General features: G+C 46.7%; 59 protein-coding genes (2 of these 59 cut by a window edge). 18 read left to right on the forward strand and 41 right to left on the reverse strand.

Translation table 11 applies throughout. The annotated features are described in order from the left end of the window. A protein-coding gene (gene ggt / locus CP943_RS19835) for a gamma-glutamyltransferase (protein ID WP_105981264.1) crosses the window boundary here: on the reverse strand, positions 1-452 show its start. Its footprint begins 1126 nt before the window's first position; 452 of the gene's 1578 nt are visible here — the first part of the coding sequence; the start codon lies at positions 450-452; the stop codon falls past the left edge of the window. Positions 453-706: 254 nt separating this feature from the next. Between ggt and CP943_RS19840 the strand changes: the two genes are divergently transcribed. Genes CP943_RS19840 through CP943_RS19850 form a run of 3 tightly spaced genes read left to right on the forward strand, consistent with a single transcriptional unit; the run spans position 707 to position 2304 of the window. Continuing rightward, entirely contained in the window at positions 707-1165 is a 459-nt protein-coding gene (locus tag CP943_RS19840; protein WP_206761243.1) for a chromate efflux transcriptional regulator ChrS, read from the forward strand. A gap of 21 nt (positions 1166-1186) precedes the next feature. Then, entirely contained in the window at positions 1187-1771 is a 585-nt protein-coding gene (locus CP943_RS19845; RefSeq protein ID WP_023857146.1) for a chromate efflux transporter ChrB, read from the forward strand. After that, the gene (locus CP943_RS19850) at positions 1768-2304 is read left to right on the forward strand and encodes a chromate efflux transporter ChrA (protein ID WP_025810673.1); all 537 of its coding nucleotides are present in this window, start codon (positions 1768-1770) and stop codon (positions 2302-2304) included. Before CP943_RS19845 ends, CP943_RS19850 begins: the two co-directional genes overlap by 4 nt. A 97-nt stretch (positions 2305-2401) precedes the next feature. Here CP943_RS19850 and CP943_RS19855 read toward each other — a convergent pair whose 3' ends face one another. The 3 genes from CP943_RS19855 to CP943_RS19865 form a co-directional block, all read right to left on the reverse strand. Next, positions 2402-3154 (reverse strand): tyrosine-protein phosphatase, encoded by a 753-nt coding sequence (locus CP943_RS19855; protein ID WP_020453186.1) that lies wholly within the window; start codon positions 3152-3154, stop codon positions 2402-2404. Positions 3155-3180: 26 nt separating this feature from the next. Next, a complete protein-coding gene (locus tag CP943_RS19860) occupies positions 3181-3903 on the reverse strand; it encodes a YveK family protein (protein WP_020453187.1) in 723 nt (240 codons plus the stop codon). Positions 3904-4128: 225 nt separating this feature from the next. Continuing rightward, positions 4129-4272 (reverse strand): YwzD family small protein, encoded by a 144-nt coding sequence (locus CP943_RS19865; RefSeq protein WP_020453188.1) that lies wholly within the window; start codon positions 4270-4272, stop codon positions 4129-4131. Positions 4273-4487: 215 nt separating this feature from the next. On the opposite strand from CP943_RS19865, the gene CP943_RS19870 reads away from it, so the two are divergent. Continuing rightward, the gene (locus tag CP943_RS19870) at positions 4488-6086 is read left to right on the forward strand and encodes an SWIM zinc finger family protein (RefSeq protein ID WP_023857144.1); all 1599 of its coding nucleotides are present in this window, start codon (positions 4488-4490) and stop codon (positions 6084-6086) included. After that, complete coding sequence (locus tag CP943_RS19875) at positions 6073-8838, forward strand: DEAD/DEAH box helicase (protein ID WP_023857143.1); 2766 nt, start codon at positions 6073-6075, stop codon at positions 8836-8838. Before CP943_RS19870 ends, CP943_RS19875 begins: the two co-directional genes overlap by 14 nt. Positions 8839-8876: 38 nt before the next feature. Here CP943_RS19875 and CP943_RS19880 read toward each other — a convergent pair whose 3' ends face one another. The 15 genes from CP943_RS19880 to CP943_RS19950 form a co-directional block, all read right to left on the reverse strand. Further along, a complete protein-coding gene (locus tag CP943_RS19880; RefSeq protein ID WP_023857142.1) occupies positions 8877-9680 on the reverse strand; it encodes a YwqG family protein in 804 nt (267 codons plus the stop codon). Positions 9681-9728: 48 nt separating this feature from the next. After that, the gene (locus tag CP943_RS19885) at positions 9729-10676 is read right to left on the reverse strand and encodes an ATP-binding protein (RefSeq protein WP_025810669.1); all 948 of its coding nucleotides are present in this window, start codon (positions 10674-10676) and stop codon (positions 9729-9731) included. An 11-nt stretch (positions 10677-10687) separates the two neighbouring features. Next, positions 10688-11353 (reverse strand): hypothetical protein, encoded by a 666-nt coding sequence (locus CP943_RS19890; RefSeq protein ID WP_026580209.1) that lies wholly within the window; start codon positions 11351-11353, stop codon positions 10688-10690. Between the two features lie 21 nt (positions 11354-11374). Next, entirely contained in the window at positions 11375-12364 is a 990-nt protein-coding gene (locus tag CP943_RS19895) for a tetratricopeptide repeat protein (RefSeq protein WP_131824705.1), read from the reverse strand. 320 nt (positions 12365-12684) lie between these two features. Beyond that, positions 12685-13563 carry a Cof-type HAD-IIB family hydrolase gene (locus CP943_RS19900; protein ID WP_026580210.1) on the reverse strand — a complete coding sequence of 293 codons (879 nt, stop codon included), beginning with the start codon at positions 13561-13563 and terminating at the stop codon, positions 12685-12687. A 15-nt stretch (positions 13564-13578) separates the two neighbouring features. Beyond that, complete coding sequence (locus CP943_RS19905) at positions 13579-14349, reverse strand: transcriptional regulator GlcR (RefSeq protein WP_026580211.1); 771 nt, start codon at positions 14347-14349, stop codon at positions 13579-13581. 142 nt (positions 14350-14491) lie between these two features. After that, the gene (locus CP943_RS19910; RefSeq protein WP_023857136.1) at positions 14492-15157 is read right to left on the reverse strand and encodes a transaldolase family protein; all 666 of its coding nucleotides are present in this window, start codon (positions 15155-15157) and stop codon (positions 14492-14494) included. 19 nt (positions 15158-15176) lie between these two features. Further along, positions 15177-15962, reverse strand: coding sequence for a sorbitol-6-phosphate dehydrogenase (gene srlD, locus CP943_RS19915; protein WP_020453198.1), 786 nt, complete (start codon positions 15960-15962; stop codon positions 15177-15179). Positions 15963-15976: 14 nt separating this feature from the next. Next, positions 15977-16348, reverse strand: coding sequence for a PTS glucitol/sorbitol transporter subunit IIA (locus tag CP943_RS19920; RefSeq protein ID WP_105981265.1), 372 nt, complete (start codon positions 16346-16348; stop codon positions 15977-15979). Positions 16349-16371: 23 nt separating this feature from the next. Beyond that, the gene (gene srlE / locus CP943_RS19925) at positions 16372-17379 is read right to left on the reverse strand and encodes a PTS glucitol/sorbitol transporter subunit IIB (protein ID WP_020453200.1); all 1008 of its coding nucleotides are present in this window, start codon (positions 17377-17379) and stop codon (positions 16372-16374) included. A gap of 16 nt (positions 17380-17395) precedes the next feature. Further along, complete coding sequence (gene srlA, locus CP943_RS19930) at positions 17396-17944, reverse strand: PTS glucitol/sorbitol transporter subunit IIC (protein WP_020453201.1); 549 nt, start codon at positions 17942-17944, stop codon at positions 17396-17398. Next, complete coding sequence (locus tag CP943_RS19935; protein WP_023857134.1) at positions 17941-18384, reverse strand: transcriptional regulator GutM; 444 nt, start codon at positions 18382-18384, stop codon at positions 17941-17943. The genes srlA and CP943_RS19935 overlap by 4 nt, the downstream gene beginning before the upstream one ends. Further along, on the reverse strand, positions 18381-19343 hold the full coding sequence (locus CP943_RS19940; protein ID WP_026580214.1) for a sugar-binding transcriptional regulator: 963 nt from the start codon (positions 19341-19343) through the stop codon (positions 18381-18383). Before CP943_RS19940 ends, CP943_RS19935 begins: the two co-directional genes overlap by 4 nt. A gap of 220 nt (positions 19344-19563) precedes the next feature. Next, a complete protein-coding gene (gene ssb / locus CP943_RS19945; RefSeq protein WP_025810666.1) occupies positions 19564-19911 on the reverse strand; it encodes a single-stranded DNA-binding protein in 348 nt (115 codons plus the stop codon). A 104-nt stretch (positions 19912-20015) separates the two neighbouring features. After that, a complete protein-coding gene (locus CP943_RS19950; RefSeq protein ID WP_023857133.1) occupies positions 20016-20387 on the reverse strand; it encodes a hypothetical protein in 372 nt (123 codons plus the stop codon). A 181-nt stretch (positions 20388-20568) separates the two neighbouring features. On the opposite strand from CP943_RS19950, the gene CP943_RS19955 reads away from it, so the two are divergent. Beyond that, complete coding sequence (locus tag CP943_RS19955; RefSeq protein ID WP_020453206.1) at positions 20569-20982, forward strand: YwpF-like family protein; 414 nt, start codon at positions 20569-20571, stop codon at positions 20980-20982. A gap of 39 nt (positions 20983-21021) precedes the next feature. Here the strand turns inward: CP943_RS19955 and mscL are convergent, their stop codons facing one another. From mscL to spoIIID, 6 genes are all read right to left on the reverse strand, one after another. After that, positions 21022-21402: a large conductance mechanosensitive channel protein MscL gene (mscL, locus tag CP943_RS19960; RefSeq protein ID WP_023857132.1), complete on the reverse strand. Its 381-nt coding sequence runs from the start codon at positions 21400-21402 to the stop codon at positions 21022-21024. A 70-nt stretch (positions 21403-21472) separates the two neighbouring features. After that, on the reverse strand, positions 21473-21907 hold the full coding sequence (fabZ, locus tag CP943_RS19965; RefSeq protein ID WP_003185902.1) for a 3-hydroxyacyl-ACP dehydratase FabZ: 435 nt from the start codon (positions 21905-21907) through the stop codon (positions 21473-21475). 181 nt (positions 21908-22088) lie between these two features. Continuing rightward, complete coding sequence (locus tag CP943_RS19970) at positions 22089-22916, reverse strand: flagellar hook-basal body protein (RefSeq protein ID WP_023857130.1); 828 nt, start codon at positions 22914-22916, stop codon at positions 22089-22091. Between the two features lie 43 nt (positions 22917-22959). Next, positions 22960-23799, reverse strand: coding sequence for a flagellar hook-basal body protein (locus CP943_RS19975; protein WP_095291470.1), 840 nt, complete (start codon positions 23797-23799; stop codon positions 22960-22962). Positions 23800-24005: 206 nt separating this feature from the next. Continuing rightward, a complete protein-coding gene (mbl, locus tag CP943_RS19980) occupies positions 24006-25007 on the reverse strand; it encodes a cell shape-determining protein Mbl (RefSeq protein ID WP_003185909.1) in 1002 nt (333 codons plus the stop codon). 185 nt (positions 25008-25192) lie between these two features. Continuing rightward, complete coding sequence (spoIIID, locus tag CP943_RS19985; protein WP_003185911.1) at positions 25193-25468, reverse strand: sporulation transcriptional regulator SpoIIID; 276 nt, start codon at positions 25466-25468, stop codon at positions 25193-25195. 336 nt (positions 25469-25804) lie between these two features. On the opposite strand from spoIIID, the gene CP943_RS19995 reads away from it, so the two are divergent. The 3 genes from CP943_RS19995 to CP943_RS20005 all read left to right on the forward strand — a co-directional run bounded on the left by CP943_RS19995 (position 25805) and on the right by CP943_RS20005 (position 28158). After that, positions 25805-26233 carry a MarR family winged helix-turn-helix transcriptional regulator gene (locus CP943_RS19995; RefSeq protein WP_023857128.1) on the forward strand — a complete coding sequence of 143 codons (429 nt, stop codon included), beginning with the start codon at positions 25805-25807 and terminating at the stop codon, positions 26231-26233. A gap of 3 nt (positions 26234-26236) precedes the next feature. Beyond that, the gene (locus CP943_RS20000; RefSeq protein WP_035337863.1) at positions 26237-27430 is read left to right on the forward strand and encodes an MFS transporter; all 1194 of its coding nucleotides are present in this window, start codon (positions 26237-26239) and stop codon (positions 27428-27430) included. Positions 27431-27579: 149 nt separating this feature from the next. After that, positions 27580-28158, forward strand: coding sequence for an undecaprenyl-diphosphatase (locus CP943_RS20005; RefSeq protein ID WP_023857126.1), 579 nt, complete (start codon positions 27580-27582; stop codon positions 28156-28158). A gap of 46 nt (positions 28159-28204) precedes the next feature. On the opposite strand, the gene CP943_RS20010 is transcribed toward CP943_RS20005, so the two are convergent. Together CP943_RS20010 and CP943_RS20015 are read right to left on the reverse strand one after the other, a co-directional pair. Beyond that, positions 28205-29134 (reverse strand): manganese-dependent inorganic pyrophosphatase, encoded by a 930-nt coding sequence (locus CP943_RS20010; RefSeq protein ID WP_025810664.1) that lies wholly within the window; start codon positions 29132-29134, stop codon positions 28205-28207. Positions 29135-29264: 130 nt separating this feature from the next. After that, on the reverse strand, positions 29265-30086 hold the full coding sequence (locus CP943_RS20015; protein ID WP_079289447.1) for a manganese catalase: 822 nt from the start codon (positions 30084-30086) through the stop codon (positions 29265-29267). A gap of 129 nt (positions 30087-30215) precedes the next feature. Here CP943_RS20015 and CP943_RS20020 point away from each other — a divergent pair, with 129 nt between their 5' ends. The 3 genes from CP943_RS20020 (at position 30216) to CP943_RS20030 (ending at position 32604) form a co-directional block, all read left to right on the forward strand. Continuing rightward, positions 30216-30944: a YqjF family protein gene (locus CP943_RS20020; protein ID WP_079289446.1), complete on the forward strand. Its 729-nt coding sequence runs from the start codon at positions 30216-30218 to the stop codon at positions 30942-30944. Between the two features lie 118 nt (positions 30945-31062). After that, positions 31063-31578, forward strand: a complete 516-nt coding sequence (locus tag CP943_RS20025) for a TetR/AcrR family transcriptional regulator (protein ID WP_035400336.1) — start codon at positions 31063-31065, stop codon at positions 31576-31578. A 78-nt stretch (positions 31579-31656) separates the two neighbouring features. Next, entirely contained in the window at positions 31657-32604 is a 948-nt protein-coding gene (locus CP943_RS20030) for an NAD(P)H-binding protein (RefSeq protein WP_075212906.1), read from the forward strand. A gap of 81 nt (positions 32605-32685) precedes the next feature. On the opposite strand, the gene CP943_RS20035 is transcribed toward CP943_RS20030, so the two are convergent. Together CP943_RS20035 and CP943_RS20040 are read right to left on the reverse strand one after the other, a co-directional pair. Beyond that, a complete protein-coding gene (locus CP943_RS20035; protein ID WP_023857120.1) occupies positions 32686-33093 on the reverse strand; it encodes a CBS domain-containing protein in 408 nt (135 codons plus the stop codon). 62 nt (positions 33094-33155) lie between these two features. Next, a complete protein-coding gene (locus tag CP943_RS20040) occupies positions 33156-34112 on the reverse strand; it encodes a magnesium transporter CorA family protein (RefSeq protein ID WP_075212905.1) in 957 nt (318 codons plus the stop codon). Positions 34113-34272: 160 nt separating this feature from the next. Between CP943_RS20040 and CP943_RS20045 the strand changes: the two genes are divergently transcribed. From CP943_RS20045 to CP943_RS20060, 4 genes are all read left to right on the forward strand, one after another. Next, complete coding sequence (locus tag CP943_RS20045; RefSeq protein WP_023857118.1) at positions 34273-35571, forward strand: hemolysin family protein; 1299 nt, start codon at positions 34273-34275, stop codon at positions 35569-35571. A gap of 148 nt (positions 35572-35719) precedes the next feature. Then, the gene (locus CP943_RS20050; RefSeq protein ID WP_023857117.1) at positions 35720-36931 is read left to right on the forward strand and encodes an ammonium transporter; all 1212 of its coding nucleotides are present in this window, start codon (positions 35720-35722) and stop codon (positions 36929-36931) included. A 19-nt stretch (positions 36932-36950) separates the two neighbouring features. Beyond that, a complete protein-coding gene (locus CP943_RS20055) occupies positions 36951-37301 on the forward strand; it encodes a P-II family nitrogen regulator (RefSeq protein ID WP_003185936.1) in 351 nt (116 codons plus the stop codon). A gap of 222 nt (positions 37302-37523) precedes the next feature. Further along, entirely contained in the window at positions 37524-37907 is a 384-nt protein-coding gene (locus tag CP943_RS20060; RefSeq protein WP_103749405.1) for a hypothetical protein, read from the forward strand. 478 nt (positions 37908-38385) lie between these two features. On the opposite strand, the gene CP943_RS20065 is transcribed toward CP943_RS20060, so the two are convergent. The 3 genes from CP943_RS20065 to CP943_RS20075 all read right to left on the reverse strand — a co-directional run bounded on the left by CP943_RS20065 (position 38386) and on the right by CP943_RS20075 (position 40588). After that, a complete protein-coding gene (locus CP943_RS20065) occupies positions 38386-38958 on the reverse strand; it encodes an ATP-dependent Clp protease proteolytic subunit (protein ID WP_105981266.1) in 573 nt (190 codons plus the stop codon). A 13-nt stretch (positions 38959-38971) separates the two neighbouring features. Then, the gene (locus CP943_RS20070) at positions 38972-39577 is read right to left on the reverse strand and encodes an RNA polymerase sigma factor (RefSeq protein ID WP_020453224.1); all 606 of its coding nucleotides are present in this window, start codon (positions 39575-39577) and stop codon (positions 38972-38974) included. Between the two features lie 135 nt (positions 39578-39712). Next, positions 39713-40588, reverse strand: coding sequence for a stage II sporulation protein SpoIIQ (locus tag CP943_RS20075; protein ID WP_023857113.1), 876 nt, complete (start codon positions 40586-40588; stop codon positions 39713-39715). A 193-nt stretch (positions 40589-40781) separates the two neighbouring features. Between CP943_RS20075 and CP943_RS20080 the strand changes: the two genes are divergently transcribed. Then, positions 40782-41279, forward strand: coding sequence for a GNAT family N-acetyltransferase (locus CP943_RS20080; RefSeq protein WP_020453226.1), 498 nt, complete (start codon positions 40782-40784; stop codon positions 41277-41279). Between the two features lie 50 nt (positions 41280-41329). On the opposite strand, the gene CP943_RS20085 is transcribed toward CP943_RS20080, so the two are convergent. Beyond that, a complete protein-coding gene (locus CP943_RS20085) occupies positions 41330-41773 on the reverse strand; it encodes a YwnF family protein (protein ID WP_025810657.1) in 444 nt (147 codons plus the stop codon). 247 nt (positions 41774-42020) lie between these two features. On the opposite strand from CP943_RS20085, the gene cls reads away from it, so the two are divergent. After that, positions 42021-43469 (forward strand): cardiolipin synthase, encoded by a 1449-nt coding sequence (gene cls, locus CP943_RS20090; RefSeq protein ID WP_025810656.1) that lies wholly within the window; start codon positions 42021-42023, stop codon positions 43467-43469. Between the two features lie 52 nt (positions 43470-43521). Here cls and CP943_RS20095 read toward each other — a convergent pair whose 3' ends face one another. The 8 genes from CP943_RS20095 to CP943_RS20130 all read right to left on the reverse strand — a co-directional run. Next, entirely contained in the window at positions 43522-44955 is a 1434-nt protein-coding gene (locus tag CP943_RS20095) for an MDR family MFS transporter (RefSeq protein ID WP_105981267.1), read from the reverse strand. Beyond that, positions 44952-45176, reverse strand: a complete 225-nt coding sequence (locus CP943_RS20100) for an MbtH family protein (protein WP_095323618.1) — start codon at positions 45174-45176, stop codon at positions 44952-44954. The genes CP943_RS20095 and CP943_RS20100 overlap by 4 nt, the downstream gene beginning before the upstream one ends. A 2-nt stretch (positions 45177-45178) precedes the next feature. Further along, positions 45179-52345, reverse strand: a complete 7167-nt coding sequence (locus CP943_RS20105) for an amino acid adenylation domain-containing protein (protein WP_105981268.1) — start codon at positions 52343-52345, stop codon at positions 45179-45181. Between the two features lie 14 nt (positions 52346-52359). After that, positions 52360-53286 (reverse strand): isochorismatase family protein, encoded by a 927-nt coding sequence (locus CP943_RS20110; RefSeq protein WP_023857106.1) that lies wholly within the window; start codon positions 53284-53286, stop codon positions 52360-52362. Between the two features lie 25 nt (positions 53287-53311). Continuing rightward, entirely contained in the window at positions 53312-54934 is a 1623-nt protein-coding gene (locus CP943_RS20115; protein WP_096748366.1) for a (2,3-dihydroxybenzoyl)adenylate synthase, read from the reverse strand. A gap of 14 nt (positions 54935-54948) precedes the next feature. Then, a complete protein-coding gene (gene dhbC, locus CP943_RS20120; RefSeq protein WP_234026585.1) occupies positions 54949-56139 on the reverse strand; it encodes an isochorismate synthase DhbC in 1191 nt (396 codons plus the stop codon). 24 nt (positions 56140-56163) lie between these two features. Then, on the reverse strand, positions 56164-56943 hold the full coding sequence (locus tag CP943_RS20125; protein WP_035400343.1) for a 2,3-dihydro-2,3-dihydroxybenzoate dehydrogenase: 780 nt from the start codon (positions 56941-56943) through the stop codon (positions 56164-56166). Positions 56944-57166: 223 nt separating this feature from the next. Continuing rightward, on the reverse strand, positions 57167-57671 hold the 3' portion of the coding sequence (locus CP943_RS20130; RefSeq protein WP_075212899.1) for an alpha/beta hydrolase. It continues 344 nt past the right edge of the window; 505 of the gene's 849 nt are visible here — the last part of the coding sequence; its start codon lies beyond the right edge, outside the window — the gene reads right to left on this strand; it ends in the stop codon at positions 57167-57169.

Genomic DNA, 57671 nt, shown 5'->3' on the forward strand with positions numbered 1-57671 from the left:
TTCACCGTGTTTTGACATTGATCCGGCGAGACCGGGAAACCCTTTTCTGCATACATGATCGCCGGCTTCAGCACCTCCCGAAGCGATAAACGGCCGTATGCCGCCAGTATTTCGGCCCAGCTGTCCGCCATCCCCGGCACGGTAATCGCACTGCTCATGCCCCTGACCGGAATGGCACGCTCTCCTTTATACTGATTCCGGTCCGCTTTCCGCCCCGACCGCCCGCTGCCATTGTATCCTTTGATCTCACCGCTTCCTTTGTGATACATCAGCCAAAAAGCATCCCCTCCGAGTCCTGTCATATGTGGATAGACAACAGCAAGGCACGCGCTTACTGCCACAGCCGCGTCAAACGCGTTTCCTCCCTTCTCCATGATGCTGTTCCCTGCAAGCGAAGCGAGATAATGAGGACTGACAACCATTTGTTTCGAACCGATCTTCAGTTTCTCCATAGCTCTCTTCCTTTCTTTCAAGCATCCATTTGTCTTTGAAGTATAGTGGCCCGTTTAAGGAGGCGCTACTTTCAGGGAAGAAAAACTAACAACCCTTTTTCAATAAGTATTAAAAAAACGTTAAAATGATTCATATCGAAATCCGTATTATGATACAATTTACAAAATGTTCATTTATAACGTGATTGACAAGCAATTTCGTATGATCATGACCAAACAGAAAGGAAGGGACATTTGTGAGCCTCGACTACCATATGCCAAATTTAATTCTTGATGAAACGGATAAAAAAATCCTTTCGATCTTGCATGAGGAAGGAAGAATCTCTTATACGGATTTAGGAAAGCGCGTGGGACTTTCAAGAGTTGCCGTACAAACGCGGATCAACAACTTGATTGAAGAAGGCATCATTGAAAAATTCACAGCCGTCATCAATCCAGTCAAAGTTGGAATTCATGTATCGGTGTTTTTCAATGTTGAAGTCGAACCCCAATATTTAGAGGCTGTTGCCGTTGCTTTAGAAAGAGAGCCCGCCGTGACAAGCCTCTATCATATGACAGGGCCGAGCAAACTGCATATGCACGGCATTTTCGCAAATGATCAGGAGATGGAGGAATTTTTGACAAAGCGCCTGTACCCTCTGAAAGGCGTCGTGAGTGTCGACTGCCAGATGCTGATTAAACGATATAAGAGCCGAATGGGAATGAAGCTTTAACTGAATAGGAGGAAACGCGAAATGAAGCACCCTTACCGGGAACTGATCATCGCAATGACAAGAACGGGGATATTGGGATTTGGCGGCGGACCGTCCGTTATCCCGCTGATCCGTCATGAAGCCGTTTCAAAGTTCAAATGGATCGATGATGATGAATTCGGGGAAATTTTGGCGATTGCCAATGCGCTGCCCGGACCGATCGCTACAAAAATGTCGGCATATTTAGGTCATAAAGTCAAAGGCGTTCCGGGCGCTGTCGTGGCTACAGCGGCCCATATCTTGCCGACGTGCGTTGCGATGGCCGCCTTGTTCGCAGCCGTTAATGTGCTCAGCCACTCCAAAATCGTAAGCGGCATGATCGGCGCTGTTACCCCTGTCATCGCCGTCATGCTCGGCATCATGGCTTACGAATTTGGGCAAAAAGCATTGAAAGGCTTCGGCTTGCTTGCCGGCGTGCTTTTCTTTATTCTTGCATTTTTGGGTCTTCAGGTGTTTTCCATCCATCCCGGCATCATTGTCATCCTGTTTTTAACGTATGGCGCGTTCCACTTTAAATTAAAAAGAAAAGCGGCCCGGGAAAAGGATAAGGGAGTGTCCGCTTCATGATCATCTTTTATTTATTTTGGGCTTTCTTTATTGCAAATTTATTGGGCTACGGGGGCGGTCCGGCTTCAATTCCGCTTAATTTTGAAGAAGTTGTTCAGCATTTTCACTGGCTGTCAAAAGAAGAATTTTCAAACATGCTTGCGCTCGCAAACGCACTGCCGGGTCCAATCGCGACAAAAATCGCCGCTTATGTCGGCTACAGCGTGCTCGGATGGCCCGGTGTCTTCATTGCTCTTATCGCAACTGTGCTGCCTTCGGCCATCGCGCTCGTTTTGCTGCTCAAGCTGATCGGCCGCTACCGCCAGTCGCCAATCGTCAAAGGAATGACCTTGTCGGTTCAGCCGGTTATCGCCATGATGATGCTTCTTTTAACGTGGGAAATCGGCGGTGACGCAATCCAGTCGATCGGCTTGGTTCAATCACTTGTCATCGCGCTGATCTCTTTGGTGGCCTTGACGAAGTTCCGCGTCCATCCGGCTTTCCTGATCGTGGCCGCCTTCGCTTACGGCGGGCTTGTCATTCCGCTTTTGTAGAAAGGGACGTCCGGCCGCTTTCTATCGATGATATAAAAAATCAGCGCCGCATAACCGGCGCTGACATTTTGACTGACGGGCTTTTGTGAACAACCTTTCACAGCAGGCCCATCAGCTTTTTCTTTTTGACGGGACGGGGTGTTTCTTTATGAATCTCCCGGTTTTCCAGGAGAAGGCCCGCGTTTTTTGTAAACACGTATAAGAAATCGCGGCCGTAATCGCTTTCCACTGCATCAAAAAAGAAAGATCGGCTCGTGAGGTTGTGGGCGTCTGATGCGATAAAGTGGACGAGGTTCGCTTCAAGAAAGCGACGGGCGAGCCGTTTCACGCTTCTGCCAAAGCGGCCTGTAAGACTTGAACATGTCAGCTGGGCGCACGCGCCGTTTTTGACGAGGCGGTACAGCAGATCAGGATTCTCCATCAATTCAAGGTTCCGCTCGGGGTGTGCGATAATCGGAATGTAACCATTTAACTGTAGATCGAACAACAGCTTTTCGGCATATCGCGGAACATGGTGGTAAGGAAGTTCAATCAGCAAATACTTTGTGCCGGCGAGGCTGAGCAGTCTGCCGCGCTCAAGATCACGCTTCAATTCGCCGTACAGGCGGATTTCCTGTCCGGGAGCAATAAGCACCGGGATGTTTTCCTTTTGCACCCGCGTCTTTAAACTCGAAACAGCTGCCAGAATGGCCTCTTTTTGGTGTTCGTATACACCGTTTCGGTGGTGAGGTGTGGCGATAATCGTATGAATCCCTTGACGGGCGGCTTGTTTAGCCATTTCTATACTGTCATACATACATGCTGCCCCATCATCAATGTCCGCTAGAATATGGCAATGAATATCGATCATAGGCGGCCTCCCCGTGTTTTCCCGTTTTAGATCGTATGGTCTTTACCGATAAAGCTTTCCAGTTTCCGGGCTTGTCCTTTTTTCGGTTTTACATACAGAATATTTCCCAACACATGAACGTTCAGCTCTTTTTCGATGTCTTCTTCATTTCGAACGGTATTTTTCAAAAGCTCGAGTAAAAATGCAAGCCCTGCACCAAACAGCAGGCCGAATCCTGTAGAAACAGCGATGTTGAACTTCTTGTTCGGGCTGACGGGAGCAGGCGAATGTTCGGGGTTTGCTTTCGCAACAAGGCTGACTTCGGTATTTTCACCCATAATGCCGTCAATGTCCCTTTGGAATACGGCGACGACCGTGTTCGCGATGTCCGCCGCCTTGGAATAATCCTTGTCAGTCGCGGAGATACTGACAATCTGTGATTCATTTTCGCTGATAACCGTAATTTTTTGCTTCAGGTCTTCAGCCGTTTCCGGCAGGTTTAGTTCGTCTTTAACCTTATTTAAGATGAGCGGGCTTTTCATAATGACGTTATAAGTGTTGATTAGCTCAAGGTTGGTCTGAATATCGGTGAAGTTCGACGTTTGACGGCCGTTGATGAGGATTTGGGCGGATGCCTGGTAGACGGGTGTGAGCCAATAAAAGTTGACGGCAGCGCTGGACAGAGCGGCCGCAATGGTGATCAGTGCGATCAGAACGAATCTTTTTTTCAAAATGATGAACACATCTTTAAAGCCGATATGATCTCTCATAAAAGCCTCCCTCTAGGATTCGCGTATTTATTTAAATTTTCAGCAAATTAAACACCTCCCTTTGATTATACATGGTTCTTTCGTTTCCGAAAGAAATGAATCCTGACAAATAACGGGAGATACCGGGGAAATCGCGTCTTTATATGGTATTAAATATCGACTTTTGCAGGACCTGCGCGCTTTTTGCTGAACGAAAAAGTGTGCAAACCGAAGTTTGCACACCTTTTACGTCGTATATCCATTTTTGATATGAAGAATGAGATCTTCAAGAAGTTCTTTCGTCGTTATGTCTTTTGATTTTTCACCAATGTCATACGCATGCATAAGAATTCTCAAAAATTCTTCCTGATTCAATTCCTTGTCATCCATATCCTTTTCCTTTCAGATTCCATAAATTAAAACATTTCTGATTATATTTCAAATTATATGATGTAAAGAATCAATTTGCCATAGTCTATTACATTATTCGACAGCCATCCGTTTTTATGTCCTTTTCCTGAGAAAATCTTTTTTGGACGGATTGATTAAGCTATAATAGAGAGATTGGAAACTTTTTAAAAGCCATTCGGTTAGGAGCGATAGACATGCTTCAAGACATGATTTCAAAAACGGTTGTGATGGATGCAGCTGAACAGTTTAAGCATGTACTGCCGTGCACAGAAGCTAACATTCAGCTCATGAAAAAAGCCCTTATTTTATACAGACAGGATTCCGTCTATCGGGTCAAGCCGATGAGCGGGCATACGGTCAGTGCTTACGTTCAGGATGTGGTCCCGGTGAAGGTCTTCATCGACCTCGCCGACGTTAAAAAAAGCAGCTGTTCCTGCCCTGCTCAAAACATCTGCCGGCATGTGCTTGCCGTTTATTTATATCTGTATGCACAATATGATCGATTGGGAACGTTTACGGAGTTTTGGAAAGAAGCGCAAAAACGCCGCGAAAACAGGGATATTCTCGGACAGCTTCAGCGTGGAATGAAACCCCGCAGCCACACGCTCGATCAATGGACATCGTTTTTCAAAACGGAGTTCAGACGATGGGAAGAGCATACGCCTAAAAACCAGCAAACGATGCAATACCTTTACTACGGGTATTTTTCAGCTTTAAAAAAGCGGACGCCTGCGGAGCCGGAGCTGAAAAAAATGTACCAAATCCACGCGGCTCTTGCGACATGGCTTGCCATGCATTCGCTCGTCGAGAAAGGGCGCATTGATCCTGAAAAAGATTTTTACTCGCTGAATCCTTATATCGAACAGCTGATGGACACGATCTACAGCTCAATCGATGAACTGAAAACATATGCGCTATCGTTCTCCCTTGATCCGTTTTTAGAAAAAACCCCCGGCGCGATTCGGGAACTGCTGCTCAAGAAAGACATTTTTCAGTATGAAAGGCTGCGGATTTTCGGGGAAATCTGGAGTGCGCTTCTGTCCCGGCCAAACTGGCTGAAGCGGGAGCTCGATGTGCTGAACGATCTGGAGCCGTCGCCTGAAATACAATTCGGCAGGCTGCATCTTGAATTTCTGCTAAAAAACGACGATGTGATTCTTGATCAAGCCGGATCGTTTTCACCTGAGATTCTTCCTTATACATTTCAATGGCTCAGCGTCATGACCGCCAAAAAAGACTGGAAGCGCCTTAAAAAATGGTACGAACACCTTGAACAGCTTGCATCCGGCTTCTGCAGACTGGATAAACCGTACCGGGAAATACGCGATGTTTTAAGCGAATTCTTCCTGTTTCTGAGCGATTACAGCAAAAACGCAAAAGAAGAGCATGTATATGAACGGTACTGCAAAAAGTGCCTTCCTTATACGTTTACTGAATACAGCCATTTTTTATATAACAAAAACCGCTTTACGGAGTGGATGGAGATCCACAGCCTTGTCGGTTTTTCTATCTCTGAGATCGGACAGAACGCCTTGAAAGATATCGCAGCAGCAGCCCCTGAAGCTTTGATTCCTTCCTATCACAGAGAAATTTCCGGGCTGGTTGAACAAAAAAACCGCTCAAGCTACAAAGAAGCCGTCAAACAATTAAAAAAACTGCGCTCCCTCTATAAGAAATCGAAAAAACAGGATGTCTGGAACCGGTTTATGGAGCAGTTTTCAGCTCGCTATAAACGGCTGAGAGCCTTCCAGGAGGAACTTAAGAAAGGAAAGTTGATCGATGGCGAGTCTTAAGGAAATCGTGATACATGTCGAACAATCAGAAGACTATACATTCATTTTATCTTGTCATGACGAGGATCATCAGTTTCTTACGCGGAATGAAATGGAAAGGTATTTGTTTCAGTGGCACGAATCGTCTTTTTACGGAACGTTTCTCGAAGATGCCGGTTTAGAGACTCCAGCGGTTCTGCTGTCTCCGTGGATGGCGGTCGAATTTCTCGGCAAAAACTCATTTAATTCGTACAGCGACATCAATCTCACCGAGGAAACCGAACCTTTGATGAAAACGGCTTCCACCATTTATGAGTTTATCGCAGATGAAGATTTTCTTCCCGACTATGAAGCATGGAAGCAAGAGGTGCTGCGTTGGAAAGATAAAGAAGGGATTTTGGAAGGCTATACAGCTGAATGGTTTTCACACGCTGTCGAAGACTACATCAACTACAATGACGAGTTAAAAGCAAAATGGGAATCGATTGTCGCACATTCTCCCGCCGTCACCACATTTCAGGGCCACTTTCTTGATGAAGACGATTTTCTTGAAACGATCGGCTGGCATGAAAACCCTGTGCCGTTTACTGTCGGACTCCGCTTAAATGAACCTGACTTTGACGGAGACGATTGGAAAATCGAACTGTTTTTGCGCGACAAAAAAAGCGGAGCCATTCAGTTCTTTGAAGGCTTGAACAGGCTGAAAAAATCGTGGCAGGCATACGCTGATAAAATCGCACGGGAACAAGACAGATTCCGCCAAATCGTGCCGTGGCTAACGATCGACTCGGGAACGACGCTTTTAACGGAAGAGGAAGCATGGATCTTCCTATCCGAAGCAAGTGAAACTCTTGTCAGCATGGGGATTGAAATTTTGCTGCCGTCATGGTGGCAAATCGTCAGAGACAGCAACATGCTGCTGAAAGCGAAAGTGTCATCGGCTCCCCGCGGCGAGTCCTTTGTCGGAATGAATGCATTGATGGACTTCAACTGGCGTTTTGCTACGAACGGAATCGAACTCACAGAAGAAGAATTCGAGCAGCTTGTCGCCAATAAAAGACGGCTTGTCAACATACGCGGGCAGTGGATTAAAATCGATCCGAATTTTATCAAACAAATGAAAAAGCTGATGGAGCGAGCAGAAACAGAGGGGCTTCATATGTCTGACATCCTGGCGCGCGAGCTGACGGAGCGGAGCGAAACCCGCGAGGATGATGATCTGTTCGATGCTTCCGCATTCAGCGAGGTGCGGTTTGAACTGTCCTATCAGCTGAAAAACATGATCAAAAAGCTGAGCCAGCGCGATGATCTCCCGTCATACCCGGTCAGCAAATTTTTTGACGGAACGCTCAGGGCTTATCAGGAAGACGGTTTGAACTGGCTGATCTTTCTCAGAAACTGCGGCTTCGGCGCCTGCCTGGCAGACGATATGGGTCTTGGAAAAACCATCCAGATGATCGCCTATTTCGCCTATTTAAAAGAACAGGGACAACAAACGCCATCTCTCATCATTGCGCCGACTTCCGTCCTCGGGAACTGGCAGCGCGAACTTGAGACCTTCGCGCCCGACCTGACGGCGGCGCTCCATTACGGGCCAAAACGCCCTAAAGGTGAAGCGTTTCAGGAATGTTACAAAGATGCAGATATCGTCTTGACGTCATACGGCCTCGCCCAATCCGACTTTGACGATCTCAGCAGCGTCGCCTGGAACTGCATCTGCCTTGACGAAGCCCAGAATATTAAAAATGCGCACACGAAACAATCCCGCTCAATCAGAAAGCTGAAAGGCATGCATCATATCGCGCTCAGCGGGACTCCGATGGAAAATCGCCTGACGGAGCTGTGGTCGATCTACGATTTCATGAACAAAGGCTATCTCGGAAGCCTTGGCAGCTTCCATAAGCGATTTGTCCTGCCGATTGAAAAAGACCGCGACGAAAAACGTATCGAACAGCTCCAGCAGCTGATCAAACCGTTTTTATTAAGGCGGACAAAGCAGGACAAGGAAGTCGCGCTTAACCTGCCTGAAAAACAGGAAGAAAAAGAGTTCATCCCGCTCTCGGCAGAACAGGCCTCACTATATGAACAGCTTGTCAAAGATACGTTTGAACATATGTCAAGCCTCGCCGGAATGCAGCGTAAAGCTCTCATCTTAAGCATGCTCGGCAAGCTCAAACAAATCTGCGGCCATCCTGCCCTTTACTTAAAAGAGACCGGGAGCGAGCTCCTTAACGGAAGGTCAGTCAAGCTCGAAAAACTGTTGGAACTGACGAAGACGATTCGCGAAAGCGATGAAAGCTGCCTGATTTTCACCCAATATCTCGGGATGGGAGATATGATGAAACGCCTGCTCGAGAAATCATTCGGCGAACCGGTCAAGTTTCTGAACGGCAGTTTATCCAAGCTAGAACGGGACAAAATGGTGGAGCAGTTTCAGAACAAGGAATTTCCGATTCTGATCTTATCATTAAAAGCCGGCGGCACAGGCCTCAATTTGACGGCCGCCAATCACGTCATCCACTATGACAGATGGTGGAATCCCGCGGTTGAAAATCAGGCGACAGACCGCGCCTACAGAATCGGACAGAAACGGTTCGTCCACGTTCATAAACTGATCACCACCGGCACAATTGAAGAAAAAATCGACCACATGCTCGAATCGAAGCAATCGCTGAACGATCAAATCATCCAAAGCGAAAATTGGATCACCGAGCTTTCCGAACATGAACTAGAAGAGTTATTTACCCTGAACGCTTCGGCTATTACGGGTTAAACAAAACAGCTGTCTGAAATAGACAGCTGTTTTTTGTGTTAATGACAGTCCCAATTATATAATACGTTTGAAAAGTCCTTATTCTTTAAATCATCAGGCCTTATAAAAAAATTGGCAATCCCGACATCTCCCCACATCGCGTCAATGTTCTCATCAGAATCAATTTGCAATAGCAGAACGGTATGATCCGGATAATCGCCTTCCCGCGGATCATCTTGCGTAAAGGCTGCGTAGCCCCCGATCTTATGGGAGAAGCCGCCGTACATTTCACTGTATTCTTCGAACACCGTTTCCTCTTGATCGCCGAATTGCTCAAAGAACGTCCAAGCATCCTTTCCCGCGTATCGCTCAAATTGAAAGTCGGACGCAGAGACAAGTTCAGACCCTGTGTCAGGTGTGAGTGAGGATTCGCATCCAATCGGAAAGGCCAGCTCATCCTCAAGCTTCACAAACGAAAAATCGTCGACAAGCTCGTCTTCATTTTCGATGACATTCTCAAAATACTTGATGCAAAAACTCGACTGTTCACACGGATCATCAAAATTCAATCCGTAAACATCATCACTGACAGAGATAAAAAAAAGCAGAATACCGGATTCCGGGAAATTCTCAAGGCGGGGCATGTCTGAAAAATTAATTTGCGCAAGCAGTTTCATCGGTTTTCCCTGTGAATCGACAGGATACTGTTCAGACTTTGGAAAATAAGGATCTCCGGCCAGTTTGCTTTCATATCGGCCTGTTTTTCCTTTTCTCGTGTCCAGCTTCAAAAAATCCCGCGCTGATTGTTCAAATTGCCCGCGGTATCGGGCCATTTTTTCGGGCAATTGAAACGGCTTTTTCATACTTATCATTCTCCTTGACCGAGTGACACTTTAAAATGCGGAGGTCACCTATTTGAGCTTATTTCTCTTCATATAATCAAGAACGGATTGATATGCTTTATTCGCATCACTAAACATGGCATAGTTTTTCGCTGTTGAAAACCATTCAAGCGTTGAAGGCACTCTCCCTTGAAGGCTGCTTTCAAGATCTGTCTGATGGACAGGCGACAGCTTTCCTTGCTGAAGCGACCGTTCGATCGCCTGATCTAAAGCATCGCTGACCAATTGTTCTAAATCAGCCCCCGAAAAATGGCAAGTCTTTTTGGCAATTTTCAGTACATCAATCTGATCATGCGGCTTACCGGACAGCTTTAAATTTAAAATGTCGACACGTTCTTCTTCAGATGGGGGCGGCATAAATACCATCTTATTAAATCTGCCGGGACGGCGTAAGGCAGGATCTAAATACCACGGTGTATTCGTTGCACCGATCACATACACACCGTCATTAAACGTCCCTAAACCATCTAATTCTATCAGCAACTGATTGACCAGCACCCTGTCATGATGCTGGCTCATTCCCTGCCGATTCCCCCCGATCGAATCAAGCTCATCAATAAAAAGAACGCAAGGACTGTTATCACGCGCTTTTTCAAAAATATCATGCAGATTATGTTCGCTCTGCCCAACATACATGGACAATATCGCTTGAAGCTCCAAGTGTATAAAGTTTGCTTTGATCTCGCCGGCAATCGCTTTCGCGATAAATGTTTTTCCACATCCCGGCGGGCCAAACAGAAGAAGACTTCCCCCCGTCGCTTTTCCAAACGCTTTAAAATATTCAGGATTTTGCAAAGGCAAAATAAAGTCCATGTTGATTTTCTTTTTAATATCTTCTAATCCGCCGACATCAGCAAAAGTTTCACAGTGTTGTTCTAATTCGGTTAAAGCATGTTGATGTTGATCAAACTGAATGACTTTCACCTTTGCGCGTTTTTCCGTATCATCCCTCTTCATATTTATCCTTCCTATCTATGATTTGTACCGGTTAAGATCCTTTTCACCACTTTATAGTTCGCCTTGGAACCCGCATGTTTTTCTAGCTGGGCCTGATCTTTCTTTTTGATTCCGCTTCTTTCAATATGTATTCCTTGCCGCTGCAGAAGCTTATCAAGTTCATCAGCTTTATTGTAAAACTCGTCGGACAAGGCGGCATCGATTTTTTTTCCGTCATTTAACGTCAGATCATACTTCAGGTAAAGTGCCCCTTTTAACCCTTTTTGATAATAGGCATGGACAGAAGTGACATCTTCCATATCGTAATGTTTGGTGCTGGAAATTAGCCCTTCTCTCATGACAATGCTGTTTTTCCCGATATTTTGATATTGAAAAAAACCATTGCATAGCAGCGTCAGCCCTACCACTAGAAGAATCAAGGATAAAGGCAGCTGCAAGCGCCCCTGATAGCCTTTGGAAGTTATCACTTTTCTAACGGTGTAAGGTATACAAATGAAGGTCAGCAACAGGCTGTAAAATATGCTTACATCAGAGCAAAAAAGCAAGTTGTCGGAAGCCGCCAGCATTTTCATTTGAAGATTCCCAAATCGGTCATACAAAGACATCGTGCCGACAAAACTGAGCAGTCCGAAAAAAACAAAAAATAGAGTTCCCGGTTTATCTTTATGTATTTCCATTATTTCCACTCTTTCATTCATTTAAAATATCAATCTGTATAAGAATGATATGATCCCTATCACAATAATCAGCAATACAAAAAGGATCCAAATCGGTGTGTACTTCAAAAATGTGAGGACCGAACTACCTCGCATTTGTTCGGGCAATTTTCGCTGCATGAAGGCTCCCGCCAGCCCGTTCATCATATAAGGTGTACTGTAGACGACAAACAGGTATGGAATCGTAAGCCACTTGAAGACCAATGTCACGATGACTAGAAGCGGCCAAAACAACACCGGTTTTTTAACACGCAGCTTCTCATGGAAGCGCCTGACTTTCAACGGGTATTTCATAAACCAAAAATTACACATGTTGTATAACGCTAAATTGGGTACAATTCCTGGATTGTTCGGATTGATTTGTAGAGCTGTTTTGTTTAAAGTCAAGGCTTGTGCATAATCTCCTCTTCGATACGCCGCAGAAGCGGCCATTCCCGTGAACATGGCATTATCAGCATTTTGGGCAAGCGCTCTGTCTGAACACGCTCTTGATAATCGATCCTCAAAAAACACCGCCAAAATTTCACTGTATACGACAAGAGAAAATGGATCGTCAGGTTCTAATTCCACTGCCTTTTCTATATAAAAACGCGCTTTTTCATACTCATTTTTATCATGAAAAAGAAATTGAGCGTGCATTGCATAAGTGTAGTGATTATCAGGGTACTGTGAAATCAATAATTCATTTATTTCCTCATGCTCTTCGTACATTCCCAATTCATAGTATGCGAGAGCCAAGATAACCAAAATTTCAAAGTTCATCGGATCTAAATTTAAAGCCTCTTTTGCAAACTGTACCGCTTTTTCATATTCTTTCGCATTAAAATATATATTTGAAAGCAATTGATAGCCTTCTTGTGAGTCGGGGTAACTGGATAAAAACTGCTCTGCTTCCTTCAAGGCTTCCTTTGTTTTCCCCCACTTTGAAAGCCGCTCTGCTTTCTCATACATTATGCTCATTTGATTATCCAAATCGATCACCTGTTTTTACTCTTTTTCAATGAGTTCTAGTATCTTTTTCTAAATTCGAGGATTTAAACTAATGATAAAGTCACCTTCCATTCTTGGAATTTGAAATAATAGTTAAATAGTAACAAACATCACCACATCAAACAATGAATAAAAAGTAACGAAAATAATACTTCATAGTTCACGAGTCAGCGTTAAAATAAATAAAGGCCGCCGACATTGTCGGCGGCCCGCGGATCAATAACATCCGCTGCTTAACCGCACTCCTTCAATCGTTACGCTGCCATGTACCGGCATCACGCCGAATTGAAAGGATGTACGAATTAAACCGGTTTGACTTGTTGTTCAATCAGCTGATTCAGGATGTGAGCGACGCCATTTTCATCATTAGTGAGCGTCACCTCATCAGCCATCTCTTTAATGTCTTCGCGCGCATTGCCCATGGCAAAGCTTTTCCCCGCGATCTTCAGCATCGAAAAATCATTGAGACTGTCTCCGACAGCAGCTGTTTCCTGAAGGGAAATGCCGAGCTTGCGTGAAAGCTTTTCCAACGCCAGCCCTTTTGACGCCTGAAGATGCTCAATTTCAAAGTTATGCTCGGCTGAAGTGACAAGCGTAATATCTTGCGCATCTTTAAATCGCTGCCATCCCGTTTCCAGTTTTTCTTTATGAAAAGAAAAAGCTAATATGTTATATACATTGACATCTTTTCCCGCTAAAAACAGGTCGGTATAGGAGCTAATGTACGCGTATCCGTTTTGACTGAGCTGCTGTTCAGCAGCGAGTTCCAGCCTTGAAAGATCGGCCCCGGGATTTGCGCTTTTCAAGCGGTCCAGCTCAATGTCAAGCAGCTCGCGGCCGTTTTGCGGCGTGAAGATCGCTTCATCGCTGAATACCTCATAATAGTAATTCTTTTCTTCAAGCCATTGAAGAATTCCTTCCGCCCGTTTCCTGTCAAGCGGCACCGAGTGGTAAAGGCGGCCTTCAGGATCATGAATCACCGCTCCGTTGGCACTAATAATCCATGTTTTAATACCTGTCGGCTCAAAAATCGTTTGAACATCGAAGGATGCTCTCCCTGTGGCAACTACTACTTCAATCCCGTGTTCCCGCGCTTTTTTAATCGCATCGATGTTTTCTTGTGAGATCTTGCTTTCACTGTTTAACAACGTCCCGTCTAAATCGACCGCAATCATTTTCATCTGCTGTTTTCCCCCTTAAATATCGTGATGTTCAGCCACGAGCAGCTCCACATCATGTTCATCAAGCAGTTTCTGAAACGGTTTCGGCGGCAGCCGGTCTGTAATGAGAAGGTCGATGTCACTGAGTTTAGCATACCGGTAAAAATCCGTTCTCCCGATTTTCGAATGGTCGGCAAGCGCTATGACTTGTTTCGCTTGGGAAATAATTTTCCGCTTCACCATTCCATCCTCCTCATGGGCAATTGTAAGCCCGTGTTCGGAAACCCCCACCACGCCGATCAGCGCTTTATCAACATGATAGCATGACAGCTTTTCAATGACGGAGGCGCCGTACAAAAAGCGGTGCTCTTTTTGAAGCTTCCCTCCAAGCAGGTGGATATCAGCACCTTTTCTTGAGGAAAGAACCTCCGCAAGGTTAATCGAATTGGTGATGATCGTGCAATTGACATCCGGCAAATGCTCGGCGCACGATTGGACTGTCGTGGAAGCATCCAAAATCATACGGTCGCCTTCTCTGATTAAAGAAGCGGCTGCTTTTCCGATCATGCTTTTCTCTTCGGAAACCATGCCCAGCCTGCCCGAATAGTCTTTGACCTCATCATGAACGGTAGGCAGAATCGCCCCTCCCCTTGTTCTGATAATAGCGCCTTGCTCCTGCAGTTTGACCAGATCCCGCCTTGCCGTATCTCTTGAAACTCCGAATAAAGAACAAATTTGTTCAACGGAAATCCGTTTACGCTCTTTTAAATAGTCGATGATGGAAATTAACCTTTCCTCTTGATACACTCGATCATTCCTTCTTTACACAAGTAAAATTCATTATTTATAAGTGATTATAAGTTATTACACAGAATAAATCAAGAACACATAAGTAATTATAAGTAAAAATAAAGCCTGAGTCCGGTTTCCCGATCCTCAGGCTCGCATGCTAAAATGAAAATGATCCATATTGAGAGTGCCAAATTTCACGAAACGCATGGATATCACGGTCTACAGCCGGATGATCAGCCAAATGGCTTAAAAGCTCAGGGCTGATTGTCGCCTCGTGGCTCCCCGCTTCCATGACGGCAAGAATTTGACGGTTATGTTTAAAGCTTGCCGCAAGCACTTTGCAATTTAAACGGTATGTGTTAAATAAGTCGACAATTGTTTTGACAACGCCCGCCCCATGACCATACTCTTGATCAATACGATTGACATACGGCGCGACATAGGAGGCGCCGGCTTTTGCGGCCAGAACAGCCTGTGCAGCGGTATAAACCGTTGTCCCGGTGGTCTGGATGTTTTCAGCCGCGAGCTCTCTGATCGCGTAAAGTCCTTGAGCCGTCACCGGAATCTTCACCGACACGTTTCCATCCAGCCAGTTATAGAGCGCCTTCGCCTGATCGGCTATATCCCGCCAATGGTCGGCGATCACTTGGGCATGGAGAGGCAGATGCTCGGGAAGGAGCCGCCGAATATCTTGAATCTGCTGTTTAAAGGGCTGCTTTTCCCTTGCGATCAGCGCCGGGTTTGTCGTGACGCCGCCAGCGGGAAATGAATCCAGCAATCTTTCAATCTCCGGTATATGCGCTGAATCAATCAGCATGTTCATCTCGCTTCCCCCTCGTGTTTTAATGCATGACCTGCCCTCCGGTTACATTAATCGACTGACCCGTCATATAGGATGCTTGATCAGAAGCGTAAAATAAGATGGCATTGGCGATGTCATCATACGTACAGCCCCGTCCGAGCGGCACTTTTTCGGTGTACACGCGCTCTACTTCGCTCTCTGGAATGCCGAGCTTTTTCGCGTATTGCGGAATCAAGCTTTGGAACATCGGCGATTTCAACAAATTTCCCGGCATAATGCTGTTCACGCGAATGTTGTGTTCGGCAAGATCGAGCGCGAGGCTTTGAGTGAGACCGACACCTCCAAATTTGGAAGCTGAATAAGCTGTATTATGTTTGCTGCCGACCTTTCCCGATTTGGAGTTAATTTGAATGATTGACCCGCTTCCCTGCTCAATCATGACCTTCGACGTTTCCCTCGCGCAAAGAAAATACCCGGTCAAATTGACTTCGATGGTCCGTTCCCAGTCTTCAAGCTCAAAATCTGTGATCTTATTGCTTTTGGCGATTCCCGCACTGTACACCATCACATCGATTTTATTGAATTCCTCCGTGATCCTGCCGATCATTTTTTCCACATCGGCTTCTTTTGTAAAATCTGCTTGAATCCACAGCGATTTGACCCCGTATTGACCGGCTGCATGTTCAGCCGTCCTTTCGGCGTTCTCGCCGTTGATGTCTGCGACCGCGATGTTATATCCCGCCTCTGCCATGCGGTAGGACAGCGCTTCTCCGAGACTTTGGCCGCCGCCGCATATCAATGCCACTTTTCCTTTATTCATCTCCATATTGCACCCGCTCCTTATGAGAATCTTTTAACTTGAATACAGTCTCTTGCTGAAACCTCCGGCAGTTGTTCTTTTCGTTCAAGGTACAGCGTTCCCGGCAGCTCGGCTGAAGCCGATCCGTCAAATTTCAGCGTAATATGCCCGAGATTCGCCAGGTTCTGGCGAACGGCTCCCCCAACGGCTGTGATTTTGTAGGACTCGCCGCCCAGTATGAGCTTATCGCCTTCATTGAAGTCGCCTTCTACAGGCTTTATATCAATTGATAAACAATAATCTTTCAATTCATCCGGAGCGCCTTCGCCGAATAATATAAGCATCTTTTCATCTGAAAATGCCGTTGCTTGATCTCCGATTCTGTTTATTTTTGTTTCATACAGCATGACCATAATTCTCCCTCCTTAAGAAAACCTCAGCTGTCATACATGCCAAAGCTGGCCAGCCAAGCAATGAAAACGGTTGGCGCCCCAGTCAAAAAACGCGAATACAGCACCGACGGCACCCCGACTTCAACCGTTTCGACTTCCGCTTCCGCAAGACCCAGGCCGACCGGAACAAAGTCGGCAGCTGCTTGCGAATTGATCGCAAATAACGCCGGCAGCGCCAAATTCGGCGGAATGTTTCCTTTGCCGATCTCAACGCCGATCAGCGAACCGACAACTTGTGCAATCACCGCCCCGGGTCCAAGAAACGGGGAAAGCAGCGGAAATGAACAAACAAGCGAGATTAATAGCAATCCGGGCAGTGACCCTGCAAATGGTGATAAATATTTGGCAAAAATGTCTCCGATGCCTGACTCTTTAATGATGCCGATCAATAGAGCCACAAAAGCCATGAACGGAAGAATTGTTTTGATAACGGTTTCAATCGCTTCCCGTCCAGCTTGATAAAACGTGCTGACGACCGATCCCATGGCCATCCCGATTGTCGCCATCATCCCTTTCGGCGACTGCTGTTCACTAATTTTTTTCTCTGTGCTATAATGGTTTTGTTTATTTTGCATTTGTTTTTCTTCTGGAATATTAGACTGTTCAGGCTCCTCCACAGCTCCCAGCAGTTTAATATTCTCTTTTTTTACTCCGGAAACATATATATCTTCTGTAATATGGGCGGCAAGCGGCCCGCTTTTTCCGGTCGCCATCACATTGATCGTCGGAATTCGCTTTTGCGGGTAAAGTCCGCAGCGCAGCGTCCCTCCGCAGTCGATGATCACAGCGGCCATTTCGTTTTCGGGTACTGTCGTTTTAAAGCCGTCGACCAGGGTGCACCCCGTCAGCTCAGCTAAATGATCCGCAAAATCGGGTTTGTTTCCGCCGGTGACGTACACGATTTTATTTCTCTCTTCATCAGGCGTGATCACCAGAGGCCCGCCAAACCCTCCCGGCCCTTTTGAAACTTCAACCGAACGATAGGAACTCATCTGTAAACCGCCTTTCTTATTTAAGATCAATCGAATCTTTCAAGGCAATGCCCTGCTGTTTCGCGACATAAGCCGTTGTCATATCCGTTACCCAGCCCCTGAGAAAGTTTGTTACAATCCCGACCAGAAGATAGCGGAGAGCGAGCTCGGTCGTTTCATGCCCCAGCGTCGTAATTCCTGCGGAAATCCCGAGGAAAACAAACAGCTCGCCCGGATTCACGTGCGGGAAAAGTCCGTTATGCGTGTGACAAGAATAGGATGCAGCCGCATAATAGCTCGGTTTGTATTTTTCAGGCAAGAACCTGCCAAGCGACAGCGTCATTGGATTTGCAAGCATGAACGTACCAATGACAGGCAAAACCATGTATCTCGTTAATGGATTTTTTCCCGACTTCCTCGCGAGCGCTTCGACGCGCTTTTCTCCTATCAGGCGTATCAGGGCATTCATGGCGACAAGAAGCATAATCAATAAAGGAACGATGTCTGTAAGCATACTGACAAACACTTCTCCGCCATGTCTGAATAAGTCCATAAACTTCTCCGCAAGCCATGTTACGTTTTTCATAATTCACCTCTTTTTTTGATTTGAAAGCTCATCAGTTTTTGAAGCCGCGTTTTCTTCTGCGGGACATCACCCCCTTTCGTGATGATGTCGAATGTTTTCAAGGCATCTTCAATTGCGAGCCGTGTGAGGCGGTCGTGCCGGACAAGCTCCGCTTGTCCGATCTTCAACAAATACTTTCCTTCAAACCCTTTTAAAGGCTTGATTCTTGAAAAGACAGTGACACCTTGCATTTTTGACGCCTTTAAAATTTTATTGCGCTTGTCAATGACAAACAGGACGACCGTTCCGGCTCTGAATAAGCCGGTCTTCCTTCCGACCGCGACTCTTCCCATACGTCTGTATGCGGCGAATGTTCGGTTGAAATGCCTGATTTGCAAAAAACCAAAAATACTTTGGAGAAGCCATGCAGCTCCAAGGGCGATGATAAAGTAAATGATCATAATTGGTTTCTTACCTCCTCGGCAATTTCTCTGGCTGTTTCGGCAGTTGTCACCAAAATATTAATATAACGGCCTTTTGCAGCCCCGATAATAGAAGGGACTTTTTCATGGGATTCAGCAAGACCGATGGAATACTCCAAATTCTTTAACCTCTTGATGTCTATCGCGATGGTTCTGTCATGAATCTCTGTTTCTACCAACGCTCCCGACCGATCAAAGAAACGCGAGCATATATCTCCGACCGCCTGCTTTTCTTCAAGGCGCTCGATATCCTGATCGCCGTAAAATCCGGTCCAGATCATATTTGAAGAACTAAGCGGCGCTCCGATCCCGACGGCTGCCACGGTAAGGCCGTTCCACAGACTTTCTATTTTTTTGAAATAGTGGGACTTGACGATTTCCTCTTTCGTTTCTTTTTTTTCGACAACGGCTGCCGCATCTATAAAGTAAGGCGTGCCTCCAAAGTCACCGGCAATGCTGTAGACGATGCTGTTCACGTGATATTTCGTATCCATGGCGCCCGGACCGCCGACAAGCGGCACGAATGAAGCACTCCGTTTTTTGACGCCGTGAAACTCCCCGATCATTCCCGCCATCGTCGTCCCCCATGCGAAGCCTACCGTATCCCCGTCTTTCACAACGCGTTTTAAGATTTCGGCTCCAGCTTTGCCGACGAGTTTCTTCTTGTCTTCAGATGTTTGTTCCGGTTTTGCTTCGCATATGTACACTTCTTTAAGCCCGAGCAGCTGTTCGAGCTCCCGTTCCAAATCGTAGTGTGTCCCGACATGGTCATCGATCGTGATTTTAACGATTCCTTCCTCGCGCGCTTTTTTCAGCATGCGTCCGACCGTTGTTCTGTATATCCCTGTTGCTTTTGCAATCTGGCTCTGTGTCATATCCTCTTCGTAGTACATTTTGCAGACTTTGATCAGAAGGCGTTTATCATCCTTTATTTCCATAAGATCACCCTTCTTTTGCACATTTGTGCAAGTATTAGTCATTTGTTGTTGTATTCGCTTACATTATACATTCGGAATTTTTGGACGTCAATTTAAATTTGTCTATTTTTTGTCTAAAATAAAAAAACCGGTCATTGAAAACCGGCCATAAAGGGGGATAAAAAAGGGGATATTGATTGATTTTTTTTAAGAAAGGCGTTTATAGAAGGAATCTTGCGGTTTAAGCATCCGCCGGCTCATGGGCTTTTCGGCTTTCTCCCAAAAATCTGACTGATCGGGCGACAACTTCTGTAATAAAGACGCGTTCGCCTTCTGAATTGACGTATTGGCGAGTCTGGATTCTTCCGCTCAGCCCGATGATGGAGCCTTTTTCGCAATATTCGGCTGTATTCACGGCAGTTTTGCGCCACAGGGTGCAATTGACAAAGTCCGCTTCAATTTCGCCTGCTGCATTTTTGAAAGGCCTGCTGACAGCCAGCGTCACATTTGCAACAGGGACACCGTCAGATGTGTACCGAAGTTCGGGATCTTTTGTCAAACGCCCGACCAGCATGATCTCATTAAACATTTCGTGCCTCCCTTCCTGTTCGGGTATCCCCAGTTTATAAGAGATCGGTATTTAAGGAAAATCATCATAAAAGAAAAATAACCTGGAAAAAACCCGGGTTCGCGTCATAATTTTTGTTTCTTTCTGCCATTAATTAAAAAAATCATCTCATTGTTATTTGAGAAATACGTATTTTTCAGAAACTGAAAAAAAACAGGAGATGCCAGCCACCGCTCTGAGTATACGCGGACATATGAGCCCCCGTCCCAAGCATACAAACGGAATGACAACTCTTTCTGTTTAATCGTTACTTGAAATTCGTATATTTCCATTCTGTCTTTTGTTTCATAGCGAAACACGATGCCTTCATTGGCATACGTGCTGATCTCGTGCTTTTTGTTTCCGGCTGAAAAGCAAATCATAGGCATATATTGACGGCAGTCAGCAGCTGGATTGCTTGCGATCACAAATACTTCTTTTAAGAAAAAATGGTTCATAAGTCACCTCCTGCTCAATATCACCTAAAGTATAAATAAAAATAAAGCATTATAAAATACTTTTTGCAAAATTTAAAATACGAATATGCTCCTATTGCATAAACAAACCAGGGTCAAGAGTTCTTCCAAGCGAATGTGCTATAATGGTTATACAACTATGGAAGCTTGTGAGGTGATACTAGTGAAAACCTTTAGGCTTATTGATTTAAAAATTGTCCGCCAGGATGAAACTTCAAAGCGGCTCGAGGAGTTCCCGCTGATCGACGGCCTTATCATTAATAAAGAAGACGGAGAAAACCACTGGATGGTTGAGGGGCTGGTTTCGAAAGAGTACCGGTATTTTTTCGAATACCTCCTTCAGGAAGGCAAAGAAGTGAAAACATATGTAACGATCACGAAAAAAAGCAACCGCCCCGCACAGCTGTTAGCGAAGGTCAAAAAGATCACGGTACTAGGCGAGCATGTTTCCGTCTTATTGGACGGCAAAATGGTCAGCTCAAAGCTGAGGAAAGGCTCCGACAAGATCTTGGAAGATTTAATGAAAGAAGGATATTCCGGAGACCGGCTTCTTGAAGCATTTAAACAAAATATATAGAAAAGGCTGTCTTCGCCGGACAGCCTTTTCGCTATAGCTCTAAGAGCGTTTCGTCTGCTCTTTTAACAAATCCCGTATTTCCTTAAGCAATTCTTCCTGCGGATCAGGAGCAGCTTTTTCTTCTTCGGCATCCTTCTTCTTCAGCTTAGAGATATAACGGATAAATAGAAAAATGGAAAACGAAATAATAAAGAAATTGACGATCGACTGAATGAACAGCCCGTATTTAATGTCGGCATCAACAAATGTGAACGACAGCGCTGAAAAATCCAGGCCTCCTAGCAGAAGACCGAGGAGCGGCATCATTAAATCATTGACAAGCGAAGTCACGATTTTTCCAAAGGCGCCTCCTATGATAACCCCGATTGCAAGATCGATTACATTTCCACGAATCGCAAAGCTTTTAAATTCTTTCCACATGAATGATCACCTTTTCTCTTTTATGATAAAAAAACAAAATGGGCTTTTACGGAAACCCATTCTGTTTGCGTTATTCCTGTTTTTCGCCAAGAGAAAACATCAATTCGGCTTCACACACCACTTCTCCATCCACTTTCGCGACTCCTTTTCCTTTGCCGATGGAACCGCGGAAACGAAGCACTTCAAGCTCAAGATGGAGCTGATCGCCCGGTTTGACCTGCTTTTTGAAGCGGCAGCTGTCGATTCCCGCAAAAAACGCGAGCCTTCCGCGGTTTTCTTCCTTCATCAAAAGCGCCACGGCACCCACTTGCGCAAGCGCTTCAACAATCAAAACGCCAGGCATCACCGGATAATCCGGAAAGTGTCCGTTAAAGAATTCTTCATTTACTGTCACATTTTTATAACCCGCTGCCCGTTTTCCTTCCTCTACTTCTGTCACACGGTCTACCAGCAGAAAGGGATAGCGGTGGGGAATGATTTCTTTAATTTGCTGAGCATCAAGCATTGCCTTGACATCTCCTTTTTCTAAAAATATGTATAGAATGATATGTCAGTGCCTTATTCTGTACATCTGGAAGTATATTATGAAACGGAATCTTTTTCAACAAAAGATGAAAGACAACGCTGAAAATGAAAATAAAAAGAGCCTGAACCAAACGTCGTTTGGCCGGCTCCTATTTGCTTTGCTAGCGAACTGAATTGATCAGCCCCATCATTTGATCGCCCATCGTGATGGCGCGGGAATTCATTTGATAAGACCGCTGCGAAGAGATCAGGTCGGTCATTTCCTTCGATACATCGACATTTGATGATTCGAGGAATCCCTGTTTTAGAGAAATGTCCTGCCGCCCGGCTCCGTTCAGATTGATGAGAGCCGTTGCTCTCAATTCATCGCTGACAGAAAAAAGATTGCTTCCTTCTTCCGTAAGAGCCTGAGGTTTGACAGCCCGGACGATTCCCAGGTTAAAACGCAATGGCGCTTCACCTTGATTGTCTGACGAAACGGTGACACTTCCCGAATCGTCAACTTTGATGTGTTTATAACGCTGGTTGAAACGGATGGGATTTCCGTTTTCGTCAAGAACAGCATGCCCTTCTTTCGTCACCAGCTGCATCTGGTTGGCGTTGCCAGCCGCAGGCGTCAGGTAAAATGCTCCGTCTCTTGTATATTGCACTTCCCCGTCGACATTGACCTGGAAGTACTGATAAGGAGAAGTCAGTGCGATATCAAGATCGCGGCCAGTTTCTTTAAGGCTTCCCTGTTTATGTGTCAGCCGATCGGTCATCACGGCTCCGACGCCGAGCCGAAGTCCGGGCGGCGTCTTTCTGCTTGCCGCTACTTCATTATTTTTCTCGTTTACCTGTTCAATCTGCTGCCTGATCAGCTCCGAAAAGCTCGTGTTTTTCGCCTTATATCCCGTTGTATCGGTATTTGCAAGATTATGGCTGATATTATCAATTTGTTTTTGCAGTTCAAACATTGTGTTTGAAGCCGTGATCATGGATCTAAGCATCGTTTTTCCACATCCTCCATTTACGCTGATCGCGATCGGTCATTTATCCGATCCTTCCAATCTCATTGGCCGCCTTTTCCATGCTTTTATCATAAGCTTGAAGAACTTTTTGGTTGGCTTCAAACGAGCGGTAGGCAGCGGTCATTTCCGTATAAGCTCTCGTCACGTCGACATTCGACCGTTCCGTCATCCCCTGCTTGACAGAATAAGCGACTGCGGGATTGCCGACTGCGCTTGGCAGCGCCTCACCGTTTTCAGTACGATACAGATCATCGCCTTCTCTTGCTAAATTTCTCGTATCGAGCGCGATTCTGACATCGATCCTTCCAAGGTTTTGGCCGTTTTCAGTCACCGTTCCGTCCTCAGCGACTTGAAAATTCTCGCTTCCCACCGTAATCGGCTGGTTTTCCGTTGAAAGGACGAGTCGGCCGTTTATTGTCAATTGATTATTTTCATTTAAAGAAAAACGGCTGCTTCTTGAATAGCGTACATCCCCATTTTCAAGCCGGACCGCGTAGAAAAGCGCTGCTTTATCGTTTGTTTCCCCGTTGACCGGAACTTCGGTTTCGCTGATTGCAATATCCGTCGGCTCATTCGTGCTTTGCAGATCCCCTTGCGAGAATTGAGGCTTCAGTTCCTGCATGTAAACTCCTGTATTGATAGAACCGATCGGCGTCTGTGTTGAAAACGAACGCGAAGCGCTGCCGGCCTTGACAGAATCGGATTCAATCCGGCTCAAAAGCATTTCCGGGAAAGAACGGATTGACCCTTGGTCTTCTTTATATCCCGGCGTATTTGCGTTCGCGATATTATTCGTCAGCATCTCTGTGCGGCGCTGCTGGGTGATCATTGCAGAAGTCGCTGTATAAAGTCCTTTTAACATCATTTCACCTCAAATAAGTGTCATGCTCCAGAGTTTCTCATCGAAAAACCTCTTTTGCGAAAGGCTTGCAATTTATATTTGCTAATACAGAACATTTGTTCTATAATGGTATTCAAACATACTACTCTTTTTATCGGCAGCCATTCGCTTCCTTTAAAGCATTTCACATAAAAAACCTCATTCTAAAAAAAGAATGAGGTTTCTGATCAGCTCAGTTTGCGCTTAGGAAGCTTGTCCATGTTATCAAGCATGACACCCGTACCAACTGCCACACAATCCATCGGATTTTCGGCAACGAGAACCGGCACTTTCAGTTCTTCGGCAAGAAGCTGGTCAAGACCGTTTAACAACGCGCCGCCTCCTGTAATGATAACGCCTCTGTCGATAATATCGGCTGACAGCTCAGGCGGCGTTCTTTCGAGTACCTGCTTGGCAGCCTGTACAATGACAGATACAGATTCGCGCAGCGCTTCTTCCACCTCTTTGCTCGTTACCGTAATGGTTCTCGGCAATCCTGTGACCATATCGCGGCCGCGGATGGAAATTTCCTCGTGACGTGCGTCTGGGAAAACAGTTGCGACTTTAATCTTAATGTCTTCGGCTGTCCGTTCGCCTATGAGCAGCTTGTACTCACGTTTGATGTAGTTCAAGATTTCAAGATCAAACTTGTCCCCAGCCATTTTAATAGAAGAGGCGGTGACAATATCGCCCATTGAGATGACTGCGATATCTGTCGTTCCACCGCCGATATCAACTACCATGTTTCCGCTTGGCTGGAAAATATCCATTCCCGCTCCGATTGCGGCCACCTTAGGTTCTTCCTCCAAATATACATGCTTTCCGCCGCTTTTCTCGGCAGCTTCTCTGATAGCCTTCTGCTCCACAGAAGTAATATTTGTAGGGCAGCAAATCAGCATGCGCGGCTTTGAAAAAAGACCTTTCACATTCAGCTTGTTAATGAAATGCTTCAGCATGGCTTCCGTTACTTCAAAATCGGCAATGACGCCGTCTTTTAATGGACGTATCGCAACAATATTCCCAGGTGTACGTCCTACCATTCTCCTTGCTTCTTCACCGACAGCGAGCACTTTCCCATTGTTTTTGTCAAGAGCAACGACTGATGGTTCATTTAAGACAATACCTTTTCCTTTGACATGGATCAGCACATTCGCTGTACCAAGGTCAATACCAATATCCCTTGCAAACATCTATCTATATCCTCCTCGAAATCTGTTTCACAGCAATGTCCACATTCTGCCCTAATTATATATTTTATCATAAATATTAGAAAAAAAAGAGAGCTTATTAAAGTTCTTCATAAAATTTTTGTGGCTTTTTACGGAGGATACCGGGAAATTCTGATAAACGGTGCTCGTTTCTGAGCCATTATTCCTTATTGCACGGGTTCTCTTTCAAAGATTTCCTCTTTCTTATATTTTAGTTTTGTCGCTTCTCCGCCCCGCAAATGTCTGATTGATTTATGATAATCAAGAATTTCTTTTACTTCATTGGCCAGGTCAGGATTAATTTCAGGCAGCCTTTCTGTCAAATCCTTGTGAACGGTACTTTTGGAAACACCAAACTCCTTCGCTATCACACGAACTGTTTTTTTCGTCTCCACGATGTACTTCCCTATCTTGATTGTTCGCTCTTTGATGTAATCGTGCACACCACTCGACCTCCCTAAAATGGATGTGAGAAGTGTGAAATGAGATCCGTCTTGTGAAAAAATTCGCTATTTACGCAGCTTCTTCGTTTTATGCTTTTCCAAGTAGAATTTTGAAATACTCCCACGATCCCTCACCTCAAACACTCTCTTTGTTAGGTTTGTATCAGTGTATTAGCATTCAAATGGGATTATGCTAAAAACTCAAGGAGGACAAGGGGTTTCTCTGATAATTTTATTTCGGGTTTCAAAAATTTTAACTTTACACTAATCTTGGCTTCCGGTAAAATGAATAAAGTTTATTATTTACCTAGGTAACTATTTTGAAGGAGTCCGGGAATGGAACATATCAATCGAAAGATTATTCACCAGCTCAATCAAAGCACGCGGATGGTTGCTAAAAAAACGAATGAACAGCTCGAAGCATACGGCCTTTACGGTTCACAGTGGTCGATCCTATACTGTCTTCACACCTGCGGACCGATGACGCAAAAAGACATTTGGACTTACTTGCACGTTGAGGCGCCGACTGTGACGAGAACCGTCAGCCGCCTCGAAAAAAACGGCTGGGTAGAACGGATACAGGGCGATGACAAACGGGAAAAAGTCGTCAAAATGACAGAAGAAGCCAAAATTAAATATGATGACATTCAATTAAAAATGCAAGAATTTGAAGAGGAAATGCTTTCCGTATTTGAAGAACGGGATAAAAAAACATTTCAAAGGCTGTTAAATCAATTATTAGAAGGACATCAGGAGGAGTTGTAGCCTATGAAGCAAACTGAACCCATTTGGACCAGGGATTTTATCATGGTCGTTTTGATTAATTTATTTATATTCGTCTATTTTTACGCACTGTTGACCGTGCTTCCGGTCTATGCAATGCAGGAGCTCGGCGGTTCCGAGTCAGAGGGCGGCCTTTTGATCAGCGGCTTTATGCTGTCCGCGATTTTTGCGAGGCCGTTTTCGGGAGCCGTTATTGAACGTTTTGGCAAAAAAAGAATGGCGCTCATCAGTGTCGTGCTGTTTACTTTAGCATCATTTCTTTATATCTATATTCACGATATCTACCTGCTGCTTGGTATTCGCTTTTTCCAAGGCATTTGGTTCAGCATCATCACGACAGTGACGAGTGCAATTGCAGCCGATTTAATTCCGCCGGCCCGCCGCGGGGAAGGTTTGGGCTACTTTGCCATGTCGATGAATTTGGCGGTGGTCATCGGTCCGTTTATCGCGTTGAACCTGCTGGATAAAATGAGTTTTTCCGATCTGTTTATTTTATTTTCAGGAATCGTCACTGTGGCCATCCTTTGCACGGCACTGGTCAGGATTCCTAAAGGAAGCGACATCCGTTCGGCTGTGTTCAGGTTGTCTTTTTCCAACATGTTTGAAAAGGGCGCGATTCGGATTGCCACGGTCGGATTGTTCGTGTCGTTTTGTTATTCAAGCGTCATTTCCTTCATCTCTGTTTATGCAAAATCTCTCGGCCTTATTGAAGCAAGCAGCTATTTCTTTATGGTGTTCGCAGTGACAATGATGATCACGCGGCCGTTTACGGGAAAACTGTATGATAAAGTCGGCCCCGGAGTCGTCATTTATCCGTCCATTATCATTTTTTGCGCCGGGCTTTTCCTGCTTGCTTTCACAAACAGCAGCGGGATGCTCTTGCTATCCGGAGCTGTCATCGGCATGGGCTACGGATCTATCACGCCGTGCCTTCAGACCTTGGCGATTCAAGCTTCGCCGCCTCACCGGAGCGGCTATGCAACGGCGACTTATTTTACGCTGTTTGATACCGGGATCGCAGTCGGATCCTATGTTTTCGGGTTGGTTGTGGCACAAGCCGGTTTTTCAAACATCTATTTATTCTCAGGCGTTTTTGTGCTCATCAATCTGTTTCTGTATACATGGAGCCAAAAACCCGCACTCGCAAAGGAAAAGCGGGATATATCAATGGCTGAATAAGCCGTTCAACCTCGCCGGGCCGGGATTACCCGGCTTTTTTCATGCCGGCTGATACAGTCCGATCTGTCATTTAATGAAACTTTTGCAAAATCAAATACGTCTCCTAACTGTCTGACCAAAAACTACTACTCTATTAAAAAGGTGATTTTTTGAACTATTGGCTTTTTACACGTATTCATCAATTATCAAACCACAACCACATCCTGGACAGCGCTATGATTTTGATTACAGAAAAAGCAATTTACATGTATGCGCTCATTTTGCTTTTGATCTGGATCTTCGGAAACCGTTCTTATAAAATAAGCGTTCTTCAGGCAGGTGTGACGGGTATTCTCGGATTGGCGGCAAATTATTTGCTGTCATTGGTTTACTATGAGCCGAGACCGTTTGTCGCTCACCATGTGGACGTATTAATTCATCATGCGGCCGACGCCTCGTTTCCCAGCGATCATACAACCGGGGCGTTAGCCATTTCGATCGCTTTTTGGCTTTATCATCGGAAAATTGGAACCTGCCTGATTGCTTTCGGGTTGTTGACGGGCTTTTCCCGTATTTGGGTCGGACACCACTACCCTGTTGACGTTTTAGGCAGCATTTTGGTCGCTTTATTTGTATCACTCGTTATATTTAGATTCTCAGCGTATGTGCAGCCGCTTTTTGAACGTATCATCTCACTCTACGAATCGATCTTGCGGAAATTGCGGAAAGCCGTATCCAGAACGGCATAAGAAAACACCCGAATCTCATGATTCGGGTGTTTTTCATTTCCTTTCCTTAACCTTTTAAGGCTTCGGTTAACGGCGGAACAATTTGTTTTTTGCGGGATACAACGCCTTTCAGTGTTGCTGTGTTGTCTGACAATGTGACATTGAACGCTTTCTCCACTGCTTGTGCAGCTTGTCCTGAAGCGACGACAACCGAGTCGTTTGTTAAAATGTCGGTTACGACAAACACAAATAAATCCAATCCTTTTTCAGACACCACTTTTGCAAGTTCTGCTTCAACTTCTGCTTTGCGGGAGAGAACGTCGTTTGTATCAACAGTGTTAACTTGCGCGATCTCCACTTTATGGCTTCCCATCGTAAACTCTTTTGCGTCAAGAGAGAGAAGCTGAGGAATCGTTTTTGCGCTCAAATCTGCTCCAGCCTTCAGCATATCGAGTCCATAGCTGTCGGCATCAACACCGGCAATCGCAGCCAATTCTTTTGCAGCTTTGACGTCTTCGTCCGTGCAAGTCGGAGATTTGAATAAGAGGGAATCTGAGATGATCGCCGACAGCATCAATCCTGCGATATCTTTTTTAATTTCGACGCCGTTTTCTTTATAGAGCTTGTTTAAGATCGTTGCCGTGCAGCCTACAGGCTCTGCGCGATAATACAGAGGATCGCTCGTTTCAAAATTGGCGATCCGGTGGTGATCGATGACTTCAAGCACGCGAACTTGATCAAGGTCATCGACGCTCTGCTGGCGCTCATTATGGTCAACCAGAATCACGCTGTCAGTTTCATTCGCAACAGTGTTCACAAGGCGGGGTACTTCTGCATTGAATTTCTCAAGCGCGAATTCGGTTTCGCCGTTGATTTCGCCGAGGCGGACGGGTTCTGCGTCCATGCCGAGCTCCTTTTTTAATTCGGCATATGCAATCGCTGAACAAATCGTATCCGTATCCGGATTTTTGTGGCCAAAAATAAGTACTTTACTCATGATATAACTCCTTACTGTTGTTTTTATAGTAAGCTTACCTGACAATAAAAAAATCTGCAAATCTGTCACTTATTTTAATATTTACGGAGTGTTTTGTCATTTTAAAAAATAAAAAAAGAGCCGTTCGGCTCTATTCTCCATAGTCAGGTGTATTGTGGCTTCGTTTTGGAGCGGGCTTCAAGACCGTTTTTTCTCCATATGCGACAGGGCCGCTCTCGTAGTGGAATTCCGCTCCGTCCGGCGCCTTCCCTTTCAGCCAATCAAACTGCGCGCTTTCTTCTCCATCCGAGAAATTGTATAAAGTATGCGCAATGTCTTCTTTTTCATTTTCATCCGAAACCGTGCCGGGCACGATGACGCCTTCTTTTTCTTCCAACTCTTTGATTGCGGCGATCCACTGGTTTTGGTGCATCGTGTCTCTCGCTAAAAGAAAACCGAGCATATCTTGTACACCATTGTCATCCGTCATTTCGCGCAGCCGCGCGACTTGCAGCCTGCCTTGCGATTCAGCGTTGACATTTGCGCGCAGATCGGCCAGAAGGTTGCCGCTCGCTACAATATAGCCTGCATTCCACGGAACGCCGGTGCTGTTTTCAGGCATGGCTCCCAGTCCCGAAACGATCGCATGGTGAGGGTTCATTCCGCCCATAATTGCACCGATGACAGGATCGTCTGCGGCTTTTTCCTGCTCGTAAACCGGTGCGTCTTCAAGCAGGCGCGCGATCATCGTCGCAATCATTTCGACGTGTCCGATTTCTTCTGCCGCCGTATCCATGAGCAAATCTTTATACTTTTCATTTCCCCTTGTATTCCACCCTTGAAAAAGGTATTGCATGGCCACAGATATTTCTCCGTACTGACCGCCGAGTATTTCCTGCATTTTCTTGGCGAAGACAGGATTGGGTCTTTCAGGTTTTGCAGGGTACTGCAGCACTTTCGTATGCTTGAACAAATCACATCACTCCTCCGTTTTTTGTATCCTCGTTTTTGAATTAACCGTAAAGGGAAATGATAAAACCGTACAACAGGCTCGGGATGTGTTGCAGACGGGTCAACATTCGAATCGAAGGAGTGCTGTTCTATGATTAAAAATACTTCACACCGCCCTTTTCCGCCGCCTGAAGGACCGTGGGTGATGACGCAAACATGGAATCATGTATTATTTGCCCATTGGGCTGTTGATTCTGAAGCCATTCGCGGACGAATACCGGCGGCCTTGGAACTGGAGACATTCAATGGAAAAGCATGGATCGGCATTTTGCCTTTCCTGCTGACAAATATGCGCCCCCGTTTTTTGCCCCCCTTTCCTTTCGTCAGCAGATTTCCCGAGCTGAACGTCCGGACATATGTATCATATAAAGGCATACCGGGCATTTATTTTTTCAGTCTTGACGCCGCTTCGCGCTTAGCCGTCGCCGGCGCGCGCGCAATGTTCCACTTGCCTTATTTTCACGCCGGGATAAACTTTGTAAAAGAAAAAAACCATATTGAATTTTCCAGCAGAAGGGATGATTCAAAAGCGGCCTTCCGCGCCAGCTACCGCCCGCTGTCAGATTCCTTTACCGCCCAAAAAGGGTCCATCGAATACTGGCTGACTGAAAGATACCGCCTGTACACCACGTACAACAACCGGGTCTACTATGAAGACATCCATCATTCTCCATGGACGCTGCAGCGGGCCGAAGCCGAAATCCGACAAAACACGGTGCCCGGAGCAAGCGGTCTCATATTGCCTGATACCGCTCCGCTTCTCCATTACGCCAAACGGCAGCACGTCTTATTTTGGCCTTTGCAGCGGGACCGGGGATGAAAACTGTTGCACCAATAGATACATGTTTTAAAAATTACGTGCTTGAATCTTGAATCGAAATCTGTTACGATCTCAGTAAGTAATCAATCAATAACAAAATGAAGGGAGGCGGCATATCATAAGACAGAGTAAGGAAAACCGAAAGGAGCAAATACTTGAAGCTGGATTAGAAGTGTTTGCAGAAAAGGGATATTATAATACCACGACAGCACTCATTGCTGAAAAAGCCGGTATTTCCCAGCCCTATATATTTAGGTTTTATAAGACGAAGGAAGAGTTGTTCGTTGCCGCGCTCGATCGGGCCTTTGAAAGAATCCTCCAAACGTTTCAAAATGTCGAATCCAGCTCCGAACAGATCGTAGCAAACATGATCAAAGCATATGAAGAGTTGTCTGTATCACACCCTAATGAAATAGCCTTACAGGTCATCGGACTATCCGTTACGGAGGAATCGATCAGAAATTGTTCAAAAACGGGCTTATCACGTATTAGAAACTATACGCTGGAAAGGTTCCAGGAAGCGAATGTTCCGAATGCAGAGAGGGAAGTTACGACTTTCCTGGCAAGAGGGATACTTTGCAACATTTCCTATTTCTTGGATTTGCCGGAGATCATGCACGGCCAAACAGAATAAAATAACCGATTTGTTTCGGTTTTTTATTTAAGCATTAGTTATTGATTGATTAATAACTTACCCAAGGGGGAATTTTCAATGGAAAAAGCAATTGTTTTAGGCGCAACAGGTGGAACAGGTCAAGTCATAGTTTCAGAATTGCTGTCAAGAAATATTCCGGTTATCGCTTTCGGCCGTTCTGAAAATAAACTAAAGAATCTCATAAAAGAACATCATTCAACACCGCTATTAACATATCAGCTTGGCGATGTCTTTGATGCACAGACCATCAGTGAAGCAGCGAAGGATGCAGATGTGATATTTCAATGCGCCAATGTTCAATATCATGAAATGGCAGATAAACTCCTGCTTCTCGGTGAAAGTGTAATGAAGGCTGCAAATATTTCAGGCAAGAAAATCGTGATTGTGGATGGAATATATGTTTACGGCCGACAAATTGCCAAAGGAGACGAAAATCATCCGAAACTGCCCCATACAAAAAAAGGAAAGCTAAGAGTAGACTTTGAAAACTTAATATTCGATAAGAAATGGAAAAATGCCAAACCATTAATCGTCAGACTGCCCGACTATTATGGAAAAACTTCGCAAAATTCTTATTTACAGCCTACATTAACCGGAATGGCAGCAAATAAAATAGCTGTTTTTATCGGCAATCTAAAAACCCCCCGGGAGTACGTATATTTGCCTGATGCCGCAAAAATGATTGTGGAAATCGCAAGTAAAGACGATTCTTACGGTGAAAACTGGAACATTCCCGGCGCCGGACTGATTTCAGGTAAAGAAATCATAAAAATCGCACGCCAAATTACCGGAAATAATAAATTAGTAATACCATTAAATAAACTTGCCATTCGTATAAGCGGATTATTTGATCCAGTAATGAAAGAAGTAGTAGAAATCATGTACTTAACTGAAGAAACATTCATTCTCAACGGGGAAAAATATGAAAAGAGAATAGGAAAAATTCCCGCTACACCTTATCAAGAAGGGCTGAAAGAAACATTGAAATGCTTAATGAAAACTTAAGCTGAATTTTAGTTATTGATCAATCACTAAATATTGCACTATAAAAAAGGAAGAGCTGAAAACGCTCTTCCTTCAACCTGTTTAAGCCGGTTTTGAAATTTCGCTTAAAGCTTCTCCCGCTTTCTCATCCGCATGTGAGACGGAGAGATCCCCCAAAGCAACGATTCCGACAAGACGGCCATCTTCAACAATCGGCAGCCTGCGAATTTGGTGTTCCGCCATCAGATCACCAGCCTCTTCAGCAGACATATCCGGGCGCCCTGTCACCATCTGTGTGCTCATGATATCCCGAGCAGCCGCATCTGTTTCATTTTCAGCTACACATCTGATAACAATATCCCGGTCTGAAACGATCCCCGTCAATTTTCCGTTCTCGCAGACCGGAATTGAACCTACATTGTAATCACGCATCTTACCGGCAATTTCCGCAATCGGGGCAGAAGGCTCGCAGCATTCAGCATTGGTTGTCATGATGTCCTTCAGTTTCATTCGGAATTCCTCCTTTATGATGGGGTTATTATGTGCTTTTCCGATATAACACGGGCTTAAACCTATTTAAAAGAGCCCTTCCTTTTCATATATCGTTTTTTATCCTTCAATAAATCGCCGGTCCACCCTTTCTTCCTCAAATACCAGTACACAAGAACGGTCGAAACGGCAATTAAAATAAGCGAAAATAAATAGCCGTACTTCAATGAGAGTTCAGGCATGACTTCGAAGTTCATTCCCCACAGGGCGCCGAAAGCCGTCATCGGCGTAAAGATCGTCGTGAAAATCGTCAGCGCTTTAAAGATTTCATTGCCTCTGTGGGATGTCACCACTTCTTCGGAATGGAGCAAATAATTGATTTCATTCGCGTACTCTTTGATCAATGACATGCCTCTGTCGATTTCGTAAAACGTCCTGCGCTGTTCGATTTCATCAAACGATTTGCTTAAAAAAGTTTCTTTAAGGCCCATTGCTACCTTTTTCATCGATAAAATTAAACTTCTTATGACGAGCAGTTCGTGACGCCGTTTATGAATCAGTTCAATGATGCTTTTATTGTTGTCATGGTGAAATCCCCATCTTACTTTTCCAAGGTGAACTTCAAAGTGCTCAAGTTCCTTTAAATACATTCTCATTAGTTCGCCCAGCAGAATCAGAAACACTTCTGGGGCGTCTTTGCATCGCTTTAAGTGTTGATCGATCGGCCTTCTGTTTGCCTCTTCAAATTGCGAGATATCTAAATTCATTGTGAAAAAATAGTCTTTCGTTAAGTAAAAATGAAATGCTGTCCGATTTTGTTGAACTTCCGCTTCCTGATCGTAAATATATGAACCGTAGATCGCTTCCTTGCCTTGAACGGCAGCATTGATATCAATGCAATTGATATTGGCCGATGGAACGCCTTGAAACCAGTTTCGGCATTCCGGCCAATGATCGGGCTGGATCAGCCCTTGTGCTGTCGCTTTTTCGTGAGGGCCGAGCTGATACCATGTCCAGCCCTCTCCCTGAAAAACTCTCATATTTCGTCTCCTCCTCTTCCGGCCCATTCGTTTTATATTTCTTTGCCCGCCCTCCGCGTAAATAAACATCATGTTTGCCGCGCTGCGGCACGTGGTATGAAGCCAGTATGAGTTTTTCATAGAAAAGGAGGTGGCGCCTTCTTTTTGAGAAGGCGGGGCATTGGAATTACTGAAGCTGATTGCAGTGGCAGGATTAATCGCATTAACGGGCTTTTTCGTCGCGGTCGAATTCGCCATCGTCAAAGTAAGGAGGACAAAGATCGACCAATTGATCATTCAGAAAAAAAAGGGCGCGCTTGCCGCAAAAGAAGTGACCTCACACCTTGACGAATACTTGTCAGCCTGCCAGCTTGGAATCACCGTGACGGCATTGGGCCTCGGCTGGCTTGGTGAACCGACGATGCAGACCTTGCTGCATCCCCTTTTTTCCAAAATCGGCTTGAACGAGTCGATGACACATATTCTTTCATTTTTGGCCGCTTTTTTATCGGTCACTTATCTCAATGTTGTGATCGGAGAGCTGGCGCCAAAAACGATCGCCATTCAAAAAGCGGAAACCGTTACTCTGCTTTTTGCACAGCCGATGATCTGGTTTTACAGAATCATGTTTCCTTTTATATGGCTGCTCAATCATTCAGCCCGCATGATCACAAGTCTGTTCGGCCTGAAGCCGACCGGTGAACACGAATTGGCGTATTCGGAGGAAGAGCTGCGAACACTTTTATCTGAAAGCTATCAAAGCGGGGAAATCAACCAGAATGAATTGAGATATGTAAACAACATTTTTAAATTCGACGAACGTACGGCAAAAGAAATTATGGTGCCCCGCAATGAAATGACCGTCCTGTCTCTTGACGACAGTGTAAAAAAAGTGAAGCAGCTCATCAAAGAAACAAAGCACACCCGCTTCCCCGTCATGGAGGAAGACAAGGATCACATCAGCGGAATGATCAATATAAAAGAACTGCTGCTGGCTGAGCTTGCAGGCGGGTTTTCTTTAGAAACAAAACCGTTAAAGCCATATATCCATCCGGTTATCCATGTGATTGAAACGATTCCCGTCTACCAGCTGTTCGTCAAAATGCAAAAAGAGCATACACATATGGCGATTCTCGTAGATGAGTATGGCGGAACATCCGGCCTTGTGACGGTTGAGGATATCGTCGAGGAAATCGTCGGCGATATTCGCGATGAATTCGATACTGAAGAAGTATCGGCTGTTCAGAAACTGGAAGATGACCATTACATCCTCAGCGGTAAAGTACTGGTCAGCGATGTAAACGACCTGCTCGGAATTCATTTATCAGATGAGGAGATTGATACAATCGGCGGCTGGATGCTGACGCAGAATATTGAGAGCAAGCCCGGAACGGCGATCGAAAGTGAAGGATTCCGTTTCAAAGTAAAAGATATGGACGGACATCGAATCGTTGCAGTTGAGGTTGAAAAAACCGATTAATCCCCCTTTCAGCCTCTCCCTGTCCACTTTTCTTCCTAAAAACCATGTGAGGAAATCTGACATGTTCATCATGATATCTCCCTTTTGTCACTATAATGAAAGAAAAAGAGATCTGCTCTCAATCTAAATGACTACGGAGGAATGAAACATGCAGATGGGGGATACAGTATTTATGTTCTTTTGCGCTTTGCTCGTATGGCTGATGACGCCGGGCATCGCTTTATTTTACGGAGGACTTGTCAGGAGCAAAAATGTGCTCAGCACCGTTATGCACAGCTTATCTTCAATCGCCATCGTTTCCATCATATGGATTTTGTTCGGCTATTCGCTCGCTTTCGCTCCCGGAAACCCATTGATCGGGGGTTTGGATTGGATCGGACTGCAAGGTATCGGATTTGAACCCAATGCCGATTATTCGGAGACGATCCCGCATACGCTTTATATGATGTTCCAATTGACATTTGCCGTACTGACGACTGCGATTATTTCCGGAAGCTTTGCGGAGCGAATGCGCTTTCCGGCCTTTATTCTTTTTTCGGTGCTCTGGGCGGTTTTCGTTTACTCGCCGGTCGCCCACTGGGTATGGGGTGGAGGCTGGCTTGACGAGCTGGGAGCGATCGATTTTGCCGGCGGCAACGTCGTTCACATCTCTTCCGGTGTAGCCGGCCTGGTTGTTGCGATTGTTCTCGGCAAGCGGAAAAATATCAGCGATACCGCCCCTCACAACCTCCTTCTGACTTTGCTCGGGGCGACTTTGATCTGGTTCGGATGGTTCGGGTTCAACGTCGGAAGCGCCCTGACGATCGATGAAGTTGCCATGACCGCTTTTATCAACACGAATACGGCTGCGGCTGCGGGGCTGATCGGCTGGATTTTGGCAGAATGGCTGATCAATAAAAAGCCAACGATGCTCGGCGCCGTCTCGGGAGCAATCGCGGGACTTGTCGCGATTACACCGGGCGCAGGCTTTGTTACGCCTTTCTCATCCGTATGGATCGGGCTCATCGGTGGAATCGTCTGTTTCTGGGGTGTGTTTTCGCTGAAGAAAAAATTCGGCTACGATGATGCGCTCGATGCCTTCGGACTTCACGGGCTCGGCGGAACATGGGGCGGAATTGCGACGGGCTTGTTCGCGACGACATCAGTCAACGCAGACGGAGCAAACGGGCTTTTTTACGGAGACATCAGTCTCCTTTGGAAACAGTTGATTGCGATTGCCGCAACATATTTGTTTGTCGCAATCGTCACATACGCTATTATTAAGATAGTCAGTATCTTCTTTAAACTCCGTGCCTCAGAGGATGAAGAATCATTGGGCCTCGATCTGACGCTGCACGGCGAAAAAGCGTATCAAGATTAATTTGTGGAGGAGTGATGGTATGAGCGGTCAAATGTATAAGGTGGAAATTGTAACTCGTCCTACAAACTTTGAAAAGCTGAAAACGGAGCTGGCCAAAATCGGGGTAACGTCCATTACGTTTTACAATGTACACGGATGCGGCCTGCAAAAAGGGCATACAGAGCTTTACCGCGGGGTCAAACGCGAAAGCAATGTATATGAAAGGTTAAAAGTCGAAATCGTCGTCAGCAAAGTGCCTGTCGAAAAGGTGGCCGAGACGGCGCAAAACGTCCTGAAAACCGGGGAACCCGGTGACGGCAAGATCTTCATATACGAAATTAAAAACACCATCAACATCCGCACAGGCGAGGAAGGTCCTGACGCTTTATAAAAAGATCGAAGCTCCCGGCTGAAGTTAAGCCGGGAGCTTTTTTTGCATATGAAATTTTATTTTTCTCCATTTAAAAGCAACAGTTTCCTCATATAAGATAATATAACCTTAGCAAGATAAGTTATTGTTAATGTATAATTTCCCCTTATTTTGTTGTTTTTTTAAAAAATATCTATTAATATAGGAAATGGTTTCTAATTAAACAAAGAAAGGAAGTCTTAAATGAAAAGAATTGTAATGACTTTGTTCACAACTACTCTCTTAGTTTTTGTATTTTTCACCGGAAGTTCAGATGCTTTTGCCATGACTTCAAAAGGAGCAATTAAGTTTCAGACAGATGCTAATACATATTCAAAACGTGCTACTTCAATTGTTGTGACAGGCACTCTTGATAGATTAAACAATGGTGCTGGAGTTTATCTTGTAAATAAGGCAGGCAAAACAGTCAAATACGCATCTGTTGATTGTTGTAATAAACGCAGTTTTAGAGTAAGCTTTTCAACAAAAAGTATTCCTGCAGGCAAATATGATGTGATAGTAACAACAAATTGGGGAACTCGAAACTATATTGGAGAACTAAAACACTATATTACTGTACAACATTAAATTTATAGTATTACAATAGAGGTTACCGCTGGGTTCCTATAGAATTTTCAAAAACACATTTTTATGGTGAATCTTTAAACGGTGCCTCTTTTAGTCTTCAGACTTTCTGCGACACACCCTCTTTATTTTTCAATTTTCCAATAAGATAATAGTCCATTTTAATTACACAATTCTTAGACGGCGATTTACGTGAGCACAAATTCTATTCATTATAATCTTAGATAAGCTCACAAACAGAAACTAGAATGACACCTAACAGCTAATCAAATACTTGTCTTTAGTATGATCAACTTTGGGATTAAGATAATGCCTGGCTGCTATTACATAATATAAAATTCCTCATTTATATTAAATGAAAATACCTTAAACAATGAGGAATTTTTATATTATTACCTGCCATAATTATTAAGGAACACATCCCTACTTGTTAAAAACGAGAATCCTTAATATATATTTCTAAGGTTCTTTTCTTAAAGTTTTACAAAACGGCATCAATAATCCCGTATGCCTTCGCTTCGTCCGCATCCATAAAATAATCACGTTCCATGTCGGCTTTTAGTTTTTCAATGGGCTGGCCCGTTCGTTCGTGAAAAAAGTGCTCGATTTTTTCCCTCAGTTTGATGATCCGCTTCGCTGAAATCTCCATGTCTGTCGCCTGTCCTTTGACGCCGCCGAGCGGCTGATGGATCATGATTTCGCTGTTTTTGAGCGCATACCGTTTGCCTTTTGTTCCGCCGGCGAGAAGAATCGCTCCCATGGAAGCTGCCATTCCGACGCAGATCGTGCGGACATCCGGCTTCACATAGTCCATCGTATCCAAAATCGCATATCCCGCGGAAGTTGATCCGCCCGGGCTGTTGATATAGATCGAAATGTCTTTTTCATTGTCTTCGGCTGACAAAAACAGCAACTGGGCGGTGACCCGATTGGCGAGGTCATCGTTGAATTCAGAGCCGATCATAATGATCCGGTCTTTTAAAAGTCTGGAAAAAATATCGTACGATCTTTCACCGGCAGCCGTTTTCTCAATGACGTAAGGTATGGTGTTCATAGCCTTTTTCCTCCTAGGCAGCACACCTCATCATGCTGATGCAGGACGGCTGTGAAGCGCCGAAAAGCCATGTCTGTTTGGCAAATTCGAGCAGAGCATCGGGGTTGTGATACAATATCGCCCGAACAAGCAGGTCAATGTGTTCGTCATCCCGGTCCGCCGCTTCCCTTTGCAGAACATCCGGAGAAAGCCTTTTTAATCGCTGACGCGATCTGAATAAAAGCGATTTGACGGATGATTCGGGCTTACCGAGCGACTCGGCGATTTCGTGCAGCTGAAAGGAAAACACATCTTTGAGCAGAAAAATCGTTAATTGCTTCGGCGTTAAAATACCGGAAAGCTGTTTCAGCAGGTGCTCGAAGTCATCGGCCGCCTTCATGCGCTCTGCCCTCCCGTCTTCCAGATTGTCTTCAGACAGAAAGATTTCGCGTTTCCTTTTTCTGAGCAGGTCAATCCATTTATGCTTTGCCACCGTCTTTTGATAAGCATGTGAGGCGTCTGTTCGATTGATTTCGATTAACTTCAGGATGGTATCCTGGACTAAATCCTCGGCATCCCATTTATCACCTGTCATTCTCATGCAATACTTCATCAGCGCTTGCTGTTCTAGCTCATTCATGAATGCATTCACACTCCTTAAAAGAGGCCTCTTACTTAATAAACGGCTGGCTCTGCAAATTTGATACGGGTTTTTTATGATTGTAACAAAAAAGGCGCCTATCGTATTTGATAGGCGCTCTGAGGGAAGCGTGCCTTATGACTGGCTTGAATCGTCAGACTGGGTTCCGTCTTGATTTTCTGACCCTTCAGACGAATCTTCCCGTTTGGTTTTGTCGTCTTTTCCACCTGTTTGATCTTTCGCTTTGTCTTCTGTTTTTGACTTTTCTTCAACAGAAGGCTGAGCAGGTTCCTTCATTTCAGCCGCTTGTTCCTCCACCGCTTTTTCGATGCTGGAGACCGGCTTGTCCATGAAGTTCAACGGGTTTAGCGCAACACCGTCTTTGCGGATTTCAAAATGCACATGGTTTCCGCCTTCTTCATTGTAAAGGTTTTTGCCTGCTTTTCCGATGACTTGATTTTGTTCAATCTTGTCACCTTGTTTGACGCTTACTTCAGAAAGAGACTGATACACAGTTGATAAACCATTTTCATGTTCAACTTCAACAACGTAGCCCAGTACAGGGTCTTTTGCAGCTTTGATGACCGTACCGCTGAGAGATGCGGAAACATCGAATGTTTTTCCGTCTTTCTCAGCCAAGTCGATACCTTTGCTCATGCTGTACGTGTTATTATAGTTTACAAGTGCTGCTTCTTTCTCTTCTTTAGTTGCGTCAGTTTCAAAGAACTTTTTAACGACAGAAACATTTTCAGAATCAGCAACCGGCATTGCGACATTTTCGACTGGTTTGCCTACTTCTACCGCGTCATCCCGGTTATCATAGGCTGATTTCTTACCATCGTCAGCAAGCTGATCTTTTACATCGTTGTTAGAAGCCGATTGATACCAAAGAACGGCGGTTAATACAACGACGGCACTTGTCAAATAGATGGCCGGAAATACCCAGCGTTTACGAAAAAACTGTTGCAGCTTTGTGATTTTGGAAGTACGATTCTTTTCTTCCTCTTTCATTACTCATCACCTCAGCAACATTCTGAACACTTTTCAGAAAATATATACATTTACAAAAAACTTTTTTTCAAGTTAGTCTGCACCGGCTGCTTCGTTTTTATGTAAAAACCGCCCTAAAACCTGAAATTTCACCAATGTGCATGATAACGGGAAAAACGCCGAAGATATAACATATGAAGAAAGGACAGAGAGAATGAAACTACGGATCGCCAATCGGGAAGACCTTCCCGCAGTAGTCGATATTTACAACTCCACCATTGCGTCGCGAATGGTTACGGCAGATACAGAACCCGTCACACCTGAAGAAAGGCTGAACTGGTTTTTGAACCATACCGAGGCAAGGCCTCTTTATATTGTGGAAAATGAACAAGGGGATATCGCCGGCTGGATCAGCTTCGAATCATTTTACGGTAGGCCCGCCTATAACAAAACCGCCGAAGTCAGCATTTACCTTCATGAAGACCACCGCGGCAAAGGGGCGGGTTCAGCGGTGCTTGAAAAAGCGCTTGAAGCTGCGCCAAAGCTTGGAATCCGTTCTTTAATGGCGTTTATTTTTGCCCACAACGAACCGAGCATCAAGCTTTTCAAAAAATACGGCTTTACCGAGTGGGGACACTTTCCCGGAATCGCCGAGATGGATCGAATACGGTACGATTTAAAAATATTAGGAAAAGAATTGAATGAAGCCTGATCATCATGGCACGAAAAAAAGAGCTGTCATGCAGCTCTTTTTTTCTTTCATCATTCAGCCAGCCTGCGCCTTCTGATCTCTTCTTCATTTAAAAATTCCAAAAAGCTTCTCATCACAGTAAACGGCTCTTCTTTGACCGCCTGAACGTAGCGGCTTTTCCGTTCATCGGAAAGCACTTCGCTTGTTTGCATCCGTTCCAATATATATTTCATCACCGATTGCTGAACATTTCTTTTTTGGTAAGACGACTCTCTGAACAGTGCCATGCCGAAAGCTGCTGCTGCGGCAGCGCAGCCGATTTTTATCATTGAATCGGTTCCATAGGATGCCTGCCCCCAAAAAGAAGAAAGATAAACCAATGAAGCAACAAGCAGCGGAATCGCGATAAAAAGAAATATCAGCCTTTTCTTTAAGAACGGCGCCGCCACATGCTTGAGGTTATCCATTTCTTCTTTCATAAAAGCCGGCATTTGATGGAAACGTTCCATATCCATAATCAATCCCTCCCGATTTGGTTAAAGAGGCGTTGTTTCGCTGATTAAATCACGCTTTTTATATGTATATCGTAACTTAGATCCAACATGTTTTACAGTTTTTTGCCTTTCCCCTTTTTATTAGGAACTTTCCGTCCCCCGCCCCGTATAACATGAGATAGTTGCTTGAAAGGGGAGTAACTGTTATAAATGGAATGTATAAAAACAAATCCGTCTTGTGAGGTTCAATATGGATATTATTAAAAATATAAGCATCACATCGATATTTCTCGGCTTTATATTAGTTTTAAACACGCTATTGGCAATCGTTGTGATCTTTAGGGAACGCCGGGATGCAAGCTCCTCCTGGGCCTGGCTCTTGGTACTCTTCTTTATTCCCGTTCTTGGCTTTATCCTCTATTTGCTCTTCGGCCACAATTTGAGCAGGAATCACCTTTTTCAATGGGAAGACCGAAAGAGGATCGGGATGGAAAAAATATTGGAACAGCAGCTGACCAAGCTGAAAAACCGCGAGTTTGAATTTCGCAATAAAGCGACGGCGGACAGCAAAGACTTGATTTATATGCACATTCTGAATAACCACGCCGTTTTCACGGAAGACAATGCGGTCGAGCTGTTAACGGACGGACGCCAGAAATTCGACAGACTGCTTCGCGACATTGAAAACGCCAAAGACCATATACATCTTCAATATTATATTTATAAAGGCGATGAGATCGGAAAAAAGCTGCGGGACGCGCTGATCAAAAAAGCAAAAGAAGGCGTTGAAGTCCGCGTTTTGTATGATGAATTGGGATCAAGAAGCCTCAGGAAAAGCTTTTTCAAAGAGCTGAAAAAGGCGGGAGGATTTGTCGAAGTTTTTTTCCCGTCGCGTTTTAAATTTATCAATTTGCGCATGAATTACCGCAACCACCGCAAGCTCGTCATCATCGACGGCGTCATCGGCTATGTCGGAGGATTTAATGTCGGGGACGAATACCTCGGTCTAAATCCGGCTTTTGGCTATTGGCGGGACACGCATCTCAGAATCAAAGGAACGGCAGTCCATTCGATTCAAACGCGTTTTATCCTGGATTGGAATCAGGCCTCGCACCATCACGATATTACATATATGCCAAACCACTTTCCTGACATCGATTCCAACGGAAACATCGGCATGCAAATCGTCACCAGCGGCCCCGATTCAGAATGGGAGCAGATTAAAAACGGCTATATTAAAATGATATCAACGGCAAAGCGGTCGATTCTTATACAGACGCCTTATTTTATTCCGGACGCAAGCCTGCTCGATGCCCTCAGAATTGCTTGTCTGTCCGGCGTTGACGTGAGAATCATGATTCCTAACAAACCCGACCATCCTTTTGTGTACTGGGCTACCTATTCTTACATCGGCGAACTTTTAAAAGCCGGCGCTTCCGTATTTATTTACGACAACGGATTTATCCATGCGAAAACAATTGTTGTAGATGAAGAAATTTCATCGGTCGGCACGGCAAATATTGATATGCGCAGCTTCAAGCTCAATTTTGAAGTGAATGCTTTTTTATACGATGAGGAAATTTCGAGAAGCCTTGTCCTATCATTTGAAAAAGATCTGCAAGTCTCAAGGGAGCTGACCTATGAGGAATATTTAAACAGAAGCAAATCGATCCGCTTCAAAGAAGCCATTTCGATCCTGCTTTCGCCGATTTTATAGCGCGTCATTCATGCGGTAAAAAAATCCTCCCGGAAACGGGAGGATTTTTGTTTTACTTACCGGAAGCCGCCGCACCTTTGGAAACTGAAGCATGCTTGTCCATTTGACGTTCAGTGTCAGCGTCCTTGAGCTTGAGTGCGATGAAAAATGCTGCCATGAGGAAGCCGGCTGCACCGAGCAAAGCGGTCCGGTAAGCTGATAAATCGGGCTCTATCCCTGCGCCAGGCTGACTGAGCACGGCAAGGACGCACGACATGACGGTAACTCCAAAAGCAGATCCGAGCCGGTTTTGCACATTAAACAGCGTCGTTGCCCGGCCCATTGATGAGGATGAAATGTTGGCAAAACAAACAACCTGCGCCGCGCCAACCGCATGCCCCAGGAAAAAGCCCGCCGAAAACAGCAGCAGCCTGAGAAGCCACAGATTTGACCCGTATCCGGTCAGGCTCAGCAGCCCAAACAATACAGCGGCGCCTAAAAGCGCAACGGAAATGACCCGCCTCGGCCCGAGCTTATCTAACGACCTCGGCATCAGCTGGGAGGCCAGCATCAAGCCTAATGCTTCGGGAAACGTGATCAAAGCGGTATCAGTCGCAGAATAGCCGAGTGCTTCCTGGCACAACAGCGGAAATATATAGAGCATGCCAAGGAGTCCGCCTGCTGTCAAAAGCGAAATGACGCTCATCATTCCAAAAACCCGGTCCTTCAATAAGCGCAGTTCAATCAGCGGATGCTCAGCCCTCAGCTCGACAAAAACGAGAATGGCGAGGAGAATCACTCCCCCGGTTCCTGAAACAAGCACATTCGGAGAGCCGAAGCCCTGCACAGGCCCCTGGCTGAGTGCAAAAACTGCCAACGCCATTCCCGGCCCAGCCAAAAGAAATCCTAGCCAATCAAATCTCCCCGCTTTCGGCTCCATATGTTCATGAAGATATAACAGGCCAAACAGCAGAATGATCATACCGATCGGAATATTAATGTAAAAAATCCAGCGCCATGACAGCTGATCCGTCAGAAACCCGCTGATGATCGGCCCAACCGCAGGCGCGACCGCAATCGGAAGGACGAGAACTCTCGAAATTTTAGCCCGTTCGTGCGGAGGAAACGTCCTGAACAAGATTGCCATTCCCACTGGTGTGATCAATCCGCCGCCGGCTCCCTGGATCACGCGAAATACGTTTAATGCCGCCAGATTGTCAGCAATTCCGCATAATGCGGATGCAGCCGTAAATATGGAAAGCGCGGCAAGGAAAACACGCTTTGTCCCAAAGCGGTCTCCAAACCAGCCGGCTGCGGGAAGAAAGACCGCCAAGCTGACTAAGTATCCGATGTTAATTGTGCCTGCAGCAGACGGCAAAGTTTGAAATTCGTTCATGATGGCGGGCAATGCCATGTTAATGACACTCGCATCCATTGCAGCCATAAACATGGCCGTTACATATACAATGCTGACAACCGTCCTTTGATTGAACGGCCTTCTCTTCATTGCTGACCGCCGTGAATTTCTGCAGCCGGCTTCAAGCTGTTCGGCGAGAGATCGGTCCAATTCGAGCTGATATAGTCAATGCAGGCGCTGCGGCTCGTTTCCCCGCAGACAATCTCCCACCCTGCCGGAATATGAACAAAGGCGGGCCAGAGTGAATACTGGCCTTCCTCATTCATTAAAACAACATATGTGCCCTGTTCATTTTCAAAAGGATTTGTCATCGTTATCTCTCCCTACTTGTCCGTATCTTTTTCAAGCCGTCCAGTTTTTCCGCAACATGACGTCCGATTTCGGCCAGCGGCTCCGGCTGGCACAAATCTTTATGCCGGCAATCCATATCATGAATATCAATGTTTCCGTTCAGATAAGGAAGCCATGACTCCGGATCGATCGGATCAAACCATTCCGGTATCACGGTAGATTTGAAGAACAGGATATCACCATGAAAGACGCGGGGCTTATATTCGCTTAAAATCCGGACGGAATTCACATAAGTCTCCTTTAAATTCAAGATCGCAGCCTCATCCAGGCTGGCAAGCGCACTGCCGTCTCGGCGCAGTATATCGATCGCACTGGAAAGTTTCAGCGGTTCCCCGTTAAGGCTGTCCGGATCGTATCCTCCCAATGCCAAGAGTGCAATCAATGCTTCCTGCTCATCAGGTGCATCTTTAATTGGAAGGAAGTGATTCGGGTATGCATCAAGCATGACAAGAAGCGAAATGTCTTCCCCTTGTTCCTGCAGCTGAGTTGCGATCGCATGTACAACATTGCCTCCGAGAGACCAGCCGAGAAGACGATAAGGCCCTGTTGGCTGAATCGTACGAATGTGCCTGATATAATCCGCGGCCATGTCGTCGAGCGTATCAGGAAGCTCTTCCTGCCTTGCGATCCCGCGAGCTTGAAGGCCGTATATCGGATATTCCTTCCCGAGTGCCGTCATTAAACCGGCATAACACCAGCTGAGGCCCCCGGCCGGGTGCACACAAAACAGGGGATCCTGACTGCCTCCGGTTCTCAGCGGAAGCAGTACATCCAGCGCACTTTGCCCGCCGCCGGATTCAAGCCGTTCATCGAGTCCGCTGACAGTAGGTGCTTCAAGCAGGTCGCCGATGCCGAGCTCGACGCCGAGCGCTTCACGAATGCGGCTCATCAGCTGTACGGCGAGCAGAGAATGACCGCCAAGTTCGAAGAATCCGTCATCAATACCAATCCGCGGCACATTGAGGATTTCTGAAAAAAGATCACATAAGATTTCTTCCTGCGGTGTTCTTGGCCCCCGTCCTTTAACAGCCGCGGCAAAATCAGGCTCAGGCAGCGCTTTTCGATCAAGTTTGCCATTTGGAGTCAATGGCAGGTCTGCAATTTTTACAAATGCAGAAGGCACCATGTACTCCGGCAGAGTGCCTGCGGCAAACCGGCGCAGCTCAGCCGGATCAGTTTCTTCTTCAGACGTCGGGACAACATAGGCGATCAGGCGCTTGTCCCCGGGCTGGTCTTCCCTTACAACTACAGCAGCTTGATTCACCTTGTGATGGCGGACAAGCACCGCTTCTATCTCGCCGAGTTCGATTCTAAAGCCGCGGATCTTGATCTGCTGATCGGCCCTGCCCATATAATCAAGAGAGCCGTCTTGGCGCCTGCGGGCAAGATCGCCGGTTCGGTACATCCGGGTTCCGGGCGGACCAAACGGATCAGCGACAAAACGGTCTGCCGTCAAATCGGGTCTGCCCAAGTAACCCCGTGCGAGGCCGCCCCCCGACACATACATCTCTCCGGTGACGCCCGGGGGTACCGGTTCAAGGTATTCATCAAGCACATATACACCTAAATCGGGAATCCCTTGACCGATCAGGCTGTTCGCTTGAAGTGCTGCAGTCTGCTGATCGAGGGAAATATAGCTGACATGTACCGTCGTTTCTGTAATTCCGTACATATTAATCAGCCGCGGGAAATGCTCCGGATGGCGTTCATACCAATCTTCAAGCCTCTTCAGTTCGAGCGCTTCCCCTCCAAAAATGATAAAGCGCAAGGAAAGGCACTTTCCTGTCTCAGCATTGTCCCGGTCAGCCTGCATCAATTGATAAAATGCGGAAGGGGTCTGATTGAGCACAGTCACTCCCTCGCGTACGAGAAGATTGAGAAAGTCGGCCGGCGAGCGGCTGATTGTATGAGGCACCACGACAAGCCGTCCCCCATTGAGCAGCGCTCCCCAAATTTCCCATACCGAAAAGTCAAATGCGTAAGAATGAAACATCGTCCAAACATCGTCAGAGCCAAAATGAAACCATTGGTCAGTCGCTCCGAACAGCCGCACGACATTTTGATGTGGAACGATCACTCCTTTCGGCTTGCCGGTCGAACCGGATGTGTAAATGACATACGCCGGGTGAAGAGGCAGCAAAGGCTTCGTACGGTCGGCATCAACCGGATTCGCAGAAGCGCATCCGTTCAGTTCCTCTTGTATGCAAGGGTCATCAAGGACAATCCGTGCAACAGATGCGGGAACAGAAAGGCATGATTCGACCGCTGAACTCGTAACGATGCAGGCAGGATGTGCATCATTCAACATAAACGCTATCCTTTCTGCCGGGTAGTCCGGATCCAGAGGCACATATGCCGCGCCAGCTTTCAGCACTGCAAGCAGTCCGACAACCATATCCAAAGATCTTGGCAGCGCCAGGGCAGCAAATTGTTCAGGACCGACCCCTTTGGCGATCAGGAGATGGGCAAGCCGGTTAGCGCGTCTATTGAGCTCGCCGTATGTGAGCGAGTCATTTTCATATATAACCGCAACGGCTTCCGGGTCCTTCGCAGCCTGCTTTTCAAATAAAACAGGCAAAGATGAACAAGGTATGTTGTTGGACGATTTGCTCCAGTCAGCCAGCATGTTTTCACGTTCGGCCGGAAGGAGAATATCAAGTCTTCCGATCGGCTGATCAGGGTCGGATACTGCTGAATCCAGCAGTCTGACAAGCCGTTCGGCCAATGTTTGAACCGTATTTCGCTCAAATAAATCTGTGCTGTATTCCACAAATCCGCCGATACCTGCGGGTGTTCCATCCGCTTTTCGATGTTCCCGAAGCTCAATCGTCAAATCAAACTTGGCTGCGCCGACACTGCGAATGTCAATGTCTGATTTAAGGCCGGAAAGTTCAAGCTCAGGTTCAGGCGTATTTTGATAGGCGAGCATGATTTGGAACAGCGGATGTCTCGCTCTTGACCTGACAGGATTGAGCACTTCAACAAGGCGCTCGAACGGAAGGTCCTGATGCTCATATGCTGCAAGATTTACTTTTCTAACTCTGTTCAGAAGTTCCCGAAAACTTGGATTACCCGATGTATCTGTTCGGAGCACAAGCGTATTAACGAACAATCCGACAATTCCGCCTAAAGCATCATCGTTTCTTCCCGCTATCGGGCTCCCGAGCGGAATGTCGTGGCCTGCTCCGAGCCGTGTCAGCAGTGAGGCAAGGGCCGACTGCAAAATCATGAACATGCTGACTCCGGTGCTGCGGGACAAACCGAGCAAACGGCCGTGTAGCTGTTCGTCAATGCTGAGATCAATCGTACCGCCTCTGTAGCTTGATTCCGACGGACGCGGGTGATCAGTCGGAAGCTCCAGCTGATCAGGCAGATGTTCCAATGCCTTTGACCAATACCCGAGCTGCTTGGCAATCAGACTGTCCGGATTGCTCTCATGTCCAAGCAGATGTTCCTGCCATACGGCATAGTCGGCATATTGTATAGAAAGCGGCTCCCAAGCAGGTGCCTCACCATTCAGACGCGCATTGTAGGCGGTTTCCAAATCGCGGGTCAGCGGCGTTAAAGACCAGCCGTCGCCAATCATATGGTGCAAAAGCAGAAGAAGAACAAATTTGTCCGGTCCGAGTACGAATAGCTGGGCGCGAAACGGAGGTTCCTTTTCTAAATGAAAACGGTGCCGAACAGCCTCAGCCAGGACTTTTTCCAAATCATGTTCGCTGACATGGGATACAGCGAGTTCGGGACGCGCTTGATCCGCTTCCAATATCAGCTGGTGTGTTGTCCCCTGCTGATACGGAAAAATTGTTCGAAGCGGCTCATGTCTTGCTGCCACATCGCTCAGAGCGGTTGTCAGCGCCTCTTGGTCCAAACGTCCGGTTAAATGAACGACAACCGGAATATTATAGGTCGGGCTCGGTCCTTCCAAACAGTGCAAAAACCATAGGCGCCGCTGCGCGAAGGACAGCGGAATTTCTTCCCGGCGCTCTCTTTTACGCAATGCCGGACGGGCGCTCTGCGCCTGATCAAGCTGTTTGGCAAGCCCGGCGGCTGTGGGCTCATCGAATAAACGGCCGATTCCGAGTTCGACGCCAAGCGTTTCCCGAATCCGGCCGATAAGCCTGCCTGCCAGAAGCGAATGTCCGCCGAGATCAAAAAAGCTGTCATCAATACTGACTCGCGGCACCCCCAGCACTTCAGCGAATAAATCACACAATATTTCCTCTTGAGGTGTCCTTGGCTCACGTCCGCCTGTATGCATACTCAATGCCGGAGCCGGCAGGGATTTGCGGTCAAGCTTTCCGTTCGGCGTAAGCGGCAGTTCATCAAGAATGACAAATGCAGACGGAATCATATAGTCGGGCAGTGTTTCACCAACGTAGCCGCGAAGCTCGACAGGATGAAGGCTTTCTCCCGAAGCGGGAACGACATACGCAAATATACGCGGATCACCGGGCTGGTCTTCACGAACAATAGCAGCAGCTTGTTTAACAACCGGATGATTTGCAAGCACCGCTTCTATTTCTCCCATTTCAATGCGGAATCCGCGAATTTTGACTTGATGGTCCGCACGGCCGATATAATCAAGCGACCCGTCTTGGCGCCAGCGCACGAGGTCGCCCGTCCGGTACATCCTCGATCCAGGCGGCCCGTATGGATTCGCAATAAAGCGTTCAGCCGTGAGAGCATGACGGTTCAAGTAGCCGCGCGCCACTCCTGTTCCTGCCACATAAAGTTCTCCAGCCGCTCCCGGAGGCACGGGCTGCAATCCGGCGTCTAGAACATACAGCTGCGTATTCCAAATCGCACGGCCGATCCCCGGAGATTTCGTGCAGTTGCCTCCCAGCGCGGCGGCTGTAGACCAAATCGTTGTTTCCGTCGGTCCATAAAGGTTCGTTAATGTGCATCCAAGCTGCTGCAATTGCCGGGCCAAGCTGGCTTGCAGAGCTTCCCCTCCGACAAGCGCACGAAGACCTTTAAGCTTCTCCGGAGCGCTCGAGGCCAATGCATACCAAAGGGTCGGTGTGGCCTGCATCATTGTGATTCCGTATGTTTCAATCATTTTAGCCAATGCGGAGGGGTCTTGTACCGTCTCCTTCTCGGCAAGAACGACTGCCGACCCGCTGATCAGTGGCAAATAAATTTCGAGTGCTGAGATGTCGAATGCAATCGTTGTAACGGCCAGCAGCCGGTCGTCTTGATTAAGCGGGAACATATCCTGCATTGAAAGCAAAAAATTGAATAAGCTTTCAGCTTGTACAACTACGCCTTTAGGTCTGCCGGTTGATCCGGATGTATAAATCATATATGCCGGCTGAGCGCCGGAATGCTGTCTGCCGGGATTTCCTTCAGAACATCCGGAGATTTTTTCCATAACAGTTTGTTCATCAAGGATGAACTTCGGCGTTTGCGAACTGATCATGTCTTGTGCTTTTTTGCTGGTGATGACAAACAGCGGCTGTGCATCATTGAGCATATACTCGATCCTGTCAGCCGGATAATCGGGATCTATAGGTAAATAAGCCGCTCCAGCCTTGAGAACGGCGAGCATGCTGACAATCATTTCCGCTGAGCGCGGCAGGGCCAAAGCAACGAATGTCTCGGGTTTCGCCCCCTTATTGATCAGCAGATGAGCCAGTTGATTTGCCCTTTTATTTAATTCGGAATAGGTGAGAACCTCATCATTGGAAACGACTGCCGGAGATTCAGGGTACTCCTTCGCCATCATTTCAAATCGTTGCGTAAGACTCTCATTTGGAAGACCGCGGTCTGTTTGATTCCATTCGATCAAAATTTGAGCGCGTTCTTCCGGGAGAAGAATATCCAACGTCCCCACCGGCTGAGTTTGCTCGCAATCGGCAATCGTTTTCAGAAGAGTAAGAAAACGATGAATATGATGTTCAAGTTCATCCGCATGATAAACAGCGGGGTTTGCATCCATGTTTATTTTCAACCCGCCTCCGTCCGGGCGGCCGTAAATGTTGATTGACAGATCGTCCACAGGTCCTGTGGCAAGATTATGCACGATGCCTTGACAGCCGGCAAAATTCAAGCGTTGCTCAAAAGGCATCAAATTAAGCTGCGGACCGAACAGCCGCTGATTTTCGCCAAGCAGCTTGAGTTCCCGGCGCAGTTCTTCGTGGCGGTAATGCTGATGACGCCTCAGCTTCATCATCTCTGCTGAGATTTGCTTGACCAGCTCTCCTACGCTCATGTCCGGCTGCATGCCAATTCGAAGCGGAAGGAGATTCATGACCATACCCGGAATATGGAGAGCGGCTGACCCAAGGCGGCACATCATCGGCATCCCGAGAACGACGTCATTTGCCCCCGTCAGCCGATGAACATATATTGCAGCTGCTGCCATCACGGTTTCGTGCCAAGTTGCCCCCATTCTGCTTGCGGCAGACAGAAGACGCTCAGCATGTTCACTCGGCAGATAGTCAGACCTGCGAAGAAAGCTTGAAGAGGTGCGCGGCGCCCTTTCGGCAAGACTGACTACCTCCGGTTCATCGCTGAATCGCTCAAGCCAAAATTGCCGATCTTCCTGATACTTCTCTGATGCGTGGTAAGCCGTTTCCTCCCCGAGAATCAAATCGAGGGAGCCAAAGGCTCCGCTCTGATCGATCGATTTGTTCTGCATCAATGCGGTATATATTTTTGACAGCCGCTCGGCGATCAATGTAAAGCTGAACCCGTCCGTTGCGATATGGTGAGTTCGCTGATACCAGAAGTAATGATCCGGCGCCGTTTTGAAAAGCGCTTCTGTAAAAAGCGGACCGCGAGTCAGATCAACCGGACGGGCAAGGTCATCCTTCATCCAGCTTTTCGCCGCCTGTTCCGGATCGGTTTCTGAGCTGACATCAACATAATGAATTGGAAAATCTGCCGACGGAACGATCACTTGCCACGGTCCGTCTTGATCTTCTCCAAATCTGGCATGGAATGATTCAGCTTCTTTCATGACATGGCGCAGCGCTTTCTCGAAAAGCTCTTGATCAAGCGGGCCTTTAATTTCAACGTATTCAGCTGTATTGTAGATCGGATTTTCCGGATCAAGCTGCTGAGCAAACCAAATGCCGGCTTGCGCTCCTGATAATGGCTTTCGGTTATGTTGACATTCAAGCATTAAGGCGACCTCCTTCATTGATAGTCTGCATTTGGCAAGGGTGCTTCTTTAGAGGAGGACAACAGTCTCCACCAGTTTTCAATCGAAGGGTCCTCCGCAAGCTCCACAAATGACACCTCCCGCCCCGCTCGGCGCCAGCGCTCCGCGAGACTCATGATTCTCACGGAATCAAGTCCCCTGTAAATCAAATTTTCGCTGTCGCTTATCTTTTCAGGTGATTCAAGAAGAAGCGATGCGACCTGTTCGCGAATAATCTGTTTTGTCAGTGCATGAGAGCTTTCTTTTGCGTGTTCATGGCTTGCGTCATCTTTCAGCTGGCTCAAAAGCTGTTCCGCAGTGATTGTGACGCTGCAGCGGTCAGCTGCGTATGTGATGGCCATTTCATGATGCTTTAATGAGAAATCCGCCACCGCATCGGCGACAAAAAACGTTTCAATATCTTGCATAAACGCATCACATGCCGTCATCAAGCAGCCGATATGGGCATAGATGCCGGTGATGATGAGCTGATCCCGACCTTGCTCCTCCAGCACACCTAAAAGGTTGGTTTTTCTGAACGCATTGTACCTCCACTTGGTCAGAACGATGTCGCCTTTATTCGGTTTCAGCTCATCTACGATCTTCTGCTCATCGGGATCAGGACCGATTCCGGGTCCCCAAAAATCTTGGAGAAGCCCCCGTTCTTCCGGTGTCTGAGCGCCTGGCTGAGCCGTGAAAATAACCGGAATGCCAAGCTCGGCACATCGCTTCCGAAGCTTCTTAATATTAGCCAGCAGATCTGTTACCGGAGACTCGCCGCAACGGTAAGCGTTGAGAAAATATTGCTGCATATCATGGATGAGAAGTGCAGCACGCTTCGGATGAGGAGTCCATGACACCTTGTTTTTCGGCATATTTGATGCTTCTGGCATTTGGTACGGTAAGATGGCAGGAATGGCCATCAAATCACATCCTCTCATTTTTTTATCACGTGATATTCTTAGCTGCAGACATTTTTTCAGCAATCGCTGTACGCAGTTCTTTTTTGCTGACTTTTCCTACGCCTGTCTGCGGGAATGCTTCAACCATTTCCACCCGGTCGGGTATTTTGTAGGCTGCAAGGCCCCTTTCTCTCAAAAACGATTGCAATTCAGCCTGAGCAGGTGCAGCGCCGCGTGGAATAACATACGCACACGTTCTTTCACCGAGAAATTGATCCGGCATCGAGACAACCGCCGCATCGAGTACGGTGGGATGTGCGAGCAGGTGGTTTTCCACTTCTTCCGCGGCAACCTTCTCCCCGCCTCTGTTGATCTGGTCTTTGGCTCGTCCTTCAACAATCAAATAGCCTGATGAATTGACTTTGACCAAGTCGCCCGTACGGTAAAACCCGTCTTCTGTGAACGCTTTGGCATTATGTTCCTCAGCTTTGTAATAGCCGCGGATCGTATAAGGACCTCTTGTCAGAAGCTCCCCGGTCTGTCCGGGTCCAAGTTCGCGTCCTTCTTTATCCACAATTTTAATTTCGTCAAACGGAGACATCGGTCTGCCTTGTGTGTGAACGATCGTGTCTTCAGGATCATCAAGTCTGGTATAGTTGACCAGACCTTCTGCCATGCCATAAACCTGCTGCAGTTTGCAGCCAAACACCGATGTGACGCGTCTGGCGGCTTCGGCACTGAATTTCGCTCCGCCGACTTGAAGGACCTGGAGACTTGACAAGTCGTCCCGGCGCGCCGGAGCAGCGTCAAGCCAGATTAGCGCAAGCGGCGGTACGAGACCTGTGATCGTTACCCTCTCCTTTTCGATCAGAGGAAAGGTTTCATCCGGGCTGCCTCCTGACGCAAGAACGACTCGGCCTCCCGCATAGAGTGTACCGAGCACTCCCGGCGAACTGAGCGGATAATTGTGAGCAATTGGAAGAGCGGCAAGATACACGCTGTTGTGATCAAGCCTGCAAATCTCTGCGCTGACCCTCAAGCTGTATATATAATCATCATGCGTCCTCGGGATCAGCTTAGAAAGACCTGTGCTTCCCCCTGACAACTGAAGAAAAGCGACATCTTCTGAATGGACGTTCTGCGGAGGTGCAGGCTGATCATAAAGGCCCGACAGCGCTTCAAACTCCTCCGATTCGCCGGCGACAATGACATGACGAAGCCCCCGCAGCTTTCCCTTTACCTGTCTCGCCAGCTTGCGGTAGTCAAACCTTGCGTGATGATCGGGAATCACATAAGCAGCAGCTTCAGAAAACTCGCAAAAATACGTGATCTCGCTATGTCTGTGCGATGGAAGCGCAAAGACAGGCAGAGCTCCGATTCTGAAGAGTGCAAAGCAAACTTCAAAAAACTCGATGACATTCGGCAGCTGGACAACGACGCGGTCATTTTTTTTGATCCCAAGCTTTAAAAGACCGCCGGCCAAAGAGTCGGCTCTCTTGTCTAACTCTTGATAGCTTAAATGGGTATCTCCGTATGTAAGGGCAATGCGGCTGCCATGTTTTTCGGCCCGTTCCCTCAGCATTCCCCCAAATGTTTCTCCTCGCCAGCATCCCTCCTTCCGATATTTATCCGCAAACTCCTTCGGCCATGTTGGGCACCCTTTCAACATCCTTTATCCCTCCGTTATTCACTGTTCATTCCCATCGCAAGAAGCATCGTCCGAAACTTTGCAGACGTTTCGGCAAGTTCTTCTTCAGGCTTCGATCCGGCGACAATTCCGGCGCCTGCGTACAGCCGCAGCGCGTGTTCCTCCGCCTCAGCACAGCGAATCGTTACGACCCATTCACCGTCACCGTCCGCGTCACACCAGCCGACCATACCTGTAAAAAATCCGCGGTCAAACGGCTCAATCTGTTTAATCGCTTCTTTCGCCGCATTCGTCGACGTGCCGCAAACAGCGGGCGTCGGATGAAGAGCGGCGGCGAGCTCTAATGAAGATACAGAAAGATCTGTAAGCTCTCCCTTCAATTCAGTTGAAAGATGCCACATCGTCGGCGTGCTGATCAGCGATGGTTCCGGCACCTCCAGCTTTCGGCAAAACGGCTTGAGCCCGGAAGCAACCGCTTCGACTACGACCGCATGTTCGTGACGGTCTTTAGGAGAAGCAAGCAGTTCAGCCGCCCTTCTTCGATCTTCTTCAGGATCATCGCTTCGAGGTCTTGAACCTGCTAAAGGATTTGCCGTAACGCGGAACCCGGACCGTGATACAAGCAGCTCAGGACTTGCGCCTATCAAAGTGGTACGAGGCGCTTCCGGCGATTGCCCGGTTAAGTCAACGGCAAAGTTGTACCCGCTTGTATTGCGGCGGGCAAGATTTCGCAGCAATTGACCGATATCGACTTTGATCGGCGAGGTCAGCTGCAAAGACCGGGAAAGGACGATCTTACTGTATTCTCCTGCTGCTATACCTGCCAACCCTCGTCTGACCCCGGTCATATACGCTTCCGGGCTTGGAATCTGCTCGATATCATAGGGGTACAGGGCAGGTTCAGGATCCTCTTTACCGTCTTCTTCACATGTCAGCGGCCCCGCCTGCCACGCTTCGACCGGCACGGTTAACTGCGCCGGCTTTGTATCGTCAAACGGCACAGCTCCGACCACCATCGGATTTTTCTGCCCGTTCTCCCTCGCTTTTTTCAGAACTTCCGCAGCCCGCTGAGCAAGGCTTTGCTCTTCCGTTTGAGAAACAGAAGCCAAAACACCTTCCGCCAGAATGGTCCGCTCAGGGGAAGAGAAAAAGAATGAAGCTCCGGCCTGATATTCCTTCAACAGCTGATCGGCAAGCGCTTCTGACACGACATGACGTTCTATCATCATTAAAACCTCCTTTAGATTGAATCAGGCTCCAAGCGTTGCTCCGCCATCGACGCGCAAATCGTGCATCGTAATATGACGAGCCCCGTCAGACAGCAAAAATACTACAGCATCTGCAATATCAGCCGGCGAAGCCAATTTTCCGAGCGGGATTCCCGTTTTGAATGTTTCAAGTGATCCTTCAATTACGCCTTGCGCAGCTTCCTCACCTTGCCATAGCGACCGCTGCATCGGCGTATCGGTTGATCCGGGCGATACGATATTGCAGCGGATATTGTACTCGGCAAGTTCAAGGCCGAGACATTTCGTAAACATTAAAGCGGCCGCCTTAGAGGCCGCATAGGCGGCCATATGCATACGCGGCACTGCCGCCGCATTTGATCCGACAGTCACGATCGCTCCAGTTCTGCGCGGAATCATCCGGCGGGCGACGGCACGCGATACGTTAAAAACCCCGGTAGAGTTGACGCTGAACGTCTTCTCCCAATCTTCATCACTCAATGAATGGATCAGACCCGTTCTGAGCACGCCGGCTACATTGACAAGCATGTCTATCGGACCGATCTCGCGTTCAACATGGGCCACAAGCTGATCGACGGCGGCACTGTCGCCCACATCCGCGGCAAAACCGGAACCCTGCAGATCTTTTCGTTCAAGTTCGGCTTCAAGTTCAAGCAGCCCTTTTCGATTTCGATCAGCTGCGGCAACAAACACCCCGCGTTCAGCAAGCGACAGAGCCACTTCTTTGCCGATTCCTTGCGAAGCCCCAGTCACCAAAGCAACCTTGCCTTTCACTCTTATCATTTCCTTTCTTAAAAACGGCAGCTCCCAAGTCTCAAAGAGTCACTGCCAAAGCTAAATTCTTAATTGATAATGATAATCATTATCGTTCAAAAATATAATATACCAATAAATGCAAACGGTCAAATCGTTTTCGATTGTTTATCCGTATCAATGCTCATGGTATATTATCTGTTATCCATTCTTATCTTTTCTTAAAGCTCGGGGCGCCGGAAGCGCCCCGCTGTCAATCAGGCTTGAAGGCAAACTGGAGCGCTCTGCTGATTAACACAGGCAGAACCGATATATGACCTTCCCCTTTAAATTCATGGTACTCCGCGCGAATCCCCTGCTTTTCCAAGGCGGCCAAGCGGGCGGCCAGCCTTTTTGCATTGTCGTTCATTCCGCTTTTATGCGTCTTTTCAAGCTCTCCCGCCCCGAGCAATACCTTTACATCGCCATCCGCTTCCTGCAGCTTCGAAATAAAGTCATGCTCCTCATCAAAAAAGGACGGATGCCAATGGATGGACGGACTTCCGGCGATATATGTCTGAAACAGGGCCGGTTTTGTAAACAGGGTCTGCAGAACAAAAAGTCCGCCAAGGGAATGACCGAAAATCGCCTGCCTTTTCACATCAATCGTGAATTCCTGTTCGATCTCCGGCTTTAACTGCTGTTCGATGAAGGACAGAAAAGCTTTCGCCCCGCCCGGCTCCGGCCAGTCTGCTCCATCAGGTCTCCTGGGCAGCTCG

The sequence above is a fragment of the Bacillus paralicheniformis genome (assembly GCF_002993925.1).
Lineage (GTDB): Bacteria > Bacillota > Bacilli > Bacillales > Bacillaceae > Bacillus > Bacillus paralicheniformis.

Coding starts and splice junctions, on each gene's coding strand:
- CP943_RS19840 (WP_206761243.1), top strand. CDS start 707: ATGCCAAATTTAATTCTTGATGAAACGGATAAAAAAATCCTTTCGATC.
- CP943_RS19845 (WP_023857146.1), top strand. CDS start 1,187: ATGAAGCACCCTTACCGGGAACTGATCATCGCAATGACAAGAACGGGG.
- CP943_RS19850 (WP_025810673.1), top strand. CDS start 1,768: ATGATCATCTTTTATTTATTTTGGGCTTTCTTTATTGCAAATTTATTG.
- CP943_RS19855 (WP_020453186.1), bottom strand. CDS start 3,154: ATGATCGATATTCATTGCCATATTCTAGCGGACATTGATGATGGGGCA.
- CP943_RS19860 (WP_020453187.1), bottom strand. CDS start 3,903: ATGAGAGATCATATCGGCTTTAAAGATGTGTTCATCATTTTGAAAAAA.
- CP943_RS19865 (WP_020453188.1), bottom strand. CDS start 4,272: ATGGATGACAAGGAATTGAATCAGGAAGAATTTTTGAGAATTCTTATG.
- CP943_RS19870 (WP_023857144.1), top strand. CDS start 4,488: ATGCTTCAAGACATGATTTCAAAAACGGTTGTGATGGATGCAGCTGAA.
- CP943_RS19875 (WP_023857143.1), top strand. CDS start 6,073: ATGGCGAGTCTTAAGGAAATCGTGATACATGTCGAACAATCAGAAGAC.
- CP943_RS19880 (WP_023857142.1), bottom strand. CDS start 9,680: ATGAAAAAGCCGTTTCAATTGCCCGAAAAAATGGCCCGATACCGCGGG.
- CP943_RS19885 (WP_025810669.1), bottom strand. CDS start 10,676: ATGAAGAGGGATGATACGGAAAAACGCGCAAAGGTGAAAGTCATTCAG.
- CP943_RS19890 (WP_026580209.1), bottom strand. CDS start 11,353: ATGGAAATACATAAAGATAAACCGGGAACTCTATTTTTTGTTTTTTTC.
- CP943_RS19900 (WP_026580210.1), bottom strand. CDS start 13,563: ATGAAAATGATTGCGGTCGATTTAGACGGGACGTTGTTAAACAGTGAA.
- CP943_RS19910 (WP_023857136.1), bottom strand. CDS start 15,157: ATGAACATGCTGATTGATTCAGCGCATATACCGGAGATTGAAAGATTG.
- srlD (WP_020453198.1), bottom strand. CDS start 15,962: ATGGAGATGAATAAAGGAAAAGTGGCATTGATATGCGGCGGCGGCCAA.
- CP943_RS19920 (WP_105981265.1), bottom strand. CDS start 16,348: ATGGTCATGCTGTATGAAACAAAAATAAACAGAATCGGAGATCAAGCA.
- srlE (WP_020453200.1), bottom strand. CDS start 17,379: ATGAGTTCCTATCGTTCGGTTGAAGTTTCAAAAGGGCCGGGAGGGTTT.
- srlA (WP_020453201.1), bottom strand. CDS start 17,944: ATGAAAAACGTAACATGGCTTGCGGAGAAGTTTATGGACTTATTCAGA.
- CP943_RS19935 (WP_023857134.1), bottom strand. CDS start 18,384: ATGATCATTTACTTTATCATCGCCCTTGGAGCTGCATGGCTTCTCCAA.
- CP943_RS19940 (WP_026580214.1), bottom strand. CDS start 19,343: ATGGAAATAAAGGATGATAAACGCCTTCTGATCAAAGTCTGCAAAATG.
- ssb (WP_025810666.1), bottom strand. CDS start 19,911: ATGTTTAATGAGATCATGCTGGTCGGGCGTTTGACAAAAGATCCCGAA.
- CP943_RS19950 (WP_023857133.1), bottom strand. CDS start 20,387: ATGAACCATTTTTTCTTAAAAGAAGTATTTGTGATCGCAAGCAATCCA.
- mscL (WP_023857132.1), bottom strand. CDS start 21,402: ATGTGGAAAGAATTTAAAAGCTTTGCGATTCGTGGAAATGTAATCGAT.
- fabZ (WP_003185902.1), bottom strand. CDS start 21,907: ATGCTTGATGCTCAGCAAATTAAAGAAATCATTCCCCACCGCTATCCC.
- CP943_RS19970 (WP_023857130.1), bottom strand. CDS start 22,916: ATGCTTAGATCCATGATCACGGCTTCAAACACAATGTTTGAACTGCAA.
- CP943_RS19975 (WP_095291470.1), bottom strand. CDS start 23,799: ATGTTAAAAGGACTTTATACAGCGACTTCTGCAATGATCACCCAGCAG.
- mbl (WP_003185909.1), bottom strand. CDS start 25,007: ATGTTTGCAAGGGATATTGGTATTGACCTTGGTACAGCGAATGTGCTG.
- CP943_RS19995 (WP_023857128.1), top strand. CDS start 25,805: ATGGAACATATCAATCGAAAGATTATTCACCAGCTCAATCAAAGCACG.
- CP943_RS20000 (WP_035337863.1), top strand. CDS start 26,237: ATGAAGCAAACTGAACCCATTTGGACCAGGGATTTTATCATGGTCGTT.
- CP943_RS20010 (WP_025810664.1), bottom strand. CDS start 29,134: ATGAGTAAAGTACTTATTTTTGGCCACAAAAATCCGGATACGGATACG.
- CP943_RS20020 (WP_079289446.1), top strand. CDS start 30,216: ATGATTAAAAATACTTCACACCGCCCTTTTCCGCCGCCTGAAGGACCG.
- CP943_RS20030 (WP_075212906.1), top strand. CDS start 31,657: ATGGAAAAAGCAATTGTTTTAGGCGCAACAGGTGGAACAGGTCAAGTC.
- CP943_RS20035 (WP_023857120.1), bottom strand. CDS start 33,093: ATGAAACTGAAGGACATCATGACAACCAATGCTGAATGCTGCGAGCCT.
- CP943_RS20040 (WP_075212905.1), bottom strand. CDS start 34,112: ATGAGAGTTTTTCAGGGAGAGGGCTGGACATGGTATCAGCTCGGCCCT.
- CP943_RS20050 (WP_023857117.1), top strand. CDS start 35,720: ATGCAGATGGGGGATACAGTATTTATGTTCTTTTGCGCTTTGCTCGTA.
- CP943_RS20055 (WP_003185936.1), top strand. CDS start 36,951: ATGAGCGGTCAAATGTATAAGGTGGAAATTGTAACTCGTCCTACAAAC.
- CP943_RS20060 (WP_103749405.1), top strand. CDS start 37,524: ATGAAAAGAATTGTAATGACTTTGTTCACAACTACTCTCTTAGTTTTT.
- CP943_RS20065 (WP_105981266.1), bottom strand. CDS start 38,958: ATGAACACCATACCTTACGTCATTGAGAAAACGGCTGCCGGTGAAAGA.
- CP943_RS20070 (WP_020453224.1), bottom strand. CDS start 39,577: ATGAATGAGCTAGAACAGCAAGCGCTGATGAAGTATTGCATGAGAATG.
- CP943_RS20075 (WP_023857113.1), bottom strand. CDS start 40,588: ATGAAAGAGGAAGAAAAGAATCGTACTTCCAAAATCACAAAGCTGCAA.
- CP943_RS20080 (WP_020453226.1), top strand. CDS start 40,782: ATGAAACTACGGATCGCCAATCGGGAAGACCTTCCCGCAGTAGTCGAT.
- CP943_RS20085 (WP_025810657.1), bottom strand. CDS start 41,773: ATGGATATGGAACGTTTCCATCAAATGCCGGCTTTTATGAAAGAAGAA.
- CP943_RS20095 (WP_105981267.1), bottom strand. CDS start 44,955: ATGAAGAGAAGGCCGTTCAATCAAAGGACGGTTGTCAGCATTGTATAT.
- CP943_RS20100 (WP_095323618.1), bottom strand. CDS start 45,176: ATGACAAATCCTTTTGAAAATGAACAGGGCACATATGTTGTTTTAATG.
- CP943_RS20105 (WP_105981268.1), bottom strand. CDS start 52,345: ATGCTTGAATGTCAACATAACCGAAAGCCATTATCAGGAGCGCAAGCC.
- CP943_RS20110 (WP_023857106.1), bottom strand. CDS start 53,286: ATGGCCATTCCTGCCATCTTACCGTACCAAATGCCAGAAGCATCAAAT.
- CP943_RS20115 (WP_096748366.1), bottom strand. CDS start 54,934: ATGTTGAAAGGGTGCCCAACATGGCCGAAGGAGTTTGCGGATAAATAT.
- dhbC (WP_234026585.1), bottom strand. CDS start 56,139: ATGATAGAACGTCATGTCGTGTCAGAAGCGCTTGCCGATCAGCTGTTG.
- CP943_RS20125 (WP_035400343.1), bottom strand. CDS start 56,943: ATGATAAGAGTGAAAGGCAAGGTTGCTTTGGTGACTGGGGCTTCGCAA.